Source organism: Arcanobacterium hippocoleae (assembly GCF_040360365.1).
GTDB classification, from domain to species: Bacteria; Actinomycetota; Actinomycetes; order Actinomycetales; family Actinomycetaceae; genus Arcanobacterium_A; species Arcanobacterium_A hippocoleae_A.
On the sequence record NZ_CP136412.1, the window covers coordinates 1,786,853 to 1,843,607 of the forward strand.

General features: G+C 47.6%; 57 protein-coding genes, 1 tRNA gene and 6 pseudogenes (1 of these 64 only partly in view). 37 read left to right on the plus strand and 27 right to left on the minus strand.

What is annotated here, in order from left to right; all coding sequences use genetic code 11:
• Both RQN30_RS09215 and RQN30_RS09220 read left to right on the plus strand, forming a co-directional pair.
• Nucleotides 1–689, plus strand: partial view of a hypothetical protein gene (locus tag RQN30_RS09215; RefSeq protein WP_353060216.1) — the 3' portion only. 58 nt of this gene lie to the left of the window's left edge; only the last 689 of its 747 coding nucleotides appear in the window; its start codon lies beyond the left edge, outside the window; the stop codon is at nt 687–689.
• Nucleotides 686–1,009, plus strand: coding sequence for a C40 family peptidase (locus RQN30_RS09220; protein WP_353060217.1), 324 nt, complete (start codon nt 686–688; stop codon nt 1,007–1,009). Before RQN30_RS09215 ends, RQN30_RS09220 begins: the two co-directional genes overlap by 4 nt.
• A 167-nt stretch (nt 1,010–1,176) precedes the next feature.
• Here the strand turns inward: RQN30_RS09220 and RQN30_RS09225 are convergent, their stop codons facing one another.
• Nucleotides 1,177–1,683 carry an inorganic diphosphatase gene (locus RQN30_RS09225; RefSeq protein WP_353060218.1) on the minus strand — a complete coding sequence of 169 codons (507 nt, stop codon included), beginning with the start codon at nt 1,681–1,683 and terminating at the stop codon, nt 1,177–1,179.
• A 283-nt stretch (nt 1,684–1,966) separates the two neighbouring features.
• Here RQN30_RS09225 and dacB point away from each other — a divergent pair, with 283 nt between their 5' ends.
• The 16 genes and pseudogenes from dacB to RQN30_RS09305 all read left to right on the plus strand — a co-directional run bounded on the left by dacB (nt 1,967) and on the right by RQN30_RS09305 (nt 19,561).
• Nucleotides 1,967–3,400 carry a D-alanyl-D-alanine carboxypeptidase/D-alanyl-D-alanine endopeptidase gene (dacB, locus tag RQN30_RS09230; RefSeq protein WP_353060219.1) on the plus strand — a complete coding sequence of 478 codons (1,434 nt, stop codon included), beginning with the start codon at nt 1,967–1,969 and terminating at the stop codon, nt 3,398–3,400.
• A gap of 1,278 nt (nt 3,401–4,678) precedes the next feature.
• Nucleotides 4,679–5,728, plus strand: a complete 1,050-nt coding sequence (locus tag RQN30_RS09235; RefSeq protein ID WP_353060220.1) for a zinc-dependent metalloprotease — start codon at nt 4,679–4,681, stop codon at nt 5,726–5,728.
• Between the two features lie 8 nt (nt 5,729–5,736).
• A complete protein-coding gene (locus RQN30_RS09240; RefSeq protein ID WP_353060221.1) occupies nt 5,737–7,038 on the plus strand; it encodes a tRNA lysidine(34) synthetase in 1,302 nt (433 codons plus the stop codon).
• A 244-nt stretch (nt 7,039–7,282) separates the two neighbouring features.
• Entirely contained in the window at nt 7,283–7,855 is a 573-nt protein-coding gene (gene hpt, locus RQN30_RS09245) for a hypoxanthine phosphoribosyltransferase (protein ID WP_353060222.1), read from the plus strand.
• Between the two features lie 254 nt (nt 7,856–8,109).
• Nucleotides 8,110–10,273 (plus strand): annotated as a pseudogene (ftsH, locus tag RQN30_RS09250) (ATP-dependent zinc metalloprotease FtsH).
• 21 nt (nt 10,274–10,294) lie between these two features.
• A pseudogene (gene folE, locus RQN30_RS09255) lies at nt 10,295–10,875 on the plus strand (GTP cyclohydrolase I FolE).
• A 157-nt stretch (nt 10,876–11,032) separates the two neighbouring features.
• Nucleotides 11,033–11,863, plus strand: a complete 831-nt coding sequence (gene folP, locus RQN30_RS09260; protein WP_353060223.1) for a dihydropteroate synthase — start codon at nt 11,033–11,035, stop codon at nt 11,861–11,863.
• 52 nt (nt 11,864–11,915) lie between these two features.
• Nucleotides 11,916–13,013 carry a 2-amino-4-hydroxy-6-hydroxymethyldihydropteridine diphosphokinase gene (gene folK / locus RQN30_RS09265; RefSeq protein ID WP_353060224.1) on the plus strand — a complete coding sequence of 366 codons (1,098 nt, stop codon included), beginning with the start codon at nt 11,916–11,918 and terminating at the stop codon, nt 13,011–13,013.
• A 68-nt stretch (nt 13,014–13,081) separates the two neighbouring features.
• Nucleotides 13,082–13,549, plus strand: a complete 468-nt coding sequence (locus tag RQN30_RS09270) for a DUF3180 domain-containing protein (protein ID WP_353060225.1) — start codon at nt 13,082–13,084, stop codon at nt 13,547–13,549.
• A 269-nt stretch (nt 13,550–13,818) separates the two neighbouring features.
• Nucleotides 13,819–13,977: a hypothetical protein gene (locus RQN30_RS09275; RefSeq protein ID WP_353060226.1), complete on the plus strand. Its 159-nt coding sequence runs from the start codon at nt 13,819–13,821 to the stop codon at nt 13,975–13,977.
• Nucleotides 13,953–14,315 carry a PH domain-containing protein gene (locus RQN30_RS09280; protein WP_353060227.1) on the plus strand — a complete coding sequence of 121 codons (363 nt, stop codon included), beginning with the start codon at nt 13,953–13,955 and terminating at the stop codon, nt 14,313–14,315. Before RQN30_RS09275 ends, RQN30_RS09280 begins: the two co-directional genes overlap by 25 nt.
• A gap of 8 nt (nt 14,316–14,323) precedes the next feature.
• Nucleotides 14,324–16,024: a PH domain-containing protein gene (locus tag RQN30_RS09285; RefSeq protein ID WP_353060228.1), complete on the plus strand. Its 1,701-nt coding sequence runs from the start codon at nt 14,324–14,326 to the stop codon at nt 16,022–16,024.
• A 58-nt stretch (nt 16,025–16,082) separates the two neighbouring features.
• Nucleotides 16,083–17,042, plus strand: coding sequence for a Rossmann-like and DUF2520 domain-containing protein (locus RQN30_RS09290; RefSeq protein WP_353060229.1), 960 nt, complete (start codon nt 16,083–16,085; stop codon nt 17,040–17,042).
• A 66-nt stretch (nt 17,043–17,108) separates the two neighbouring features.
• Nucleotides 17,109–17,948: a pantoate--beta-alanine ligase gene (gene panC / locus RQN30_RS09295; RefSeq protein ID WP_353060230.1), complete on the plus strand. Its 840-nt coding sequence runs from the start codon at nt 17,109–17,111 to the stop codon at nt 17,946–17,948.
• Nucleotides 17,941–18,411, plus strand: coding sequence for an aspartate 1-decarboxylase (gene panD / locus RQN30_RS09300; protein WP_353060231.1), 471 nt, complete (start codon nt 17,941–17,943; stop codon nt 18,409–18,411). Before panC ends, panD begins: the two co-directional genes overlap by 8 nt.
• Nucleotides 18,412–18,514: 103 nt before the next feature.
• Complete coding sequence (locus tag RQN30_RS09305) at nt 18,515–19,561, plus strand: HAD hydrolase-like protein (protein WP_353060232.1); 1,047 nt, start codon at nt 18,515–18,517, stop codon at nt 19,559–19,561.
• Between the two features lie 57 nt (nt 19,562–19,618).
• Here the strand turns inward: RQN30_RS09305 and RQN30_RS09310 are convergent, their stop codons facing one another.
• The 9 genes from RQN30_RS09310 to RQN30_RS09350 all read right to left on the minus strand — a co-directional run bounded on the left by RQN30_RS09310 (nt 19,619) and on the right by RQN30_RS09350 (nt 28,270).
• Nucleotides 19,619–20,653 (minus strand): ABC transporter ATP-binding protein, encoded by a 1,035-nt coding sequence (locus RQN30_RS09310; RefSeq protein WP_353060233.1) that lies wholly within the window; start codon nt 20,651–20,653, stop codon nt 19,619–19,621.
• Nucleotides 20,650–21,834, minus strand: coding sequence for a hypothetical protein (locus RQN30_RS09315; protein WP_353060234.1), 1,185 nt, complete (start codon nt 21,832–21,834; stop codon nt 20,650–20,652). Before RQN30_RS09315 ends, RQN30_RS09310 begins: the two co-directional genes overlap by 4 nt.
• A gap of 506 nt (nt 21,835–22,340) precedes the next feature.
• Nucleotides 22,341–23,255, minus strand: coding sequence for a substrate-binding domain-containing protein (locus RQN30_RS09320; protein ID WP_353060235.1), 915 nt, complete (start codon nt 23,253–23,255; stop codon nt 22,341–22,343).
• Between the two features lie 402 nt (nt 23,256–23,657).
• Complete coding sequence (locus RQN30_RS09325; RefSeq protein ID WP_353060236.1) at nt 23,658–24,722, minus strand: MFS transporter; 1,065 nt, start codon at nt 24,720–24,722, stop codon at nt 23,658–23,660.
• Nucleotides 24,722–25,057 (minus strand): hypothetical protein, encoded by a 336-nt coding sequence (locus RQN30_RS09330; protein WP_353060237.1) that lies wholly within the window; start codon nt 25,055–25,057, stop codon nt 24,722–24,724. The genes RQN30_RS09325 and RQN30_RS09330 overlap by 1 nt, the downstream gene beginning before the upstream one ends.
• Before the next feature lie 674 nt (nt 25,058–25,731).
• Nucleotides 25,732–25,998: a hypothetical protein gene (locus RQN30_RS09335; RefSeq protein ID WP_353060238.1), complete on the minus strand. Its 267-nt coding sequence runs from the start codon at nt 25,996–25,998 to the stop codon at nt 25,732–25,734.
• 217 nt (nt 25,999–26,215) lie between these two features.
• On the minus strand, nt 26,216–26,428 hold the full coding sequence (locus tag RQN30_RS09340) for a hypothetical protein (RefSeq protein WP_353060239.1): 213 nt from the start codon (nt 26,426–26,428) through the stop codon (nt 26,216–26,218).
• 218 nt (nt 26,429–26,646) lie between these two features.
• Nucleotides 26,647–27,351 carry a response regulator transcription factor gene (locus RQN30_RS09345; protein ID WP_353060240.1) on the minus strand — a complete coding sequence of 235 codons (705 nt, stop codon included), beginning with the start codon at nt 27,349–27,351 and terminating at the stop codon, nt 26,647–26,649.
• 175 nt (nt 27,352–27,526) lie between these two features.
• Nucleotides 27,527–28,270, minus strand: a complete 744-nt coding sequence (locus RQN30_RS09350; protein ID WP_353060241.1) for a sensor histidine kinase — start codon at nt 28,268–28,270, stop codon at nt 27,527–27,529.
• Nucleotides 28,271–28,516: 246 nt separating this feature from the next.
• On the opposite strand from RQN30_RS09350, the gene eno reads away from it, so the two are divergent.
• The 5 genes from eno (at nt 28,517) to RQN30_RS09375 (ending at nt 33,026) form a co-directional block, all read left to right on the plus strand.
• Nucleotides 28,517–29,797: a phosphopyruvate hydratase gene (eno, locus tag RQN30_RS09355; RefSeq protein WP_353060242.1), complete on the plus strand. Its 1,281-nt coding sequence runs from the start codon at nt 28,517–28,519 to the stop codon at nt 29,795–29,797.
• 235 nt (nt 29,798–30,032) lie between these two features.
• Nucleotides 30,033–31,109, plus strand: a complete 1,077-nt coding sequence (locus RQN30_RS09360) for an FtsB family cell division protein (protein ID WP_353060243.1) — start codon at nt 30,033–30,035, stop codon at nt 31,107–31,109.
• Nucleotides 31,110–31,217: 108 nt separating this feature from the next.
• Entirely contained in the window at nt 31,218–31,487 is a 270-nt protein-coding gene (locus RQN30_RS09365; RefSeq protein WP_353060244.1) for a DUF501 domain-containing protein, read from the plus strand.
• Nucleotides 31,394–31,813 carry a DUF501 domain-containing protein gene (locus tag RQN30_RS09370; protein WP_353060245.1) on the plus strand — a complete coding sequence of 140 codons (420 nt, stop codon included), beginning with the start codon at nt 31,394–31,396 and terminating at the stop codon, nt 31,811–31,813. The genes RQN30_RS09365 and RQN30_RS09370 overlap by 94 nt, the downstream gene beginning before the upstream one ends.
• Nucleotides 31,814–32,012: 199 nt before the next feature.
• Nucleotides 32,013–33,026, plus strand: coding sequence for a Ppx/GppA phosphatase family protein (locus RQN30_RS09375; RefSeq protein ID WP_353060246.1), 1,014 nt, complete (start codon nt 32,013–32,015; stop codon nt 33,024–33,026).
• Nucleotides 33,027–33,839: 813 nt separating this feature from the next.
• Here RQN30_RS09375 and RQN30_RS09380 read toward each other — a convergent pair.
• On the minus strand, nt 33,840–34,775 hold the full coding sequence (locus RQN30_RS09380; protein ID WP_353060247.1) for a Na+/H+ antiporter NhaA: 936 nt from the start codon (nt 34,773–34,775) through the stop codon (nt 33,840–33,842).
• A gap of 67 nt (nt 34,776–34,842) precedes the next feature.
• Entirely contained in the window at nt 34,843–35,085 is a 243-nt protein-coding gene (locus RQN30_RS09385; RefSeq protein ID WP_353060248.1) for a Na+/H+ antiporter NhaA, read from the minus strand.
• Nucleotides 35,086–35,432: 347 nt separating this feature from the next.
• Between RQN30_RS09385 and RQN30_RS09390 the strand changes: the two genes are divergently transcribed.
• The 4 genes and pseudogenes from RQN30_RS09390 (at nt 35,433) to RQN30_RS09410 (ending at nt 38,202) form a co-directional block, all read left to right on the plus strand.
• A tRNA-Leu gene (locus RQN30_RS09390) sits at nt 35,433–35,506 on the plus strand.
• 384 nt (nt 35,507–35,890) lie between these two features.
• A pseudogene (locus RQN30_RS12610) lies at nt 35,891–36,675 on the plus strand (glycerophosphoryl diester phosphodiesterase).
• A gap of 142 nt (nt 36,676–36,817) precedes the next feature.
• Nucleotides 36,818–37,615, plus strand: a complete 798-nt coding sequence (locus tag RQN30_RS09405) for an MFS transporter (RefSeq protein WP_353060250.1) — start codon at nt 36,818–36,820, stop codon at nt 37,613–37,615.
• The gene (locus tag RQN30_RS09410) at nt 37,612–38,202 is read left to right on the plus strand and encodes an MFS transporter (RefSeq protein WP_353060251.1); all 591 of its coding nucleotides are present in this window, start codon (nt 37,612–37,614) and stop codon (nt 38,200–38,202) included. Before RQN30_RS09405 ends, RQN30_RS09410 begins: the two co-directional genes overlap by 4 nt.
• Nucleotides 38,203–38,224: 22 nt before the next feature.
• Here the strand turns inward: RQN30_RS09410 and RQN30_RS09415 are convergent.
• Nucleotides 38,225–38,467 (minus strand): annotated as a pseudogene (locus RQN30_RS09415) (transposase); the annotation flags it as partial.
• A gap of 726 nt (nt 38,468–39,193) precedes the next feature.
• Between RQN30_RS09415 and RQN30_RS09420 the strand changes: the two are divergent.
• The 3 genes from RQN30_RS09420 to RQN30_RS09430 all read left to right on the plus strand — a co-directional run bounded on the left by RQN30_RS09420 (nt 39,194) and on the right by RQN30_RS09430 (nt 41,193).
• Entirely contained in the window at nt 39,194–39,409 is a 216-nt protein-coding gene (locus tag RQN30_RS09420) for a hypothetical protein (protein WP_353060252.1), read from the plus strand.
• Nucleotides 39,410–39,557: 148 nt separating this feature from the next.
• The gene (locus RQN30_RS09425; protein WP_353060253.1) at nt 39,558–40,541 is read left to right on the plus strand and encodes a hypothetical protein; all 984 of its coding nucleotides are present in this window, start codon (nt 39,558–39,560) and stop codon (nt 40,539–40,541) included.
• A complete protein-coding gene (locus tag RQN30_RS09430) occupies nt 40,534–41,193 on the plus strand; it encodes a response regulator (protein WP_353060254.1) in 660 nt (219 codons plus the stop codon). Before RQN30_RS09425 ends, RQN30_RS09430 begins: the two co-directional genes overlap by 8 nt.
• A gap of 41 nt (nt 41,194–41,234) precedes the next feature.
• On the opposite strand, the gene RQN30_RS09435 is transcribed toward RQN30_RS09430, so the two are convergent.
• From RQN30_RS09435 to RQN30_RS09450, 4 genes are all read right to left on the minus strand, one after another.
• On the minus strand, nt 41,235–42,137 hold the full coding sequence (locus RQN30_RS09435) for an ABC transporter ATP-binding protein (RefSeq protein ID WP_353060255.1): 903 nt from the start codon (nt 42,135–42,137) through the stop codon (nt 41,235–41,237).
• A complete protein-coding gene (locus RQN30_RS09440) occupies nt 42,137–42,850 on the minus strand; it encodes a hypothetical protein (RefSeq protein WP_353060256.1) in 714 nt (237 codons plus the stop codon). Before RQN30_RS09440 ends, RQN30_RS09435 begins: the two co-directional genes overlap by 1 nt.
• Nucleotides 42,851–42,945: 95 nt before the next feature.
• A complete protein-coding gene (locus RQN30_RS09445) occupies nt 42,946–43,227 on the minus strand; it encodes a hypothetical protein (RefSeq protein ID WP_353060257.1) in 282 nt (93 codons plus the stop codon).
• Nucleotides 43,228–43,294: 67 nt separating this feature from the next.
• Nucleotides 43,295–43,417, minus strand: a complete 123-nt coding sequence (locus RQN30_RS09450; RefSeq protein ID WP_353061831.1) for an aureocin A53 family class IId bacteriocin — start codon at nt 43,415–43,417, stop codon at nt 43,295–43,297.
• A 390-nt stretch (nt 43,418–43,807) separates the two neighbouring features.
• Between RQN30_RS09450 and RQN30_RS09455 the strand changes: the two genes are divergently transcribed.
• Nucleotides 43,808–44,071 (plus strand): hypothetical protein, encoded by a 264-nt coding sequence (locus RQN30_RS09455; protein ID WP_353060258.1) that lies wholly within the window; start codon nt 43,808–43,810, stop codon nt 44,069–44,071.
• Between the two features lie 26 nt (nt 44,072–44,097).
• Nucleotides 44,098–44,637 (plus strand): Bax inhibitor-1/YccA family membrane protein, encoded by a 540-nt coding sequence (locus RQN30_RS09460; RefSeq protein ID WP_491608727.1) that lies wholly within the window; start codon nt 44,098–44,100, stop codon nt 44,635–44,637.
• A 285-nt stretch (nt 44,638–44,922) separates the two neighbouring features.
• Here RQN30_RS09460 and RQN30_RS09465 read toward each other — a convergent pair whose 3' ends face one another.
• From RQN30_RS09465 to RQN30_RS09480, 4 genes are all read right to left on the minus strand, one after another.
• Nucleotides 44,923–45,339 (minus strand): FKBP-type peptidyl-prolyl cis-trans isomerase, encoded by a 417-nt coding sequence (locus RQN30_RS09465; protein ID WP_353060260.1) that lies wholly within the window; start codon nt 45,337–45,339, stop codon nt 44,923–44,925.
• A gap of 150 nt (nt 45,340–45,489) precedes the next feature.
• The gene (gene msrA, locus RQN30_RS09470) at nt 45,490–46,161 is read right to left on the minus strand and encodes a peptide-methionine (S)-S-oxide reductase MsrA (RefSeq protein ID WP_353060261.1); all 672 of its coding nucleotides are present in this window, start codon (nt 46,159–46,161) and stop codon (nt 45,490–45,492) included.
• Between the two features lie 193 nt (nt 46,162–46,354).
• Nucleotides 46,355–46,492 carry a GreA/GreB family elongation factor gene (locus tag RQN30_RS09475; protein WP_353061832.1) on the minus strand — a complete coding sequence of 46 codons (138 nt, stop codon included), beginning with the start codon at nt 46,490–46,492 and terminating at the stop codon, nt 46,355–46,357.
• Complete coding sequence (locus tag RQN30_RS09480; RefSeq protein WP_353060262.1) at nt 46,435–46,827, minus strand: hypothetical protein; 393 nt, start codon at nt 46,825–46,827, stop codon at nt 46,435–46,437. Before RQN30_RS09480 ends, RQN30_RS09475 begins: the two co-directional genes overlap by 58 nt.
• A gap of 658 nt (nt 46,828–47,485) precedes the next feature.
• Between RQN30_RS09480 and RQN30_RS09485 the strand changes: the two genes are divergently transcribed.
• Both RQN30_RS09485 and RQN30_RS09490 read left to right on the plus strand, forming a co-directional pair.
• On the plus strand, nt 47,486–47,692 hold the full coding sequence (locus tag RQN30_RS09485) for a PIG-L family deacetylase (protein ID WP_353060263.1): 207 nt from the start codon (nt 47,486–47,488) through the stop codon (nt 47,690–47,692).
• Complete coding sequence (locus RQN30_RS09490; protein WP_353060264.1) at nt 47,689–48,366, plus strand: PIG-L family deacetylase; 678 nt, start codon at nt 47,689–47,691, stop codon at nt 48,364–48,366. The genes RQN30_RS09485 and RQN30_RS09490 overlap by 4 nt, the downstream gene beginning before the upstream one ends.
• A 155-nt stretch (nt 48,367–48,521) precedes the next feature.
• On the opposite strand, the gene trhA is transcribed toward RQN30_RS09490, so the two are convergent.
• On the minus strand, nt 48,522–49,349 hold the full coding sequence (trhA, locus tag RQN30_RS09495) for a PAQR family membrane homeostasis protein TrhA (RefSeq protein WP_353060265.1): 828 nt from the start codon (nt 49,347–49,349) through the stop codon (nt 48,522–48,524).
• Between the two features lie 198 nt (nt 49,350–49,547).
• On the opposite strand from trhA, the gene RQN30_RS09500 reads away from it, so the two are divergent.
• Nucleotides 49,548–50,309 carry an isoprenyl transferase gene (locus RQN30_RS09500; protein WP_353060266.1) on the plus strand — a complete coding sequence of 254 codons (762 nt, stop codon included), beginning with the start codon at nt 49,548–49,550 and terminating at the stop codon, nt 50,307–50,309.
• A 21-nt stretch (nt 50,310–50,330) separates the two neighbouring features.
• Here the strand turns inward: RQN30_RS09500 and RQN30_RS09505 are convergent, their stop codons facing one another.
• The 4 genes from RQN30_RS09505 to xseA are packed head-to-tail and all read right to left on the minus strand — an operon-like array spanning nt 50,331 to nt 52,938.
• Entirely contained in the window at nt 50,331–50,825 is a 495-nt protein-coding gene (locus tag RQN30_RS09505) for a carbohydrate kinase family protein (protein WP_491608669.1), read from the minus strand.
• A 41-nt stretch (nt 50,826–50,866) separates the two neighbouring features.
• Nucleotides 50,867–51,298, minus strand: coding sequence for a PfkB family carbohydrate kinase (locus RQN30_RS09510; RefSeq protein ID WP_353060267.1), 432 nt, complete (start codon nt 51,296–51,298; stop codon nt 50,867–50,869).
• A 1-nt stretch (nt 51,299) separates the two neighbouring features.
• On the minus strand, nt 51,300–51,626 hold the full coding sequence (locus RQN30_RS09515) for an exodeoxyribonuclease VII small subunit (RefSeq protein WP_353060268.1): 327 nt from the start codon (nt 51,624–51,626) through the stop codon (nt 51,300–51,302).
• The gene (xseA, locus tag RQN30_RS09520; protein WP_353060269.1) at nt 51,613–52,938 is read right to left on the minus strand and encodes an exodeoxyribonuclease VII large subunit; all 1,326 of its coding nucleotides are present in this window, start codon (nt 52,936–52,938) and stop codon (nt 51,613–51,615) included. Before xseA ends, RQN30_RS09515 begins: the two co-directional genes overlap by 14 nt.
• A gap of 65 nt (nt 52,939–53,003) precedes the next feature.
• On the opposite strand from xseA, the pseudogene RQN30_RS09525 reads away from it, so the two are divergent.
• Nucleotides 53,004–54,127: pseudogene (locus tag RQN30_RS09525) on the plus strand (4-hydroxy-3-methylbut-2-enyl diphosphate reductase).
• A gap of 2 nt (nt 54,128–54,129) precedes the next feature.
• On the opposite strand, the gene RQN30_RS09530 reads toward RQN30_RS09525, so the two are convergent.
• Nucleotides 54,130–55,362, minus strand: a complete 1,233-nt coding sequence (locus tag RQN30_RS09530; RefSeq protein ID WP_353060270.1) for a DNA recombination protein RmuC — start codon at nt 55,360–55,362, stop codon at nt 54,130–54,132.
• Nucleotides 55,363–55,596: 234 nt separating this feature from the next.
• Between RQN30_RS09530 and ychF the strand changes: the two are divergent.
• Nucleotides 55,597–56,675, plus strand: a pseudogene (gene ychF / locus RQN30_RS09535) (redox-regulated ATPase YchF).
• Nucleotides 56,676–56,755 lie beyond the last annotated feature (80 nt).

Below are 56,755 nucleotides of genomic sequence, written 5' to 3' on the forward strand. Positions count from 1 at the left end.
ACTACCTGTTCGGGGCGGAAAATTTACATGAAGCAGCAGCGCGTTCCCACGCTTTCAAACAGTTGGCCGGGCAGACTGATGCGAAAATTGGTCGGCTGCAGGCACTTGAAACCGTCGCAAAATCGCTAAAGCAAAAAGCTGAAGCAGCTGCAGAAACGCAGGCAAATCGGGCAAATGCCGCAGAGCGCGCCACAGGCGATGTTGCAAAACGCGCAGCTGATGTGGATCGGCAGCTGAAGCAGGCTGAACAGCGCCGCGAACAGCTTGTGATTGAATTGGCTGCAAAGCGGAATACGGATGTGGCTGCCGAGCGCGCTCGGGCGCAGCAGATGGAAGCTACTCGTGCGCAGCAAGCAACCGCGCAGGCAGCGGCGGTTGTTGCAAAGGCAGAGTCGGATGCGGTGGCCATTGCGAATGCAAAGATTGGGGAAACTCCGGCAGAACCTGCGGTTCCTGTACAGCCGGCAGCGGATGCTGCTGCAGAGGCTGCGCGTGCTGCAGCGGAAGCTCAGCGTGCAGCGGAGGCGCAAAAGCGGCAGAAGCAGCTCGTGCTGCAGAGGCTGCCCGTGCCGCGGAAGCAGAAGCTGCGCGTGCTGCAGAAGCGCAGAAAGCCGCAGAAGCAGCAAAACCGGTGCAACCGGCAAAACCTGCTCCAGCGCCAAGTTCAAATCTCGGGCAGCAGATTGTGAACTATGCAAAGCAATTCACTGGTACACCGTACGTTTGGGGCGGCACCACAACTGCCGGTTGGGACTGTTCCGGTTTTACCGGATTTGTATTCCGCCACTTTGGGATTAATCTTCCGAGAACATCCGGTGCACAGTACAATGCGTATCGGCACCGTGAAGTTCCGGCTTCACAGGCACGGCCGGGAGACTTGATGTGGTGGCCGGGGCATGTGGCAATTTATGTCGGCGGTGGGAAGAATGTGGCTGCAAACACTCCGGCGCAGGGGACTACGGTTTCGGCAAACTATGGCAGCCCGAAGTATTTGCGGATTGTTGACTAACAGATTAAAAATTTGCGGGACGAGAAGTTTAATTCTCGCCCCGCAAATCCGTTCTCTGCTTTTATTTCCCGTTTTATTTCCCGAATTCCGGCAATGTGCGGCAAACTCTGCTGCACATTGCCGTCAGCCTACTGCCGACAGCTGCAGTAGGCTCGCCGAAAATCTGATTACTGGTGGATATCGTCGTAATAACCGGTTTCCTCGGCTCGTTTGAACGAGCGGCGAATTTCTTCTTCAGCGGCTTCACGGCCGACCCAGTGCGCGCCCTCCACAGATTTACCTGGTTCAAGATCCTTATAAACTTCGAAAAAATGCTGTACTTCAAGACGGTGAAACTCGGATACATCTTCAATTTCGGTACGCCAGGAAGCCCGCTGATCGCCAGCCGGCACGCAAAGCACCTTATCGTCGCCGCCGGCTTCATCGGACATCCGGAACATCCCAAGCGCCCGGCAGCGAATCACGCAGCCGGGAAAAGTGGACTCATCAAGCAGTACCAGTGCGTCGAGCGGATCGCCATCTTCACCAAGAGTGCCGTCGATAAACCCGTAATCGTCAGGATAGCGCGTGGACGTAAAAAGCATCCGGTCGAGACGAATCCGGCCGGTTTTGTGGTCTAGTTCGTACTTATTGCGGTTACCCTTTGGGATTTCGATGGTGACGTCGAATTCCATGAGTCCTCCTTGGATCGTTATGGGGTAAATAGATTGCGGATCTTTTCGGCGGGAAGTGAATTCGCAACCGCCGTCGGAAAAATCCAAATTAATGTAGCTTAGTAGTAGTTTACATTGGAAAGTGCCAAAGAGCTGTGAGATTTTCTTTTGAAAGCTGCACGTTCGCACGTGAGAATGGTGTTTTTCTTGGGAAAATTTGCATTCTGCTGCTGTGAATTTTTTAATACACGGTACAAATGTTGTAAATATAAGCATTGTCAGGAAAGAGTAAGAAGATCCGGAAATGAAAAATAGTGTGACGAAAAGCAGAATCACTATTGTGAGTGTGCTCGCTATTTTCGGCGGGTATGTTTATGCGGATGTCTGGGATTTGGTTCCGGGTTTCTTTACGTTAAAAGATTCGGCGGGGCTCGCACAGCCTTACCCGCAGGCGAATCCGGAAGCTCACCTTGAACCTCGCCTTAAATCAGACAATGGCAGCACGCGAAATAATAAGTCCAGTAATAATCCGGAATTGCAGCTGCCGGCTGCAGATGTAAATGCGCCGCTTCCCGAGAAAGGAAAACTGGCAGATATCCTGCAAGAGTTTGCCCGTAATCCGGAAATGAACGGCCAAGTTTCTGCTGTGATTGCGGATGTTGCGACACGGGAAGTGCTTGCTGAGTTGAATGCGGACCGTCCGGCTACTCCGGCTTCGGTAAATAAGCTGTTAACTGCTGCCGCGGTGCTTTCTGCTTACAATCCAAATACAACATTCGCCACGGAAACAAAATTTGCCGACGGAACGCTCTATTTGATAGCCGGCGGTGATGTGCTGCTGGCAGCTGACGCCGGAAATGAAGACGCGGTTGCCGGGCACGCCGGACTTGGCGATTTAGCACGGGAAACTGCCGTCAATCTGAAACAGCAGAAGATTACTGCAGTGGATTTGGTTTTGGATGCGGCGCTTTTTGCTGATGAAGACTATGCGCCGGGGAATGATGCGAATATTATGCAGTGGGTAATGGCGGCAAGTCCGATTGCGGTTAATCGGAATCTTGATGAGAGCGGGAAATTTTTACCGCAGCCGCGTGAACGGGCAGTAAATATTTTTGCGCAACATTTGCAAAATGCGGGAATTGGTGTGAAGTCGGTTAATTTTGCTCGCACTCCGGCTGAGGCGCGGGGTTTGGCGCGGGTCAATTCTGCACCGCTGCGGGAAATAGTCGATCTGACTTTGCTGCAATCTGATAATACGCTTGCGGAAACTCTTGGGCATTTGGCGGCTGTGAAGAACGGGAAACATGCCGATTTTGCTGGTGCTGGCGAAGCTGTGCGCAGTGAGCTTGCAAAGCTGGGCTTTTCGACTGCCGGTACAGTGCTTGCCGATTCTTCCGGTCTTTCTGAGGCTAATAAGCTCACGGCTGCGCTGGTGAATCAGATTTTGCTGCAGATTGGGAACTGTGACCGGAGCAGTTGCGCCTCGCTTCTTTCTGCACTGCCGGTTTCACAGCTTGACGGAACTTTATCCGGAAGATTTGCGGATTTGCCTGTTGCGGGAAAGGTGCGGGCAAAGACTGGTTCTCTGGGATCTGTTACCTCGATGGCTGGACTGCTGTATACGAATGCTGGGCGGATGTTAAGTTTTGTGGTAATCGTCGACGGTGTGCCGGAAGACGGCGCTTATGGGCTTCGTCCGCTGCTTGATGGGGTGATTGCGAAAATCATAGCGGCGTGAGTGCTGTATCGCGTGAGTTTTGTATCGCGTGAGTTTTGTTCTGTGTGTTGGTTTTGCCGGGGTGTTGGGTTCTGCGAGGTGAGTTTTGTGCAGCGGGCGAACGTTGTGATATGGAACGCCGCGGCTATCCGGACGCTGTAATATGCGGCTTTACGATGTTTAGTGCGTATTAGCTCCGCGGCAAATACTCGAAGTCTATTGTATCCGGAGGTTTCGGTACGCAGACGCTGTGGTATTTCGCATGCATGTCTTGGGTGTGTATTTATTTTTCGGATAGGTGTTTATTATCGGCTGCGCAGCTGGCGGTAAAATTTCTGCAAGGCTGTCCAGTCGGCGGCAGATTCTGCTTTGGTTTACGTAACTGGCGGCAAAATGACTGTGAGGTTACGTAAGTGGGGGCAAAATGCCCGAGGGGTTACGTAACTGGTGGCAAGATTTACTTTGTCGGCTTATCGCATTTTGTTCGGCTTAGCGGAATAAAAAAGCTGGTGTCTGTTCGGGTGGAAAGCGGTGTTTTTGCATAGATCAAGCTTGACCGCTGTGCAAAAACACCGTTTGGAACCGGCTAAACCGGACCCAATAATTTGACCCCGGATAAATCTGACCCTGTATAAAAATGGCTTTTCATATTTTGTTTCTACCGCGGGTGTCGGCTGACGCAACTGGTGGCAAAGTTCGCGCGAGCACACGTAACTGGTGGCAAAGTGCCTTGTATGGTTACGTAAGTGGTGGCGAAATGGGTGGTTTTGTGTAACGGCGGGAGTGCCGTCGTTATCGCGAGCCTGTGACCTGCGATAATACAAACACTTCCGACGGTAATAATCGCAGCCTGAGTTCCCGCCGCCACTTACGTAACGAAACCGACTTCCTGCCACCAGTTATGTAATGAAACTGACTTCTTGCCATTACTTACGTGGAGCTGGCATGTCCGTCGTTAATTTATGTGCGGAAATTAAGTTCTCGCCGCCAGTTACGTAACGAACCTGACTTCCCGCCGCCGGCTGTACAGAATTTACGCGCGTATTGTTAGTTGCGGGGCAATTTGTTAGCTGCGGGACAATAGCGAAAATTGATACTTGTAAAGTGAGTGTCGCTAATCAATAAATTGCGGTTATGAATCTAAAGGTATTTAAAAAGGTACTTACGGATTTAACGAGATTTAACGGCGGTTAACGAGATTAACAGACTTTAACGAAATCAAAAAGGAGAGAATAAATGATGTTCACAGATTTGAAAAGATATTGCACGCGAAAACGCAACCCGCGCTAGACTGAATATATGAATGTTAGTGCGAAGATTGCATATGCGCTCACAAAGTACCTTGTTGACCCCGGTCCTGCGGTCGCAAAATATGAAGCGGAAGCAGTGGTCGGTGAGCTATTGGCTCAGGCTGCACGCGCGCCAAAATTCGTCGGTGAAATTACGGGTTTAACGCAGGCTGCACAAGCTGCGCAAAAACTGCCGGTAATTGTGCTGAACCGTGCGAAATGGGCGCGAGAAATCGGCGGGTTTATTGACGGGATTTCGGCACGCACATCGGAGGTGCGGATTGGAATGCTTGGTTCTATCGGAAGTGCATTAATGCTCGGCTTTGCTTCCACAAAACTACTCGGTCAGTTTGATCCGTTTGGCGCAAACATAGGCAAGGTTGCTTCTGCTGGCACGATTCAAACTGCTTCAAGTGCCGGGATGAAATATGATGCGCAAACTGATGGGAATGCTTCGCAAAACAATGCCCGGAAACCGGTAAGCGAAAATATGGCTGACGCGAAACTGCTGCTGGTGGCGCCAAATTTGGCAAAATTCCGCAAGGATTACAATCTTGACCGCCGTGATGCGGCACTTTGGGTGAGCGTGCATGAACTAACACATGCTGTCCAATTTATTCATGCTCCGTGGCTGAAAAGCTATCTGCTCACGCAAATTGATCAAATTCTAAACTTTGATGATGATTCGAATCCGGCGTTAACCGACGGCGGTTTAAAGCCGATAATCGAGCGGATTCAAAATATTATGAGCATTCTTGAAGGTCATGCCCAGTATGTGATGAATTCTGTACCAATTAATGTAATGCCAAGCCGGAACGCGATTATTCATGCCTTAAATCAGAAACGGAAAAATAGTTCGTGGATTCAGAAAAAGCTAACAACCTTTTTCGGATTCGATCAGAAAATTGCACAATATCGACGCGGTGAAGAATTTGTGAAAGAAGTGGTCGAAAGGGTAGGCATGGATGCTTTTAATAAGATTTGGGAATGCCCTGAGAATTTTCCAAGCAGCGCAGAATTTAAAAACCGCAGCTTTGGATGCGGCGGATGGAAATCGTAACGATTTAAATGGCAGGACCGCATCGCCTTGTAGCTGCTGCACGGAATGTATTGAAAACTGAGTTTGCCAAGCTTGCCGTCGGCGCGCCCGTAGTGCTCGCAGTATCTGGCGGCGCAGATTCGATGGCGCTCGCAGTGAGCGCACAATTTGCAGCACGGGAAAATTTGATAGATTTACATGCCGTCGTGGTAGATCACGGGATTCGCGCTGAATCTGCAGCAGAAGCGGCAGAAGTTCACAAGCGGCTGAGCAGCCTTGGAATAAAAGCGCAGGTTGTGCGGATTGATTTGCGCCGTATCCAAAAACCGGCTGAATTAATCGCGGCTAGTGGGATAAATTCCGAAACGGATTATGAAAGTATCGAAACACTTCGCGAAGGTTCCGAAATATATCATGAGTCGGACGCGGATAATGTGAGTAGTGCATATAATATTGGCGCAAATTCCGGACCGGAGGGTGAAGCGCGCAGCGGGCGCTATCGTGCGCTTGCACAAATTGCGCGCGAGCTTGGGAACAAATGGAATCAAACCGGAGATTCACCGGCACTCGTGATGCTTGGGCATAACGCTAATGACCAGGCAGAAAGTGTGCTTCTCGGGCTTGGCCGCGGATCAGGAGCACGCTCGATTTGCGGAATGCCGCAATCAGGAAATTTACCGGTATGCCCGGATGTGCCGATGGTGCGCCCGCTGCTCAGTTTCACACATGCAGAACTGCAAACAATCTGCCATGAACTTGCTGTGGAATATGTCGAAGATCCGAGCAATCAGCTTACCGGGCCGTGGCGCACGGCTGCCGGAACGCCGTTAAGGCGGGCGCGGGTGCGGCATGAACTTTTGCCGCTGCTTGAAGATGTGCTCGACGGCGGGGTAGTTGGGGCGCTTGGACGCACAGCTGCGATGCTGCAAGAAGATGGGTCGGCACTTGATTTCTATGCGGACCTTGCATGGAATGATGTGTGTGTTGATGCTGTAAATCCGCAATCCGAAGCTGCGAATCTGAACTCTCGTACTGCGAACCCGCGCTCTGACACTGTAAATCCGTATTCCGGAGCTGTGAATACTGAAAATACTGTGAATGCTGAAAGTACTGCGAATACTGAAAATGTGTATTCCGGCACTGGCAGCGAAAAAGGCAGCAGGAATCTGGGAACTGATGGCAGTTTTAATCGTGAAAATAACGCTGGAAACCAGACGTCTGGCACTGCCGTCGAAATCGCTTGTAAAAAACTCGCACCCTACCCGCGTGCAATTCGCACTCGCGTCCTGCGGATGGCTTTTTGGCTAGTGGCGGAAGAGGTAGTGAACTAGTTTTCTGGCACCTCGATCGCCTTGATAGACTAGTCCAAAACCGCGATAACAATCGCAGTATTGATTTGCCCGGTGTTCGTGCCGTGAAAAATCAGCATATTTTGAAATTTGTCCCGTGAGTTTACCTGCGCGAAAAGCGCAAATAAACGTTTATTGCGCAGCGGCTGATCTGCAGCGGCTGCGCGGTGAACATCGGAAATAAACGGGAATGGGAAGTAAAGCGAAAGCCAAGACGGAGGCGGAAATGCAGTTGCAAGATATCGGCGACGCAATTGAGAAAGTACTTTATACAAAAGCAGAAATAGATGCTCGGCTTGGCGAGATGGGTGCTGAGATTTCCCATGATTACGCTGGAAAAGATTTGCTGCTCGTCGGCGTGCTGAAAGGCGCCATTATGGTAGTCGCTGATCTTTCACGAAAAATTTCAATACCGGCAAAAATGGATTGGATGGCAGTCTCCTCATACGGTGCGAGCACGAAGTCTTCAGGAGTGGTGCGCATTCTCAAAGATTTAGGTGAAGATGTGCAAGGGCGCAATGTGCTAATTGTGGAAGATATTATTGATTCCGGGCTTACTTTGGCATGGCTGAAAGAAAATCTTGAAGCCCGCGGCGCTGCTTCCGTGCGGATTGCGACGGCTTTCCGGAAGCCGGAGGCGCTGAAAGTAGATGTTGAAGTAGACTATGTTGGTTTTGATATTGCCAATGAGTTTGTAGTCGGCTATGGATTAGACTACGCCGAAAACTATCGCCACCTCGATTTTGTCGGCGTGCTTTCTCCGCATATTTATGCGGCGGAAGCTGCGCAAGCAGAATGAATGCCGGAAAGCAGAAATAAATAAAACGTCGGGCAGGGGATGCGCGGCAAATACGGAGAATAAAGATTGAGCGAAGAAAAAATACCCAGGTGCAAGATTCTCAAAATGAACGTGAACAGCAGGCACCGCAGCAAACGGCGCAGCCGGCAAACGGTATTGATAATACCCGCACCAAAAAGACTCAGCACTCGCGAAAAGAACGCCGCGAGAGGAGACGTGACGAAAAACGGAAACGGCTGGAAGAGTTTAACCGGATGGGCAACGCTGTACCGCCGAAAAAGGGTGAAAGTTTACCTTTCTTAACACAGGATAAAGGGCAGAAAGAGCCGAGTGAACAAGAACGGAAAGCACGGAAGCGTTCCCGATTTTTTGGTGTTTTCGCTTTGCTTTTTCTCGTGATTCTTGGCGTGTACTGGTTTTTCAATCCGTTTGCCTACACTACGATTAAAACTTCCGAAGGAAAAGAGCTGCTTGCAAAACAAAAGATTCAAAGTCTTGAAATCACTGACGGATCACAGATTGTGCAGATGCAGCTTGAGAAAGAATTTAAACCAAAAAATTTTGCTGGAAAAGAACTTGCACCCACTAAACGTGTCCAATTTCAGTATGTTGATCCGGAAGCTGCAGAAATTGCAAAGTTAGTGCAAGATGCCGATCTGCCGAACGGATATAATTCGATAGTTCCGCAGCAATCTTTCCTCGGATCAATGCTTTCACTGCTTCTCCCGGTGGCTTTGCTGATTGGGGCATTCTTCATTCTTTTCCCGCGCTTGCAAGGGCGGATGACGGAATTTGGGCGAGTAAAGAAAGACGGATTCGAATCTGATCGTCCGAAAGTAAAATTTAAAGATGTAGCTGGTGTGGATGAGGCACTTGAAGAACTGCGGGAAATTAAAGAATTTATTGATACGCCGGAGAAGTTTCACAAAATGGGGGCAAAGATTCCGCGCGGTGTGCTGCTCTACGGTCCTCCCGGTACCGGAAAAACACTGTTAGCGAAAGCCGTCGCCGGTGAAGCTGGAGTACCGTTCTTCCATATTTCCGCTTCCGAATTTGTGGAAATGTTTGTTGGTGTAGGTGCTTCCCGCGTCCGCGATCTTTTTGAAAAGGCAAAAAGAATTCTCCGGCAATTATTTTCGTAGATGAAATCGATGCCGTCGGCAGAAACCGCGGCACAGGTATCGGCGGCGGTAATGATGAACGTGAGCAGACGCTAAACCAGCTTTTGGTGGAGATGGACGGTTTTGATGAACGCACCAATGTGATTGTAATCGCGGCAACGAACCGTCCGGATGTACTTGATTCGGCACTGCTCCGGCCCGGACGTTTTGATCGGCAGATTGGTGTGGATCCGCCAGATTTGCAAGGACGGGTAAAGATTCTGGAAGTTCATGCCGACGGAAAACCGCTTGATGCGCAGGTCCCGCTTGATTCTATTGCCCGCCGTACTCCCGGTTTTTCCGGTGCGGATTTAGCGAATTTGCTAAACGAGGCTGCATTGCTTGCTGCGCGCCGCGAACACGAAGTAATTGGGGAAGATGATGTGGATGAAGCAATTGATCGTGTGATTGCAGGTCCGCAGCGGCGTACCCGTGTGATGAATCCGAGCGAACGGCGGATGACTGCCTACCATGAGGGCGGACATGCGGTGGCTGCAGCGGCTTTGAACTATACCGACCCGGTAACAAAGGTCACGATTCTTCCGCGCGGGCGGGCGCTCGGATATACGATGGTGATGCCCACGGAAGATAAATATTCGGTTTCCCGCAATGAGCTATTAGATCAATTAGTTTATGCAATGGGCGGGCGTATCGCGGAAGAAATCGTGTTCCACGATCCAACTACTGGCGCTTCGAATGATATCCAGAAAGCGACTAACATTGCCCGCAATATGGTGATGGAATACGGGATGAGTGCCCGAGTAGGCAGCGTGCGCCTGACTCCGGATGAATCTGACCCGATGACCCGTATTGGCGGCGGAAATCAGCGTGAGCATTCCGATCAGCTTGCGAAAGTGGTAGACGATGAAGTGCAGGCGCTGATGGATGTGGCAATGCAGGAGGCATGGCAGCTGATGAACGAAAATCGCGACGTGCTTGACCGGCTTGCGGCCCGACTGCTTGAAAAAGAGACTGTGCTGGAAAATGAACTGGCCGAATTGTTCAAGGATATTAAAAAGCTCCGAAACGCGATCAATGGCTCTCTGCTCCAAGCCGTCCAGTATCGAACAAACCGCCGATTCCGTTACCGGAAGAACCGAAACGGGAAAAGCCTAACGCTGCTAATCCTGAATCGAACAATTCAGGTACAGCTGATTTCGGCAAGGTTCACTCCGATGAAATTAATCCCGATGATGCTGAACCCGGCGGGATTAATCCTGAAAGTTCCGCGGCACTGCCGTCGGAGCAGGAAAAGTGATTGCAGAAACTGAGGGGATTGATGGGAAATATCGGAACATATGACGCTGCGGGCGTGCGGAAAGCAATTCGTGATTTACTTATTGCAATTGGGGAAGACCCTGAGCGTGAAGGTTTGCGCGAAACTCCGGATCGGATTGCGCGCTCGTATCGTGAGATTTTTCCGGCCTATATGAAGATCCGGCAATCGTGTTGGAAAAAACTTTCGATATTGACCATCAAGAACTTGTACTTGTGCGGGATATTCCAATATTTTCGATGTGCGAGCATCATTTGCTGCCATTTCACGGGGTGGCGCATGTGGGGTATATCCCAAGCGATGATGGAAAAGTAACCGGACTTTCAAAGCTGGCACGATTAGTGGAAGGATTTGCACACCGTCCGCAAGTACAAGAACGGCTGACTTCGCAGGTGGCAGACGCGCTTGCTGAAACTCTTGCCGCACACGGAGTGATCGTGGTGATTTCGGCGGAACATCTTTGTATGTCGATGCGCGGAGTGCGCAAACCTGGATCCCGTACAGTCACTTCAGCTGTCCGCGGATGCATGCGCAAACAAGCGACACGGGCGGAAGCAATGAGCCTGATTATGGCGCACCATTAAACCGTTAATAAATCGTCACTGTCAACACATATTTCATCTTCGATAATACGAATGTACTGCATTTTGCACCGTTTGGCTGCTGTTGGCATTTTAGTTTTCGGAAAATTTAATATTTTGCAAGTCTAGATACGGAAGGGTGTTTGCAAAAATGAAAATTATGGGGATTTTGAATGTTACTCCTGATTCTTTTTCCGACGGCGGCCTGTGGGCGGGTGCGGATGCAGCAATCGCCCATGGATATGAAATGGTGGAACAAGGTGCGCAGATTATCGATATCGGCGGTGAGTCTACACGTCCGGGTGCCGGAGCGGTTTCTGCTGCAGAAGAATGGGAGCGGATTGGCGCAGTAGTTGCTGAACTTTCGCAGATTGCACAGGTTTCTGTAGATACTTACCATGCGCAGACAGCACGCCGTGCAGTAGCTGCCGGTGCCGCGATTGTAAATGATGTAAGCGGCGGGAGACTTGATCCGCAGATGCTTTCTACAATTTCCGAACTAGATTGCAGATATATTTTGCAGCATTCACGCGGTACTTTTAACGCAATGAATTCTTTTGCGGTGTACGACGGAAATATTAATGACGTAATCATTACGGAAATGCTTGCACTGCGGGATAAAGCCGTCGCTTCCGGGATTGCTCCGGAGCGGATTATTCTTGATCCAGGTTTGGGTTTTTCGAAGATTGGTGATCAAGACTGGCAGATTTTGCAGGCTGCTGCGCAATATCTTGATTTAGGACATGAGCTCTTAATTGGGCAGTCACGGAAACGGTTCCTGGCCGCTGCTGCGAGTGAAGGCGTGCCGGCGCATGAACGGGACTATGCTACTGCCGCAATATCTGGGATTCTCTCTGAAGTGTACGGAGAAGTTTCCGGCACCGGCGTGTGGGCAGTGCGGGTACATAACGTGGAGGCAACACGGCAGGCAATTGAAACACATCGTTTGCTGCGCACCGGATCCGGAAAACAGCAGCGAATCACGAATTGATTCAAGACTAATTCAACAGACACTTAAGAGGTAGTTAAGGTAAGCAACACAAATGCATGAAGTAACTTTACGTCTTTCTGGTGTGCGTGCAGATGGATGCCATGGCGTGTTGGATATTGAACATACCCAGGCGCAGCCTTTTATAGCGGATATCGAGTATACGGTAGCTATTCCCGATACTGCAGATTTGCAGCTTCCGGCAGATACAGGAAAAGCACTTGAGAGTGATACTGGAGCTGCCGACGGTTTTGCGGCAGCGGATACTTTTATTTCTTCATCTAGCTTTGTTGATTCGGGCAATGCCGTCGAAAAAGAAAATGCTGATCCGGTTGCTGAAACTGATGTAATTACCAATACGATTTCTTATGCTGATGTAGCAGATTTAGTGACTGCGCGGATTGCGGGAGCGCACGCGAATTTGATTGAAACATTGGCAATTGATATTGCGGACGCAGTGCTGGCGCTTGGCGCGCGAAAGGTGACTGTACAAGTACACAAGCCGCAGGCACCGATTCCGCATGAGTTTACAGATGTGAGTGCCAGTGTCAGTGCGGAAAGTGAGCTGCTGCAGGAGAAGCCGCGAAACTATGTGCTGTCGCTCGGGTCAAACCTGGAAGATTCAGTAAAACATCTGCAAGATGCGTGCATGGAGATTCATGCGTGCTGTGAAGAAATAATTGGAGTTTCCTCAATCTACCGTACTGCACCGGTGCTTGCGCCAGGGCAGGAGGAGCAAAATGACTATTGCAATGCGGTAATGAAAGTTAGTTCGCGGCTGTCGCCGTTGAAGCTGCTTTCACTGCTGGATGAAATTCAGATTGCGCATGGGCGGAAGCGAAAAGTGCGCTGGGGTGCGCGGACGCTGGATATTGATATTATTATGAGCGATTTTGTTTCCCGTGATCCGCAGCTGATTCTGCCGCATCCGCGTGCTTTTCAGCGGCGTTTTGTGCTTGCTCCGTGGGCGGAAATCCAGCCCGACGCAGTTCTTGACGGCGTGCCGATTCGCGAGCTGCTTACGAAAGTAAGTGATCAGCGTATTGAACGTACGAAACAGCAGTTGATTCCGGGAGGAATGGCGAATCTTGATAATTGGATCGAGGAATATTATTTTGGAAAACTTGACTCAGACGGCAATTCTGGAAGATAGTTTTCGGAGATAAATTCGACAGTAGTTTTCGAAAAGTACAGCTCAAAACAGTAGAAAGCGCAAGGCTGATGAGTAATTCCAAGATTACAGCTCCCCAGCATGACGATGAGGGGAATCTCAAACCAACCTCGGCGGGGATGCTCTTTATTGTGCTCGGAATTTCGCTTACTGCCGCTTTTTTCTTTGTAGATTCGTGGATTATTTCTGGAAATATGCCGTTTATGACGCCGCGGTGGGGATTCCTTGTACCGAGTTTCATTGCCGTATTCGTGATTTGGCAAGGCTGGCTGGTGCGTTCCTACCAGGAACGCAAACGCACACTCAACCCGCTTACAGCTGGCCGAATCTGGCTGTTTTCGCAAGCAGCTTCACGTACTGGGGCAATCATGTGCGGAATCGCGCTTGGCGTGGTAATTTCTTATGCCCGCTACGGAAATACGAGTTTTCTGAGCGAACAGATTGTGAATTTTTGCTTGCAGCAGGAGGTTCGCTGCTGTTGGCTGCTGCGGGCTGGATTGCTGAACGTTGGTGTGTAGTTAACGGCGGCGGCGACGGCAGCAGCGGAATAGCGCAGGCTTCCGGCGGAGCATAATGTGTTTCCGGAAACGAACAATATCTAAAAATTGCCAAAATTTCCGTTTGAACCGGGTAATCATCCCGGAAGATGATTTTGGTAAGGAAATTTTCCAGGAAGCATGCTTTAGACTGATATTAGAAATCGTAAAACTCACGCGATATCTGATAAGAGATGTAACAATACCGAGTGATATGTAATCAGGAAATTAGGTGCAAGGAGAGTTTTCGGATGCGCACAGCATTAGGAGAAAAAATCCCGTTTAATCGGGTTGATAGTAAGTATTTTAAGGTATTGCAGGTTTCCGCTTTAATTTACACGGTTATTTGTACAATCCCATTCATTGTGCTCGGATATTTTTTGGAATGGATGGTTTCCCAGGAGCACTAATCTGGGTTGCGGCGGCTATTCCAGTAATTTGCGGTCTGGCTGCTTTATTTTTCGCAAAACGACGGGCGCGTGCAATTGGATATTTTGAAGGCGAAAGTGAGCTGACTATTCATCGCGGAATTATGTTTCAGCACTTGACGGTAGTTCCGTACGGCAGGATGCAGCAAGTGAATGTGGCTAGCGGTCCGCTGCTCGGAAGATACGATTTGGCAAAAATTGTATTGGTAACAGCTTCTGCTGATAGTGATGCGGCTATTCCAGGTATTACCCGCGCTGAAGCTGAGCGTCTGCGCGAAAAACTAACGGATCTTGGCAGCGCGCAGATGGAAGGGCTGTGAAGATTTAAATGAGTAAAAAGAATAATCAGCGTGCCCAGTTAGGTGCTGATACTGTCCCGGAAGATCAATGGCGAAAGTTTCATAAGATTACCCCGATTTCGCAGCTTGGTGCGTTCTGGGTAGTGATTTTGGCGATTGCAGCTTCCAGCCTGCAAAATCTGATTGAAAACGTAAAAGACTGGGGGAAGTTCTTTGACTTCGCCCAAACACGCGGAGTAGTCATTGCCGCCTTTGCTGTGTCGGGGATTCTGCTGGGGGTCAGCTTACTGATTGTACTGATTACATGGCTGGCATGGCGGAAAATGAGCTATGCCGTTGCGGAATCCGGAATACATTTACGCAAAGGAATATTTTTTGTCAACCATACCCATATGCGTTGGGATCGAGTGCAAACGGTAGATATTGAGCAAAAATTATTCGGGCGGATTTTCGGTTTCGGTTCGTTAAAAGTCAGTTCTGCGGGAACGAGTGAAGATATCGAACTTGGATTATTGCGTCTGGCTGATTGCGCAAAACTGCGCACGGAAATTTTGCGGGTGTTAAATCTTGTGCGCAGCGGAATGCCTTATTCGCAGGCAGAAGAGATTGCCAAGATTGCTCCCGCAGCGGAAGATCCCGATAGCGCGGTTAAACTCGAAACCAATCCGGCAGATTTTGCTTTGGCTGTTCCAAGCCGGAAAAACGGTGCTGAAGTTAATTTCAACGGCGGAATGCAGCTTATTCCGGAAGCTGAGATACCATTTGCGGATGCTGATCAAGCCGAAAATGATCGGGAAATTTTCACACTTCCGCTAAAGCGCTTAATTGGTGCGAGTGTGCTGGATTCGCGAATGGTGCTGATGCTGCTTTTTGCAATTCCGGTAATCGTGATTCCAATTGTTACCGGTGAGGGGTATTTCGCAATTATTCTTCCAATAATTGGTTTTATTTGGACTGGTACGAAGTCGCTATTCGATGATTTCGGCACAAAAATATATCTTTCGGAAAACGGGCTGCGCCGCCGTTCCGGACTTACCACGCTCAAAACCCGTACGTATCCGCCGCAGCGGATTCATGCAGTCGAAATACGCCAGCCGATTATTTGGCGAAAAGCTGACTGGTGGGAAATTCGTGTTGCGGTAGCAGGTAATATGATATTTGAGGGGACGGAATTACTTGGCAAAATGGTGCTTGCAGCCAAAAGAGAAGAAGCGGTTCGGCTGCTTTGGACGATTCTGCCGCGTCTCGGTTCTGCAGACGACGCACGTTTACTGAAAGAAGCATTAACAGGGCAAGGAACGGGTGAATTTTTCGTTGGTGCTTCAAAGCGTGCGAAAATTTTTGATCCGATTTCGCTATCTGGGCGCGGTTTCTTTGCATCAAAAGATGCTTTGGTTATTCGCAGCGGACGCTGGGGGCGGAAAGTAACTTTTGTGCTGCAAGATCACACACAGTCTTTACGTCTTTCACGCGGTCCGCTGCAGGCACGGAAAGGTGTTGCAACACTCGCAGTTCATCTCGTGCTCGGCAGTATTAGAGCACGGATAAAGAATTTCGATACCGAAGTGCTTACAGAGTTCTATCCGCACGAACTTGAATTGACGAAACTTGCACGTGAAGAGGGCGTATCTGAAACACTCCAGGAATGGAAAGAGCGTTTAGGGATGGCAGCACCAAGAAAAAGCGTTTGGAAGAATCGGCTGAAAACGCTGTATTCACTCATAGTCTAAAAAATCCCGCTCAGCCTGATTCACTAGAACCAAACTTCCCTGAAGCTAAGGCGGATTAGTGAACGCAAACGGAAGAATGAAGATTGGTGTAATTTCTGCAGGAAAGGTTGGATCAGCCCTTGCAAGTGCTTTACGCGGGCAAGGGCATATGATTATCGGTGCATATGCTGGATCAGAAAGTTCAATTGATCGGCTTGAGACAATGCTGCCGGGCGTTCCTGCGCTTTCCGTCGAAGAAATCGTGCAAAATTCTGAACTTGTATTGCTTGCAGTACCAGACGATGAACTGCCAGGTTTGGTAAAAGGAATTGCGAAAATCGGTTTATGGCGGCCGGGGCAGATTGCAGTTCATACTGCCGGGCACTATGGTGTTAACGTATTGCAGCCAGCACAAGAAGCTGGAGCACTTTGCCTTGCAATCCATCCGGCGATGACGTTTACTGGTACTTCACTCGATGTGGCGCGATTACAAGGCTGCCCATTTGCAGTCACTGCACTTGCACCGTATCAGGCAATCGGGCATGCACTTGCAGCTGAAATGGGAGGTACTTCCGTTGTAATTGCGGAAGAACACCGCAAAATTTACCATGCGGCGCTGACGCACGGTGCGAATCATCTGGTAACACTTGTGGCACAGGCAATGAAGATGCTTGCGGCGATTGGAGTTGACGAACCGGGGCAGTATTTGCAGCCGTTAACTGCAGCTTCGCTTGAAGGCGCACTCAGTTCTGGCGATTCCTTACTTACTGGGCCGATTGTCCGCGCAGACGTACGTACAGTAGCTGGGCACTTAGATGTTGCAGAAACGCTTTCGCGGGAAATTCCGCAGCTTGCTGATCTTGATTTCACATACCGTGCAATTGCGATGGCTACTGTAAATCGTGCGCGGGAGCGTAAAGTGTTGAATGCACACCAGGCGCAAGAACTGACTGAGATTCTTGGGAAGATTTCCGATTCGGAAAACTATGCCGACGGCAGTGATAAAGCGAATTCAAGCGGGATACAGCAGGAAGACTAAAATCTGCGCTGCCGCAAACCGGAATCTGGAACAAGGGCGGAAAGAAAAGGAAGAAAACGGAAGAAAATGAAACTAGTAAAAACCAAAGCTGATCTTCGCGCAGCTATTGATCAGCTTACCGGGTCAGTAGCGCTTGTAATGACGATGGGAGCGCTGCATGAAGGTCACCTTTCGCTGGTAAAAGCGGCAGCGGCAGCGGCAGATAATGTGGTTGTTTCGATTTTTGTAAATCCGTTGCAATTCGCGCCAAATGAAGATTTTGCCGCATATCCGCGGACACTCGAAGCCGATTTAGCGTTGCTTGAATCTGCGAATGTTGATGTGGTCTTTGCTCCAACAGATGCGGCAGTCTACCCGCGAACGCCGCTTGTCCGGATTGATCCCGGGCCGGTCGCAAAAATTCTCGAAGGAAAAACACGCCCAACACACTTTGCGGGAGTGCTCCAAGTGGTGCATAAAGTATTCAATCTTGTGCGCCCGGACTTAGCTTTCTTCGGGCAAAAAGATGCACAGCAGCTTGCATTAATCCGTACGATGGCAGCAGATCTTGATATGCCGATTGAAATTCGTGCTGTGCCGATTAAACGCGAAGCAGACGGGCTTGCAATGAGTTCTCGGAATTCATATCTTTCTGCACAGGAGCGGGAAAATGCGCTGACACTTTCCCGCGCGCTTGCAGCCGGTGCGGAAACAGCTGCTGGCGGAGGAAACGTTTTTGAGGTGGCAAAGGCGGTTTCCGATCAGCTTGCTGCATGCGCGGGAATCCAGATTGATTATGCAGAAATAGTGGATCCGCAAACTTTTCTCACCCTCGCACCAGATCACCACGGTTCAGCGTTAATTGTGCTTGCTGCGTGGGTTGGGAAAACTCGTTTAATTGATAATCGTGAGGTGAAAATTGACTAATCGGATGCGTCAAATGGTGACCGGAAAAATTCATCGTGCCACTGTTACCGGAGCAGACTTACATTACGTCGGATCAATTACAATCGATCAAACACTGCTGCAGGCTGCAGATATTATCCCCGGCGAGCGGGTAGATGTGGTGAATGTGAATAATGGAAACCGGCTCAGCACATATGCTATTCCCGGTGAACCCGGGAAAGGAGAAATCGTATTAAACGGTGCGGCGGCACATCTTGTAAGTTCAGGAGATCTCGTAATCATTATGTGCTACGGGATACTTGACGATGCAGCAGCCCGCACTCACGCTCCGAAAGTTGTGTTCGTGGATGCGGAAAATAAAATCGTGGAAGTCTCCGATCAGCCGGGAATTGTTCCTGAAATTGAACCGTATAAGTTAAATCAGGAACAGGCTGCACAGAATAATAGGCTGAAGTCCTCAGGAATTCCGATAAATAGGGGATAAACTTGAACTGTGCTTGCAGGCGGTGCTGCCCGCAGGCGGAATCCGGCGTTATCTCCGTCGAATAAAATCAGTACTTCAGATTCCAGTTAGAAAGCAGCTGAAGATGGAACTTCCAAAATTTCTGCGAAAAACGGAAAGAAAAAATACTTTTCCTGGTTTGAAAAACTTGCGCGCCGCAAAGAAAACCGCTGGATTTTTCGGAAAAATGCCGGAAGTTATGGATAAATATTTTACGCATTCAAATTCGCAGAATCATGCGGTGATGGTGGAGGGCGCGCCGCGGCAGCTTTTCGAAGGATACCTGATCAATCTCGACTCCTCCGTTCGGGAAGATGATTTCATCCTTCCAGATTTAGAGTCGCTGCTGCAAACATTAGCATCAGTGCGCCGGCAAGCATATTTTGTGACAAATGATTGTTATTTGCATCCGCAGGAATTTGTTGACCGGCTTGCAAAACATAACCTGGAGATTCCAATAGCGAATGTGTTCGCTCCAGTACGCATTGCGGAGCTTTACCTGAAACACGAATTTAATGGAGCAAAAATACTTTCGCTGGCAGATCAGCAATTCAACACTGCATTAAAAACTGCCGGAGTTAACCTCGTGGATGCGCCGCATAGTGCAGACGTAGTGTTAGTCAGCCACAATTTAGATTTCAATTTTGATTTATTTACTAAGGGGTATCAAGCTCTTACCGCAAATCCGAATGCGAAATTAGTTACGCTTTCAATGATGCGGACCCGCAAAATGGGTGCAGATGGCGGGGTTGTTCCCGGTACGCGCGGTCTGGTGCGGGCATTAGAATCTGCTGCACGTACTTCCTATTATGAAAATCTGGGCCGTCCGGGAACAAAATTCCTTGAGATTATTTTTGCTGAAAGCGCGCTTGATCCGGCAGAAACGCTTTTTGTTTCGGATTCATTGAGCAACGATATTCGTCCAGTGAAACGTTTCGGGGTGCCGACGGCACTCTTATTAACCGGTTCTTCTTCACTGGCAGAGGCAAAATCGGTAAAAAGAAAGACCAGCCAAATTATCTTGTTGACTCGGTTGCTGAACTTGTACCCGCCTATATTCTCGATCAGGTGGAACATCCGGCAGAAGATGCAGAAGAAGAATGGGCACTGCGAAAATAAATTGTGCCGATAGCTAATCTGCGCCGAAAAGAATGTGCGGATAAGAGTTTTTCCAGGCAGAGAACCGGATTTATGCCGGAATCACCCAGCCGGAGAGTAATGTTAAATCAACATACTCGTGCGGTTGAAAACTTTGCAGCTGCCATGAAACCACCGTGCCGAATTCTGTTTCAATCTGATAAACCCAATGCGAACGAGCGAAAGTGCGCCGGAGAATTTTTCCGGATAAACCAAACACGGTTGAATTTTTACTTCTCGTAAGCGCAATATTGTTCGGTGTAATAAAAGCAATCCCAGCTCCGGAAAAATCGGTTTCAGCCGGGAATAAGTGGACTGCACGTCCAAGCTCCGCATGCACACATCCAGCTTGTCCTGCTGGTTTTGCCGCTACGGCGAAACTATTCGGTACCCCCATCATCGCTGCCACAGCGAGGGAATTCGGGTGAAAGAACAAATCTTCGGCTGTACCAATCTGTAAAATACGGCCTTTATCCATTACCGCAATCCGATCTGCTGCGGCGCACGCATCCGGTAAGTCATGCGTAACATAGATGGTTGAGATTCCGAAACGTTTAATCTGGCTTAATAAATCAGTATGAATATTTTGCCGGACTGCCGACTCAATATGTGCGAGCGGTTCATCTAATAAAAGCACGCGCGGTTCTGCAGCGAGAGTGCGGGCAAGTGAAACCCGCTGTGCCTGCCCGCCGGAAAGTGTATCAGCGGGGCGGTCAGCCAGCCCAATAAGATTCATTGCCGCCATCATAATATCCGAAAGTTGGGTTCTGCGCGGAGCCGGTATTTGCGGATCATCAATTCCAAATTCCACATTTTCACGTACACTTAAATCGAAAAGTGCCGGATTTTGAAAAGCAAATCCGACTTTCCGCCGATCAGTGCGGACTCTTGTAACGGGTGTGCCGTCGATATAAATCTCACCTGAATCAGGCTGTACTAATCCAGCTATCGCATTCAGCAGTGAAGTTTTTCCTGAACCTGAAGGCCCGATAATCCCGAGAATTTCACCGTCGGCAATTTTGAATGAAATATCAGAAAGTATTTTTGTGCGGTAACTCAGACTCAACCGGTTTACTTGCAAACTCATAATCGATGTTCCTTTCGGTGAAGCCGCAGCGCAAAAGCGGAGCAAGCGAGGAAAAGTAAAGTGAGGACCGCACTTGCAAAAGATCCGATCAGCGCCTGTGTATCGAGTCCGGATTCTGCCAAACTGACCAGAGTTGGTGCAAGCAGCGGAAAATTTGCCGGCTGTACAAAAATTGCCGGTGCAGTCTGTAAAACAACTAGCGCACTTAAAATCCCCATGATTGCAAGTAAGAAAAATCGGTTTTCACGTAAAATTAAAAATAAAATTCGCGCTCGCGGCGCATGAAGAAGCTGCGCTGTTACAACGGCAGCAGCTGAATTAGCTGCAAAAAGCTGTGCAGCCCAATATGCGAGCGGAATGCAGAGAAAAAGGTAACAAATCAGCATTCCGAAAATCCCGTTTCCGATAGTACCTGCACCCGCAATCGCTGGAAAAACGCGAATATCCCCAAACTGTAACGGTTTACGAAACAGCGCCGCAGCTAATAATCCTGAGCTGGTGAAAGCAAGAAAAGCAAGAAAACTAAAAAGCATGTTTACTGCTTTCGGATACTTCCATCGGTGCAGGGCTAGTGCTAATCCGATCACACAAGCCGGCGGTACCGAAATAATCAGAATCGTAAGTGTATTCAGGATTTCGTCTGCCGGAAACAAAATTTCTGTATCGCCATTAAACAAAGGGGCTTTCCAGGCAACCCAAAATGGCAAACTCAGCAAGATAACACCGTATCCAATGCAGAAACCAGCACACCGCCGTGCCGGACCGGCAAAATATGAATCCAGCTGCAGATAGTTTCGCAGCGGCAGAATCGGGAAAATAGTTTTTGAATCGGAAAACATAGTGAAAATCGTGCCGGCAAATGCGAAAAGAATACTAATTTTTAATGCATCAAAAACGTTGATCGGTCCAGCACTTAAAGCATGATAAAAGATTTCGGCTAACGGCGACTGCGTGCCGGCATACACAAGATTTGCTGAAGAATCAAAAATAATCCAAATTGCAACCAGCATTGCGGTTATCCCGAAAGTATTTTTCAGCCGCGGAATGAGAATCTTTTGCAATGCGCGGGAAGGAGCAATCCCAAGCACGGCGGCAGCTGCAAAAACGCGTTGAAATTCGGGATGAGGAAAATTATTTGCAAAATGCAGGCAACCGGCACGCTGTGAATGAAATAGATCCATCCGAGAAGTTCCCATGAATATGCCGGGATTGGCAAAGGCGAATGCAAAAGCAGAATTCCGGTTGCGATTGAAGGAAAAAATAACGGTACAAGTGCAATTCCAAGCACTAATATCCGTCGGTGTGAAATACAGGCAGTCACTGCAAAAATCGTTCCGATTATGGTGGAGAGAAAACCGACTGACAGTGCGAAAAGTATCGAACACAGCGTAGCGGAGCCGAATATCTGCCAATTAATCAGTCCGGATACAGCTCCGATAAATAGCATTAAGAGAATACTGAAAAATAATCGTGCAGAGAATTTATTCGTCCAAATCTGCAACTTGCTCTGAAACTTTTTCTGATGGCGGGTTGGGGATTCGGCCGCGAACTGTTTTTCAGTGCTGGGTGCAGAAAAACCGGAATAATCTGAAAAATTATCCATAAAGTACCTCGCGTGCAAATAAATGAATCAGAGTTTCCCGATTTGCTCCGGCACGTGCAGCGTTCCCGTCGTAGATTGGCACATTTAAATTTTTGAGAGATACCGATAGATTATTCGGCAAATTTGCGGAAATCGGGTTCTGGTTTTCAATGCTTGCGACAAGAGCCTGGCCTCGATCTGATACTGCAAAGCGGAGAAAATCTTGGGCAGCTTTGAAATTTCCGCCGCGGACAATCGCTGCAGCGCCAATCTCGTATCCGGTGCCGTCGGCAGGAAAATAACTTTCAGCCGGCGATGCGGATAGCTTTCGCAGTATGGAGCAAAAGTGACGGCAATTTGGGCGCGGTCTGCGGCAATTAGATTCGCCAAATGCGTGCCGGAATCGGTATAAGTGAGTGCGTTGGCATGCAGAGATTGCAGATATTTGCGGAAATCAGCGCGGTTCGGGAAACGGGAATTGAGTGTGCCGAGCATTGTGCCGGCAGTGCCGGAAGTGAGCGGAGAAGGAAGCACAATTTTTCGTTTGAATTCAGGTTTCGTCAAATCTTGCCACTGCTGCGGAGCATTTTCGATATTCGTATGCTGCGGATTAATGCAAAATGCGAGAATCCCGCCGTAGGTGCCAATCCAATATGCGGTTGCAAAACGTGAATCAGGTAAATCGTGCAGGCGGTGCGGCTGAATTAAACCAGATATCCGGGCTTGTTCGTATGCTTCGGCAGGACCGCCGATAAACACGTCAAACTCTGGAAGTTCCGGGTTTGCTGCAAGTTTTTCAAGTGCTTGGGAAGTTGGCAGGCGCACGAACTGTACATTTTCTCCGCTCAGTTTTTCGTATTCAGCTGCCAGTGCGGAGCAAGAGTGGTAATTATTTGCACAAAGTACATGCAGTGCATTTTGGTTTATTCGCGGATAGATACCGACGGCAATCAGCACCGCTGCGAGTGCCGTCCCGATGAGTAATCGGGGTGCGAAGCGGCGGAACCAAATTGAGTGCATTATCGGGTACATTCCAAAATTGTATCTGTGATTTTTCGGATATCGAAAACCTGTGTGCGAAGAGTTGCAATCCGAATTCGGCACTATTTTATTTCGGGTTTTGGCAGGTGCGGATCTGAAAATATTTCCGAATCTGAAAAGTGTTAGCTGAGTTTTGCAGGTGTGAACGTAGGGTGTGCCGTTTTCGTGCTTAATTCACACGTTAATAGCGAATTATTATCAAAGTTAATACTGAATCCGGAGAAGTTCCACCGCAATTTGAATCATAAATTCGGCTGCTGGAAAATGAAGCGGCTCGGTGCAGGGAATTTTTGTTCTCGCAACCGAGCCGCTATGCAGCAGAAATATTTTCAGATTTAATCTGTTTTAATCCGCTTTAATCCATATCGGGATTTTTCGGATTTATTTTTTGCTTGTGAGCTGCTGGAGTTCTTCGTGAGCCTGCATCAGCTTGCGCTCATCCTTGCCGACGATCCACATCAAAATCACTGAGAGTACCACGATTCCGAGCAGTACGCCATAGGTGACGTCCCACCCGTAATTGTGAATCAAAATGCCAACGCCAGTTGAGGCGAGTGTCGCGCCAAGCAGGTAGCCGAACAGGCCGGTGAATCCGGCAGCGGTGCCAGCTACATTCCGTGGGGAGAGATCAATTGCCTGCAAACCAATCAGCATCACTGGGCCGTAGATGAGTCCGCCGATGAGGGCAATCAAAAGGTAGAAAATCCACATTGGAGCAGTGTTTGGAATCAGCCAGTAAGCGGCGATCGCACCGCCGACGCCAACTAGGAAGAGGATGCCAGCGCCAGAACGCCACCCTTTGAAGACCTTATCGGAGACAAGGCCGCACAGCAGTGTGCCGATAATGCCTGCAAGTTCGTAGATTGCGAAGCCGATGAAGCCGTCCTTAATGTTTGCGCCGTGAATTTCTTCGGTAAGGTAAATTGGGATCCAGTTCAGCACCCCGTAGCGCAGTGTGTATACAAATACGTTGGTTACAGCGAGCATTACCACTACGCGGTTGGTAAGCACGTGCTTAAAGAGCAGCTCTTTCCACGGAATCGTTTCTGCTTTTACTTCAACTTTTGCCGGATCGTTGCGGTATTCTTCGATTGTCGGCAGTCCCACAGCTTCCGGACGGTCGTGAATCAGGAAGAGTGCAATGAGTGCCACGAGCAGTGCGACGACTGCTGGTGCCCAGAAAGCAGGAGTCCAGTCTGCTGCACTTGTAGCAAAGTGGCTGATTGCCCATGCGGAAATAATACCTACACCGGCACCGCCAACGTTGTGCGCACAATTCCAAATTGAGGTCATCCAACCGCGTTCGTTAGTGGAGAACCAGTGTACGAGCACGCGGCCTGATGGAGGCCAGCCCATGCCCTGGAACCAGCCGTTGATGAACATTACCGTCGCAAATAGCCCTACGCTTGCGGAAACTGCCGGCACGAATGCGACTACGAGATTCATTAGTGCCGAAAGTGCGAGCCCGAGGGGAGGAAGTAGCGTGCATTTGCCCGGTCGGAGAGCATTGCCATGAAGAACTTTGAAAGTCCGTATGAGAAAAGCACGGCATTGGCTACAATACCGATGCCGACGGTGTTGAGGACGTCGTATTCTTTCAGGATTGCGGAAACAAGCGAGACGTTGTTGCGGATCAGATAGAAGCCGGCATAACCGAGAAAAATCCCGATAAATGCTTGTGCGCGATAGCGCTTGTAAAATGAAGCCACTTGGCTTTGTGCTACTGGCTGTGCCTTCGGCGGAGCCGAAAGGAAGCCGAGACTGCGTGAATTATTTGTCATATTAACTACCTTGAGGTCGTCGTTGAGCTCTTACTAGTTAAGTATGAGAAGAATGACGGTTACATTTTCCGGATTTACGGTTACGCTCGGTAACAGACTGTAACTTTGCTGATGGTGAATGTTTTTGCGCAAACTTCCGAATTTTCGGAAATAGTTTCAGGAAGTTTGGTGATATTTTGCGCTAAAAGGTCTGCCGAGTATTGATCGTTTGCGAATGTCAAGGAATGTGATTCGAGATATTGCGATTAACCCGAACTGGCTTGAAAAGCATCACGGCGGGCGGTACTGATGCATTTCTTTTCCCGTGAATATGAAATATGAAATTGTTCAGTACCGCACAACCTGATGCAAACAAAAATCGGAAGAGCCGTTATAAAGGGCGAGGGTACCTGCGCGAATATGTGTAAGGAACCTGTAGGTACCCAAACTTAAGGAGTCTGATTTGTTGTCTTATTGTTCTTAGTATTGTTTTGCTTGATGTAACGGAGCAGCGCCGTAACCACTAAGGTAACGAATGCAAAGAGTCCGCTGAATATCAAGACGGCAAATATCCAGAACAAGATGCCGGATTCGGGTGGAAATGTTAAGTTGAAAATCGTCATAGTATTCATTTTTATCCCTATTCGTCTATATCTTAGCTGCGAATCCAACCGTTGCTGTATTGTTTTCAACAATTAGTTCGATTTTCCCAGTTGCAGAAACTGCATTTGCCATTGTCCATCTAAAATTGTAAGTGACTTGTGCTGCTTGATTAGCTTCTTCTCTTGGGGAAAAATAGGCAAGATACGGGGTGTCGCAAACTGCTCCTGCGCACTGTTGCGCTGGTGAATAATGCCTAGAAATGATGTCGTATCCTCCATTAATGAGTTGGTAGTCAGCGCCAAATGCTGCTTGAATAGTGCCAGTTGATCCGAAAATAGTACAGTTTTTGTATACTGCATAGCCTGACCCGCTTGTTACTTTACAACCTATTGGGGACGCTTTGTCGTATTTGACGTGGGAATCATCGGGCTTTGTTTGTGTGAATGAACTACTGTTGAACTCTCCTGAAGTTACTTGTATAGCCGTGACCAGAATTGATCCATCAGGATATGTGGAAATAGTTTCGATGTTTCCATTTTTATGTATATTTTCAGAATGTACCGGCTTAATATTCCCTTAATCTGCATCCGTTAATTTACCGGATTCTATCTTATTAATAAGGAATTTTTGTGTATTATTAGGTACGCCATGTATTTCCCAGAATTGGGTTAGTTTGTCAATATGAGCTGGATCAAGTTCTGTGTGCTCTGCTGCTTTTGCTGGAATAATGCTGGCAAGAAGTATTAATACAAGTGTTGAGATGCTTGCCAGACTTCTTTGTCTGAACATGATAATTTTCCTTTCAGTTAGTTTGCTCGTATCGCATCCGAGAAATGCGATACACTTCTATTATATAGCGCATCTTACAATTCGGAAGTCTTTTTAGTGCGTATATTCATGTTTATCTGCAACTAGTTCGCAACTAGGGTGCTTGTTAGCTTGAGTATAGATAAAAGATCCTAACGCGCAGCAATGAATAATGAATATAGAATCCAATGATTCGGATTTCAATGCTGAATCAAAGCGCTGTTTAATGCGTATCCCAGGCTGCGGCGAGATTCAATACAGCTGCTATCAAGCCCGCTGCCTTGCATTTTCTTGCGCAGACGGTAGATTGCTGTTTTCAGCATTTCGCGTCCGCCAGTTAAATCTGTAGTGTTCCAAACTTTGGTAATCAGAGTGCGCGCTGGCACCAGTTCGTCGGCATTATTTGCCAGCAGCCAAAGAATCCGCACTTCGGTAAGGCTTTCGGTGAATATTTTTTCTTGCCATTTCGCTTCGATACGTTGAGTATCAACAGATAATTCGCCGATTTTAATTTGAGTTTCCAATTTGGCTGGCTGCGCACGGCGGACAATTGCTCCGGCGCGCAAAGCCAACTCGCGCGGACTGAATGGCTTGGTTACATAATCGTCGGCCCCGGCTTCCAACCCTTTGATCCGGTGTTCTTCTTCGCCAAGTGCGGTCAGGAGAATAATTGGAGTTTCGACGCGCATGGCGCGAATTTGCCGCGTTAGTTCAATTCCGGAAATATGCGGCAAAAGTACGTCAAGTACGAGCAGTTGATAGTTTTGCTGTGAAAGAAGCTGTTTGGCTTGAATCGAACTATGAACGAAATCGCATTCGAATCCTTGTGTTTCAAGTGCAAACGTAATTATCGCTGTCATTTGTTTTTCGTCATCGACTATAAGTGCGCGTGGTTTTTCCGGCATATCTTGCTGTTCTCCAATTCTGAATTTATTTCCCAAATCTTAAATCAATGGATCGGTGCGGGTAAATATTTTGTGCGGGTAAATTACGAGTAAGGCGAAATAGCTGAATGAAGTGCGTATTAGGTGAAAAATCATCTGCAAATCCGCAATATCCGCAATATCCGCAGTATTTGCATTATTTGCGCGGTAAAAGTATATGAAAAGCTGTGCCCTTAGCGGGAAGTGAATCAAGCAAAATTTTACCGCCATGTACTTCGACGATTCTTTTCGCAACCATCATCCCAATTCCGGTTCCTGGTTTCCTCCCGGTACCGGTAGTAAACGGTTTAAAAATATTTTCATATTCAGCCGGATCGATACCGTCGCCGTTGTCTGATATCGTGATCAGCGCACCGCCGTTTTCGCCGTTTGCGACACGCACATTTACTTGTGCATTCTCTCCGGCATGGCGGACGCAATTGTTTACAAGATTCCAGATTAGCTGGCGGATTAACTGCGCATTAGCTTTTATTTCGAGGATTCCGCCGACGGTATCGACAGAAATCGGTACCGTAGTAGTGCGGCGCAGCTCGCGCGCTGTTTGCGTTACGATTTCTCTTAAATCAATATCTTCTTTCTGCACCTTTTGCGGATGCTCGAGTTTTGTATCGATTAAAAAATTTTCAGCAATATTGATTACCTGTGCGGAATTTTCGCTGATTGTTTGGACAAATGTTTGCTGCTGCGGATTGAGTTTACCGGCAAGACCTTCGTTTAATAGCTCGGCTGCACCGGAAATAAGCGCAATCGGAGTGCGGATTTCGTGGGAAATAATTGCGGGGCGAAATTCGATTTCCGTCAATTCCTGCGTCAGATGCTGTGTTTTCCGATGAAGTGTGCGGGCAAGGATTAGCGTTCCGGTAAGTGCGGCGCTAAGCAACCCGATTATAATCCAAGCTATAAAGTGCATATTGTTAATTCTATGCGGTTGATGTGCGTTAAGCCGATATCTGCCGGGATGGCTCGCTAACCGTCGTTATTGTGAATCTCGGATGGTTCGCGCTGCGGGGAGGCTTATTGCTTTCGTAGTTCGCTCAAAGGTTAAAAGGGGTCAAACGTCCAAGTGTGAAATCGACTAATTGCGGTAGACTGATAGAGACATATCCAATTAAGAAAAGGAGTCCTTGTGGCAACTATTGAGGCCGTAGCTTCCCGCGAAATTCTTGATTCCCGCGGAAACCCAACCGTTGAAGTCGAAGTAGTACTTGACGACGGCACTTTTGCTCGTGCTGAAGTTCCATCGGGTGCATCTACTGGCGCATTCGAAGCAGTTGAGCGTCGCGATGGTGACGATTCGCGTTACCTCGGCAAAGGTGTTCAGGGTGCAGTTGAAGCCGTAACCGAAGTTATTGAACCGGAAATCATTGGTCTTGATGCTTCCGAACAGCGGGTACTTGATCAGACTCTGATTGATCTCGACGGAACCGCAAACAAGGGCAAGATTGGCGCAAACGCAATTCTTGGTGTTTCCCTTGCAGTAGCAAAGGCAGCAGCTGAATCTGCAGGTCTTCCGCTTTACCAGTATCTTGGCGGTCCGAACGCACACGTACTTCCAGTGCCAATGATGAATATCCTTAACGGCGGATCCCACGCCGATTCAAACGTGGATATTCAGGAATTCATGATTGCTCCAATTGGCGCTCCGACTTTCAAAGAATCACTCCGCTGGGGTGCAGAGGTTTACCATTCACTGAAGTCCGTACTCAAGCAGCGCGGTCTTTCTACCGGTCTTGGCGACGAAGGCGGCTTCGCTCCAAATCTCGAATCAAATGCGGCAGCTCTTGATTTGATTTGTGAAGCAATCGAAAAAGCTGGTTTGAAGCCGGGGGCAGATGTTGCGCTCGCGCTTGATGTTGCTTCTACCGAATTCTTCAACGGCGAAGGCTACCAGTTCGAAGGCGGCATTAAGCCAACCGAATTCATGGTTGAATACTATGAAAAGCTGATCACTGATTATCCGCTCGTCTCCATTGAAGATCCGCTTTCGGAAGACGAATGGGATGCATGGGTTGCGCTCACCAAGCAGATTGGTGACCGGGTACAGCTCGTCGGCGATGATCTTTTTGTTACCAACCCAGAGCGTCTCGCAAAGGGAATTGAACTCGGCGCTGCAAATGCACTTCTCGTGAAGGTAAACCAGATCGGTTCACTCACCGAAACTCTCGAAGCTGTGGAGAATGCACATCGTGCAGGTTACAAGACCATGACTTCCCACCGTTCCGGTGAAACTGAAGACGTAACCATTGCGGATCTTGCAGTGGCTACCAACTCTGGTCAGATCAAGACTGGTGCGCCAGCTCGCGGCGAGCGTGTAAACAAGTACAACCAGCTGCTCCGCATCGAAGACGAACTCGGTGATGCAGCAGTATATGCTGGGCGCAGCTCGTTCCCGCGTTTCAAGAAGTAAGCTGGTTTCTTCTTATCCAGCAGCTGCTTAGCTGATAAGCAGGCAGACTGCCGGCTTCCGGTGACGCGAAAAGCTAACCGCGGGCGGATGGTTCGAAATGAACTGTCCGCCCGCATTTTATTACTTCACGATTACTTTCACGATTAATTTCGCTCTGTGTTAATTTGTTTTCGCTGCAGAGTATCGTGTTGCGAATTACCATCACTAATGGGCGGGCGGGTACTCATGGAATCTCGTGTCGCCGGGCGTTAAGATTGGCGGTATGAGTGTGCGCAAACCGAAATCTCCAGATCCGCAGCGTCGGCGAACTGCCGTTAGCAGGAGAGGTCTGCATTTAACTTCGGATTCAGCTCCGGCAGCGAATGTGAATAAGGTGAATCATGTCCGCAAAGACGGTACCGGTCGAAATGCTCATAGTCAGACTGTGAGAAATCGGGGTGTTGCCCGCGGTGCTGGTAACGGGAACAGCCGGAGTATCAGCACCCGGAATGCACACAGATTGAGTGTGAGTAATCTGCACCCGCAACAGCAGATAAAACCGTCGGCAATTCCGGAAAATAACGGAAAAAATAAAAAATCAACCGCGCGAACTGTTCGCAAATCACGCACGATGTCCGGAACTGAACGGAAGTATCTTCAGCTGCGTGACAATAGGACAGCAGGGATGGCTTTCGGAGCGGAAACTGGAACCCAAAAAATACGCCAATCCGCGAAGAAACGGCAAAATGTGCGGGAACGTTTCGGGAAAGATTGGGATGTTGTACTGCAAGGAACAAAGAAAACACGGAAGATTCCAGTGCGGATTCTTGCGGTTATTTTCACCTGCCTGATTGCCGTCATAATTCTTGCAAATCCTGTACGTGATTTTCTTGCACAGCAGGAAGAGAAACGCGCGATAACTTCACAGCTTGCTGAAAGTAAAGCGGAACTTGCAGCATTGCAGCAGCAAGTTGATTTATGGAATGACCCAAGCTATGTGCAGGCACAAGCCCGAAAACGACTCGGTTTTGTTTTACCAGGTCAGACCCTTTATTACGTAAGCGGTGACCTCACTGCGGCGGATAAAGCCAAAAAGGCAGATGAAGAAGAACGGGCGATTGCACTGCGGCGGAAAGCTATGCCGTTTTATGTTGGTATCTGGAAGTCGATTGAGATTGCAGGTACTGCAGATCTTGACCCGGAAAAGCTTTCGAATCCTGAGAACACTCCGCTTGTGAATGAACCGGTAAGAGACGATACGGATAAAGGCGCCGAAAACGGGCAGGCGCCTGCCGCGAATCAGCGCAATAGCAAAAATGCGGATTCGAATTAGCATTCAGATTGTTGCCGCAAGTTAAAGAAGAACAGGCTGAATCACGCTGAACCGCGTAAAATTAACAATACGAAAAGTCAAGAACAAGCAGCAAAACAAAGGACATGAATGGTTGCGAAAAGTTTAGATAAAAACTCTGCCGTCGAAATACCCGAAGTATCCGCACAGCTATTAAAAGAAATCGCAGCTAATGCCACACCAGTGTGTGATGGTGATATCCAAATTCTGACAGCTCAGCTTGGGCGGGAGCCGCGCGGACTTGTCGGGATTGGGGCGCGCTGTGCTTGCGGGGCACCGCTGGTAACGATCACATATCCGCGTCTTCCCGACGGTTCACCATTCCCGACGCTTTTTACCTTAGCCATCCGTGGATTGTGAAAGAAGTTTCCCGTGTGGAGAGTTCCGGTGAGATGGTACAGCTGAATGAAGAACTTGCGCAAAATGATGATCTTGCACAGGCGCATCGGGAAGCACATGCACATTATATTCGCTGCCGGAATCTGCTGACGCATGTTGCGGAAGTCGATGACTTTTCTGCGGGCGGAATGCCGGACCGTGTGAAATGTTTACATGCTTTGGCCGGTTATGCGCTTTCAGTAGGCGCAGGAGTGACTCCTTTTGGAGATCGGGTGCTCAAGCAAATTGGTTGGGACGCAAACGTCTGCCGTTGCGAGAGCAATGCCGGAGCGGCTAACGCCAACTAATCTAATATTACTGCTGCGAAAAATAGATGCGATGCAGAATAGTATTTTCAATTCGGCCGCGAAATTACCGCAAGCTTGCTGAAGCAAGTCTTATACTGCGCTGTTTTGCCGCCCTGCCTCTGGGGGGGAGGCTGGCACTGCGGGATAATTCGGCAGTTGGGTATCTACTGTGTGAACTGAGGAGATGAAGGGAAAACAAATGAAAGTTGCTGGAATTGATTGCGGTACGAATACTGTGCGCCTGCTGATTTCAGAAGTGGATCCGGGAAAGAAAAATGTGCTTGGCGGTCCGGTGCTGAAAGATATTGTGCGGACGATGGAAGTGGTTCGTCTTGGCGCTGGTGTAGATCGGACTGGGAAATTTAACGATGCGGCTCTCGAACGGACTTTGCGGATGGTTGAGAAATATGCTTTGCTTTGCCGCGAACATGAAGTGGAGTCAATTCGCTTCGCCGCTACTTCAGCTACTCGTGATGCGGAAAATCGCGATATTTTTATCGACGGTGTACGTAACTTTTTTGGAGTGCGCCCGCAAGTGCTTACCGGAAAAGAAGAGGCACGGACCTCGTTTATTGGTGCGGTCTGCGCGCTTGATGGAAATAATGCAGCTCAGGGCAATATTGCTTCGCCGATGATTGCCGTCGATTTAGGCGGCGGTTCTACAGAACTTGCACTTGGCACTGCTGCAGGTGATTTGCTTGCCTCTTATTCGATGGATGTCGGATCGGTGCGGATGCATGAACGGCATCTTGGCAGCGGAAAAGCGAGTGCCGAAAAAATTGCAGCAGCACGGGAGGATGTCCGCCATTTTCTTGATTTAGCTGAGAAACATGTGGATTTTGGTGCTGCGCGGGCGCTTATCGGTTTGGCAGGTACTGTCACTTCGATTACTGCACAGTGGCTTGGTCTTGCGCAATATGATTCTGCACGGATTCATGGTGCAGTGATGACGCTGGCGGAAATAAATGAAATATGTGATTGGTTTCTTAACTCTAGTCTTGAGCAGCGTCTCGCGATTAGTTTTATGCACCCAGGGCGCGCGGATGTGATTAATGCCGGTGCGCTTGTGTGGCAGGAAGTGGTGAATCGTGTGGCGCAGCGAACTGCGGAAGCTGGGAATCCGCTCACCCAAGCGGTTACCTCTGAACATGATATTCTTGATGGTCTCGCACTGTGGGCGGCAGCCGATCCGCAGCAGCCGAAGTTTCGCTAAATAAAATTTGATACTGCGAAATATCCTTTTTGCGCCGGCTGCGCAGGAAAAATCCAGCCGTTTAATGGTTCTTCATATTTTTATTTGTGTCGGCGTAATGAAGTTTTGTGTTTGTTTGGGCGGAAGCGGTGTTTTGTGCGGTGTTTTCCGGCGTGCAAAACACCGCTTGGATCCAGCCGTAAGGCATTACTTGGATTCGGATAAAAGGGTTTTTACATTTTAGTTTATGCCGCGGGTATCGGTTCGGCTTACGTAACTGGCGGCAGAGTGCTTATGAGTTCACGTAACTGGCGGCAAAATGGATGGTTTTGCGGAACGGCGGGAGAGCCGTCGTTCCTATAAGCTTTTGACCTGCGATAACGCAAACACTTTCGACGGTGAAAAGCGCGGCCTGAGTTCTTGCCGCCGGTTACGCAGTGTAAACGCGGTAATACTGTCGGTTCGGAGGTGAAGTCGGTTTCTTCCAAGATATGCTATGGGTTTTCGCCAGCGCAATAAACGGAAAAGACGCGACTTTCTACGCTCACGGCAATACGGGCTAGTTTTATTTATCAAGGCAGCAGTTAATCGGAAAACGATTTTATTCTTGGGAAACATCCGCTGGCTTAACGCGCCAGGAAACACGCGCCAGCCTAGCGCACTCCGGCTAAATCTAACTGGTCAGACCGAGAGCAAGGATTGAACGCAAACCGGATAAAACCAGCACAAGACTATGCAGTGCCATTAAAATAATTTTCACAAAACAATAACCGCTGCCTGCCCGCCCGCCGCCTCACCAGACCCGCGCAAACAAACAAAATACGAAGAGCCGGTTTAATCCGTCGGCGGTTTCGAAGTATGGATTTCGGTACGGCGTGCTTTCCGCATCCGATGGTCGGCACGAATCTTTGCTGAAACTCCGCCGAGAATTGCCGAAAGAAGCGTCCCGACGAGTACAGCTACGCGGGCATGTGCTCCATAATCGGATCCGGTTGGATAAGAAAGCGTCGCAATCAGAAGCGATACTGTGAAGCCGATCCCGGCAATCAGCGATACAGGCACAATATCGGCAATTTTCAACGACCGGCCGAGCTGCAGTTTGCAAACTTTAATCATGAAAAATACCGATCCGGTGATTCCGATAAGTTTACCGATTGGAAGTGCAAGATATACGCCGACGGCAACCGGATCTGAAAGCAGCGAAAGTACACCGCCGGAATCTACCACATTCACTCCAGCTGCGAAGAAAGCGAATACTGGGAGAACAAAACCAGCTGAGGAGAATTCGATTTTGTGGGCGAAATGCGCAGTCATTGGTTCTTCTTCGCGCTTGCGTTGAATTGCTGGCACGGTAAGCCCGAGAGCGACGGCGGAGATTGTGGCGTGTACTCCGGAGATGAACATGAAATACCAGGCAAGAATGCCGAGCGGCCAAAGAATATACCACTTTGTGAAACGTTTTTGCGTGAGTAAACCGAAGATTGAAATTATTGCAATTGAAATCGTGAGGGCAATGAAATTTAGCTCAGCGGCGAAGAATACGGCAATTAAGATGATTCCGAGCAGATCGTCGACAACCGCTAATGTCATTAAGAAAGTGCGTGCTGCCGGCGGCATTCCTTTGCCGAATAACCCCAGTACGGCAAGCGCGAAAGCAATATCTGTAGCGACGGGAATTGCCCAGCCTTCATAATGCCCTGTTTGCCCGATAACTTGGATTAATGTGTACACAAGAATCGGACCGAGCATTCCGAAAACAGCAGCAACCATCGGCACAACTGCTTTTTAATATCGCGCAGTGAGCCAATCGCAAATTCTTGTTTTAACTCCAGCCCTACTACGAAAAAAAGATTGCGAGTAATCCGTCGGCGGCCCAATGGGCGAGAGAAAGATTGAGATGGATTGCATCGAATCCCAAATGGAAATTCGCGAAGTTCGTATAGGCTTCGCGGACTGGAAGAATTGGGAAGTTTGCCCAAATCAATGCAAGAATTGCGCCGATAATAAGTACTAGACCGGCAGTTGTCTCATTTCGGAGGGCGTTGCGGTAGTGCTGAATCGGTGACGGTTTTCGGGACATAAGTGTGCTCTCTTATTCAATCTTCATTTCATCTAATTATACAAATGTTTTAGATTGCTAAGTAACGGGGCGGCTATTTTGGGTGAATAGTTAGCTGCGGAATATTGCCGGTGATTGGATGATGATTGGAAATTATCCGAAAATTTGGCTTTTGGGAATGAATTAGAATCAATCAGAATGAACCGTGTTTAGTTCAATATCAACGTAACAGGATTTTGTTTTTGCGAGTTGCGGAATTATCGGTATGCTTGAACTTGTTTGAAATTGTTTTTGCTTCGATTTCGATTTTCATTCATGAATCTTGCGTGCAGTGAATTGGAATTCGGTTTATGAGTAAGAGCTCAAACGCCTCCATAGCCCAATCGGCAGAGGCAGCAGACTTAAAATCTGTTCAGTGTGGGTTCGAGTCCCACTGGAGGCACCGCTTAAACGGCTTGATAATAATAAAAACTTGATATTAATAAAAATAAGGCGCACGCTAAACGGCGGTTTTGCTGTGTCGGTAGATGGTGTTGCCGGCAGTGCGGCAGAGAAACTGGTTTGTGTGCGCCGGTCAAAATAAAGTATTTCCGCAGCTCTGTTCGGGATATTTTCCGAAAGTTGTATATGAAACAGAGTTAGATACTGTTAGCTGAAGTTAGAATTACGCAAATTTAGAGCTGCTCGGATTTGTTTGAATCTGCCAGGTGAAAATATGTAAAGTGAAGCAAAAGGACAGTTGCACATATGCGCAAGAGTGCTGAAATTTTTATACTGTTTTTGCTGTGTGTCGTTACTATTGATAGGTAACTCATCAACGATGTGAATTACTTACAGATATAACGAAGGGAATATTGTGCAAGGATGCACTTTGATTGCTCACCGCGGATTAAATACTATCGCTCCGGAAAACACGTTTAGTGCGTTCAACGCTGCGATTAATCGCGGAATTAACTGGATTGAAACCGACGTCGATGCACTTGGCGACGGGACGCCGATTATTATTCACGATACTTCACTAGATCGGACAACTGACAAATCGGGAAGCTACTATGATCTTTCCGCTTCTGATCTGCCGAATATTGATGCGGGCAGTTGGTTTTCTCCAGAGTTCGCTGCTGAGAAAATACCGACGCTGGAAAATTTAGTGCAGTTTATGAATGAAACTGGAATGAATGCAAATATTGAAATCAAATCTAATGAGCAAGGGAAAAAGAAACGCTGCGCTTAATTGATAATGTTATTGCGCAGCTGGAAAAATTAAATCCGCAGCGGAAAGTAATTGTTTCGTCTTTTAATCACGTTTTACTGCATATTTTCAAAAAGCGTGCTCCGAAGCTGCCAGTGGGATGTTTGTATGAAACTGCAGCGCTCTATGATGATTGGAAATCAATTCTGGAACTGGTTGGTGCAGATTATCTGCATCCAGAGGATAGTTATTTAACAAAGGAACGCGTAGCACAAATTCACTCCGCTGGATTCGGCGTGAACGTTTGGACTGTAGACGATTACGGGAGAGCCAATCAACTCGCAAATTGGGGTGTTGACGGTGTGATATCAAATATTGCGCACAATCTTAAAGGCATTGCGCATGCGCAGTATTTAGTTTGATTTATCGCTGGAGAGAAAACTGAGTTTCTTGTTTTAACGGCTTTTAATTGCTGTTTAATGGCTGCGCTGCTGCATCCGGTGTTAACTGCAAAGAAGCATCACGATAATTTTGGAAAATAAAGATAATTTAGAAAGAATAAATATGGAAAATATTCAGGCAATCGAAAAGAAAAGAAAACTTCCCGTATTCCTGACAAAAGGGCGAGTTGGCGGATTTCTTACCGTCGTTATGACGGGGCAGCTGACATACTCTGCTTTTGAAGCGTTCAAAGGATCGCTTTTACTCCCTTTGTCTAATGCGCTGGGGATTGGGGTCGACCAGTTTGGGATTCTCATGGGATGGATTGGGATTGCAATGTTCCTTTATATCCCTGGCGGATGGGTAAATAACCGTTTTACGATTCGTTCGATTCTGATTTCATGGTCGGCATGGAGAATGGCTACCGCACTGATTCTTTTTCTCGTGCCCGGTTTACACTTTAATGTGATGGTGGCAATAGCTATCTCGTGGGGTGTCTGGGATGCGATTGGATGGCCGGCAGTAGTTAACGGCGTAACATTCATGTCGCAGGATTCGGATACTAAAGGGCGCGGATTGGCGATGGGGCTGCTGGAGTCAATCCGCCGCGGCGCCGAGTTTTTAATGAATTTGCTTGTGGTTGGTTTGCTTGCAGCATTTGCTGATAAAGCAGATATCGTCATGATTACGATGGGGATAATCTATTCTTTGATTATTATCCCGCTAATCTTCTGTATTATTCGCTATGTTCCGAAAAATGCTACTGCAAAAGCTGAGCGTGCCGGCGAGTCTGATAATGTTGCAGCACTAAAAGGGCTGCTGAAAGTGATTCTGCTTCCGCGAGTTTGGCTCGCTGGGATTGCCGGTATGTGTATTTACTGGGCTTATACTAATTTGATTTTTCTTCCGCTCCATATTTGAGTCTGGTATTTAATGCTACCGACGCGCAGGCTGGGGCATTTGGAATTTTCAATACTGGGCTTGTAGGTATTTTTGCCGGTCTTGTTTCCGGTATGGTTGCAGATTATTTATTTAAATCTTCAACGCGGATGATGGCAGTTGCTTTGCTGATTACCGCTGCAGGTGTGGGGATGGTATATCTTTTGCCGCAAGACGGGAATATTTGGGTCGCGATGATTCTGCTGATGATTATGGCTTTCGGAATTTTCATGGGGAAAGCAGTAATCCTTGCACCGATTGCTGAATTGCATCTTCCAGAACAGATTAACGGATCGGCAATAGCTGTTGGCTCGTTCCTTGTTTATGCGCCTGTGTTCTGGTCTTATTCAACGACGGGAGCAATTATTGAAGCTCATCGTGACCAGGCTTATATTGGGTATCAGCAAATTTTCCTCATCACATTAGCTGTGGCGCTTTTCGGCGCTGTGTGTGCGCTTTTGCTGGATCGGCTGAACTCGCGTGCGATTGCGAAACTGCAGCGTGCTGCGGCGCTCGCAGATGAAAAGAAAGGAACTGAACCGCAATCTGATGTGCATAATCTGAGATGATTATGCACATCAGATCAGTGAGATTGTTACGGTGAATATGAACGAGACAACGTTGGATTCGTGTGTCTGGCCAAGCCTGTTCACTAGCTCGCAAAGCTCCTTTCACTCCGTCGGTGATCACTACTGTTGGCGGCGGGAGCTGTTCTAACAGTGCCGTATATGCTGCCTTCTCGTTGGTTGCCCGCTGCCAGTTTAAGACATGATACTGGCAGCGGGCGATCAATAATGTCCATCCATAAGCGAGCCAGGTACCATCAATGAACACATACGGAAGAATCTCGCGTCACTTCCGCCTCAGGTGTCGGGATTCGCCACGCGGGATCGATCCTACGCCTCATTACCCGACGCGAGGTGTCAAGAGCTGCCTGCACATGCTTGAACAGTGCATATGAGATTAATGCACGTAGGGCTTCACGCTCAGAAACATCTGGCCTGTATCTGATGTATCTCGCCCTGCAATGCGTGCACCTGCAGCGAATCTTTCCGCTGCTTGTTCTGCCGTTCTTTTTCATACCCGCCTGTTTTGCACGCCGGACACGCAATTCATGATGATTGTCGTCCCATACGATCAAGCCTGGCAACACCCATACCGCACGAACAATACAGCATGCCGCAAGCATCAATTCCTAAGCCTAAACACTTAACAATACCAATTTTCCCGCACCGCACTCAGTGAAAACGCGAAATAAAGACACACAATTTGCTGCTTAACACTGCTTTTAGATACGGTGCGCACGGGTTTGTGTTGTGCAAACTAATTGATAGTTCCCGAATAAATCGTTGGGAATCCTGATTTTATCTTGCTGATAAATTTTTATTCTTCGATTTGTAACTCGATCTTTATCGAGGTTTGATATCGAGGTGCTTCGAGGTCTATTGAGACTTTGAACGTAAAATATTTCAGTTAATATTAATTGTTGGAGTAATAAACTATTGCTCACTAGCAAAATGAATTTATTTTGCATTTACGATGGCATTAAGGGCTGCATTTATGGATTTATCGGCGAAAATATGTGTTTGGGTTACTGCGGCTTTTTCCGCTTTGTTTTTCGGCAGTGCTATGATGAGTGATCTAGATTCAGTTGCTGCTGCGAATTTTAATACCGCTAATATGTATCTGCCGCATACTGGCGGCATAACCCTGAATAATGTCAATAAACTTGTTTGCAGCTTCTTACTAGCTCTTCCCGGATGTGAGAATAAATGACAAACGCAACACGTAAACTAGGGAAGATTTGAGATTATTTTCATCGTGATGGCGGGTATCGGATTTCTTGTTTTGTGGCTGCATTTTTGATTTTTTGCTTGAGTGTATTAACGAAGCTTTATTCAGCGGAGTTCTCTCAAATCTGTTTTTGACTACAAGTTTTGCTTTGATCTTGGTATTTGCTGGATTTTTTGGATTATTTGGCGATTTGCTCTATATCGTGTTTTATATTGGAGTTTCGTTTACACAGTATGGTGAGCAGCTAGCTTTCTCGATAATCGGCTTAGCTGTGATTGCAGTAGTGTGGATTGTTAATCGAAACTGGATAATCCCTGCAACCCTGTTATTCCTTAGCGTATTAATACTTGATATTTTCCAATCGCCAGATTGGCTTGAAAGTGCTTATGCAGCTATTTTAGTTTTTACCCTGGTGTTTATGATTGCGTATGCAATAAGAAATCTTGTAAAGCGAGTACACAATTATGAAGCTAAACTCGTGTCTGAGCGGGAAGAATCTCGGTTAGCGCTTGAAGCAGTTCGTGCGAACCTTGCTTTGCATTTGCATGATAACGTGGCAAAAGATTTAACACGTGTAATGATTTCTTTGGAGGAGCTTGCAATGAAATATCCAAAGCTCGCTTCCGATATTTCTCCTATTGAAAATACTGCGCGGAATGCTTCAAGCAGAATCCGTCCGATAATTTTGAATTTGCAATGTGAAGTAAAAGAAACAAGTATTCAAAAAGCAATTGAAGAATCACAAATGATGTTGCAGGCGCGGGCTTTAGTGCTGAATATAGTTGCGGATTCAGAATTTGAAGTCGGGTTAAAGCGGCAAACAGTTTTGATAGCTGCGTTATTTATCCGTGAAACTGCGGCAAATGCACTCAAATACGCTGAACCGAATAGCGAAGTTAGCCTATTTATTGAACGTGATAGTGAAGAGTTACATTTGACGATGGTGAATGCGATTGCGGAAAAACTTCCGTCGGCACATTTTACAGGCGGTTTCGGGCTGCGGAACTTGCATTCTAAATTCATTGAAGAAGGCGGAAAACTTTCATTTACGCGGGATGGAAATCGTTGGGTGATAACCGCAAGTATTGCTGATAAAGGGAAATCTGATGAGTAGTGACATTCGTATTTTACTTGCTGATGATGATGTGATTGTACGTGAAGGGTTAGCTTCGCTGCTCGATCATCGAGACGGATTAAAAATTGCGGCGACAGCTGAGAATGGAAAGCAGGTTCTGCAATATTTAGCACACAATAGTGCGGATATAGTTTTACTAGACGTTGATATGCCTGTACTTGATGGAATATCCGCGGCAGCAGAGATTCGCAGCAGGTATCCAGATATTGCTGTAATCATGCTTACTGCTTTCGAGCATCAGGAATCTTTAGCGAAATCGTTAGCGTTAAATGTGCGTGGTTTTCTTACAAAAGATGTTCCGTCGGCTAAATTAGCGGAACTAATTAAGGAAGCATACGCTGGAAAATCTGTTTTTACCCAACGTCCAACTGATATTCTCACTCACAGTTATGTCGCCTTAGAAAATAAACAAAGCGAATATCAGGAATTTCGTGAAAAAATCGAATCTTTGCCGCATTATCTTCGGACGGTGTTTGATTTGCTGATTCAAGCTATGCCAAATAAAAATATTGCGCGAGAACTTGAAATTACTGAATCTACAGTGCGAACCTATATCACTAAATTGTATTCGGTTACCGGGTGCACTAATCGCGGCGAACTGACAATCGCCGCAATCAGAGCCGGGTATTAACTGTTGATAGTCTTGCAATATATTTGGAACTAACGGAGATATTACTCTTCGACCAGCTGAAAGTAAGTATCTTCGAGCGACGGGTTCATTGCAATCAACTCTGTAAGAATAACCTTTTCCTGCAAGGCTGCAGCAGATACATTTTCCGGCTTGATTCCATTGCCGACGGTAAAGCCGTCACCGGATATGAATTGGGCTTCGGGGTATTTTTGTGCAAGGGCTTGTAAAAGAAGATTCAGCATATCTGGATTCGCCGTAGTGAAACGGGTTGCGTGCGCAGTAATCGGACGAATCTCGTTAATGCTGCCGCTGAACCGAATTTTACCTTTGCTTAAAACAATCAAATCTGTGGCGATCAACGAAACCTCTGAGATGATGTGTGAAGAGATAAGGATGCTCCCGCCATTATTACAATAATCACGTAATTTATCTCGGAGCCAGCGGATCCCCTGCGGATCTAAACCGTTCATCGGCTCGTCTAGGATCAGCAGTTTTGGCTCCCCAAGAGTTGCTGCTGCAAGTGCTAATCTTTGCCGCATTCCCAATGAGAGATTTTTGACGCGAGTTTTTGCCGCTTGTTCTAACCCGACAGAAAACAGAATTTCCTTAATAGCGCTTTGTGAGCTTTTAATACCGAGCAGACTAGTTTGGATTTTGAGAATGTTTTCGCATGTAAGTCTCTTATCGAGCCAGTCGGGATTAAGCAGGGCGCCTATTTCTTTTACCGGCGGGTTAATATCTGCGATGGTTTTTGAATCAACTGTAATTTGACCATTTGACGGCTGAGATAATCCGCAAATAATTCGCATTAAAGAACTTTTACCAGCACCATTCGGACCAAGTAAAGCAGTAATTGATCCGCTATTTACGCTGAAAGATACGTCTGTTAAGGCGGAGAAACTACCGTATAATTTCGAAACTTTTTGAACGTTGAGAATATTCATTACCGATCACTCTTTAATCCTAAGTATGCCAAAACTGCTAAGACGCCAATCCATATTGCGAAATATGAATAGGCGATAGCTGCCTGAGAAAAACTTCCAAATGCGAAATTTACGGACAGCGTGACGATGGTGTATTGAGACGCGAAAGTGTCAAGACCTTTTCTGATTAGTGAAAGGAAAACTAATACAATCGGTAAAATCCAAATGATTGATACATAAAGAGTGAGTGAAAGCGCCGTAGTGCGCCCGATAATTCCAATAGCCGCTCCTACTGCAGAGAAAGCTATCAAAAGTAAAAAGAACCGAATTGCTATCGGAAAAATAACTTGCGGATTAGCGGCTTCACCATTGCTGACTAGTAGTATTACGCAGCTTTCGGCAAAACAGACAAAGAATATCGTGCACATTATTGCGGAGGCATAAAGCACTGCGGCCCCAAGAGTCTGCAGCAGCACTATCCTTCTGTTTGGATAACGCAGAAGGTGCAGATAAAGCATTCCTTCCGCACGGAAACTGGCAATAGCAGCAGTGGTGCAGCATCCGACAAGCATCGGCAATAAATCCAGTATGTGGTTCATTGCAGTAAATGATTTTTCTTGTGTTGTGTATTGTGCCGTAATAATTAACGAAAATAACAGTAACAGCGCATAGACGATGCGCTGGCTGCGTAAAGACTTTAAATAAATTAATTGTGATTTCATATCAATGTTCATTTAGATACAGACAATTTAATGTGCTTGTCTTTTGGCTTTTTGCCGGAGATCAGGGCGCCGACTATCAAAGTTAAAGCAAGTATTATTGCTCCAGATTATTTTTTACTTTCTCTTTTCTTGCGGATATCTTCTCCGAATCCTGCAACAACCAGGAGAATGAAGAATCCTAACAAGATCATCAGATAATCTCTGATTTCATGAAGATTGTTGCTAATTGCAAAGAAAACGCAAGCAATCAGCCATATTAAGGGGATGACAAATTTTTGCCAAAGGTGGTGGGAAAAGAATCCAATTGCGAACTGAATCGCAAAGAAGATTAAAGCAGCTCCAGCCAGCACGGCAGATAGCGCGGATGCAGACAGATTCAGAAAATTCATTGCTAACCTTTAATATTAGAAGGCGCGGCAGAGAAATCTAGCCGTTCCAGTACTGTGCTATTGACCATTAGGTACCTATAGCGCGCTTAACTTGGTTGAAAATCCATTCGAGAATTTTTCCTTTATTATTCCAGCAGCATTTAATTGCGATGCTGCCATATTTTGCTACTAATTGAATTAGGCGAAAAATGCCCCCATTTTAATCTTCTTTTGTTTCGATTTTATTGACGCAATTTGCGTCTCTTTAAGGAAAACACTTTTCTCAATTCGATGTAAGTCGATCTTTATCGATGTATTACCTCGATTTTTATCGAGGCGGTGTTATTGACTTTATGGGAGAGGCGATATTCGTGCTATTCACGCTCTGCGCGGAAAATCATTCTTCAGTCTGCGGATTTTCTGCGGTAGTTCGTTAGACTTACATCTAAGTAGAAGGTTTCTACCTGTTAGCTTCCTAATTGTGTTTCGTCTATAAATCAAGAAATACGAAGATCAAGCTAGGTTCTAACCTGTGATGGTACCGTCGTATGCATTTTTTGGAAGAATATCGAGTGCGGCGGCGTGTGACTAAAGGAGAATAATGAGCAACCCAGTAATGGAGCGCAACCCGTACTTCAAAGCGGGGGCTGCGCGGCCAAATCAGTTTAATCAAACTCAATACCAGACAGATTACTCCGCACAGTATGCTCCGCAAGGATATGCGGCAGAGCAGAGTGCGTTTGTGGTGCAGCCGGAAGCGGAACGCATGACCTATCGTGATGCGATGAACAAGACAGCAATACTGCTTGGGACCACACTTGCTGCCGGTATCGCAGCAGTACTGCTTTTCCGCCGGCATTACTAAGCGCTCTGGCAATTGGCGGTTCGCTGATTGCATTTGTTGTCGGTATGGTGATTGCGGTTAAACGGGTAGTACCAGCTGGATTAGCGCTTGCATATGCAGCGCTTGAAGGTGTTGCATTGGGAGCTATCACTCGTTTCGTTGATATCTACATTCCAGGCGTCGCATTTCAAACGATTGTTGCAACGGCAGTAATCGTAGCCGTATGCCTTGGTCTGCATTATTCCGGTGCAGTGCGCACAAGCTCCCGCGGTATGAAATTCGTAATAGTTGTTGCGCTCGGCGGAATCATCTTCTCATTTGTGAATCTTGGCGTGATGCTGTTCGGCGGGCAAAATCTGCGTCTGGTCACGGTAGCAGGTATCCCGCTTGGTCTGCTGCTTGGCGTGCTCATGCTTTTTGTTGCCGCATATATGCTGATTGCAGACTTTGAACAAGTGCAGTACGCCGTAGAAAATCAGGCTCCAAAAGGATTTGCTTGGACCTGCGCAATCGCAATCGTAATGACGATTCTCTGGATTTATGTTGAAGTGCTGCGGATTCTGATGATTTTCTATTCAGATCGTTAATACAAAATTAACGACGGCTGTGCGATGCTGCAAGGATACCGTCAATCATCGAAACAAATGGATTCGAGGTTCGTGAAATACAAATTTGCGAACCCCGAATCCATTTTTAGTTTCAATTCGAAATTGCTTCGAAACGGCTTCGAAGCAAAGCAAGCAATAGCGTTACGGCGGAATTGCAGTTCTTTTGCTGCAATTCCGGACGCGAATTAATTAGGCTGGGTGTTAATCAGGCTGGGCGTACACACAACCGGAGAATATAAGTTTGGGAGGTGTGTTTTCTCGTGTTTAGTGTGCGCCAACAATATCTACTACAAACACAAGCGTATCCGTACCGGAAATACCTGCGCGCGGATTGCCGTTTTCGCCGTATCCCTTATTCGGCGGAACTGAAATCACCAGACGGGAACCGATTTGCTTCCCGACAAGCGCTTGATCCCATCCCTGAATTACCATCCCAACTCCAATCGGAAAGCGCGACGGTTCGCCGCGATAATACGAGGAATCAAAGATTTCGCCCGCCCAAATCTGCCCGTGGTAGTTCACTTCGATTTCTTGACCAGCACGCACAACAGCGCCGGTTCCTGCTTCAAGTACTTCCACACGCAGCCCTTTCGGTGCTGGTTCTTCAGGAAAAGTAAGCGTTGGGGTATCGCCAAACTTGCCGCTAACTTTCGGCATCGTAACTTCCATTATTGCCTCCATGAGGTTCTGCTGAATAAACTCAGCGGTCGAAAACGTTCAGTATAAGTTTATCCTTCGCATCAGCAGGATTGGCAACATGTGCAGCGTCAAGCTGCTAATCCTGCTGTCTTTTGCGCAAGTAATACAAAAATTCGTAATACAAATCGGAGATTAATTATCCAGGTGCAGCGGTCCGGCGCCGGGAATCGGGCAGGCGATGCCTGACGCACTGTGACAGCGGTATCCGTCGGGATTTTTCTTTAAATACTGCTGATGTGAATCCTCAGCCGGAAAGAAAATTGCAGTTCCTGGACTGTGGATTTCTGTTGCGATTTCACCTTTCGCATGTTTTGAAAGCACATGCTGGTAGGATTCCTTTAACTCGTTGGCTACCGCAAATTGTGAATCTGCGGTGGTGAAAATTGCTGATCGGTATTGTGTGCCGATATCATTGCCCTGCCGATTTTGCGAGGTTGGATCGTGACATTCAAAGAAAGTCTTTAGAATTTCTCCTGTTGAAATCTGTTTTGGATTGTAAACTACGCGGACTGTTTCGGTGTGTCCGGTGAGACCAGTGCAAACTTCTTCGTAAGTCGGGTTTGGTGTGTATCCGCCCATGAATCCAACAGCCGTCGTAGTTACGCCATCCATCTCCCAATAGATTTCTTCCACTCCCCAGTAACAGCCGGCAGCAAGAAAGATAACTTCATGGCCGTCGGGACGGCTAAGAATATCGGATCCATTAACTGCGTGAGGCGCAGGTTGGGAAAGAACTGGCTCACTGCGTCCAGGAAGCGCTGCTTCAGGTGTGACCATTTCTGGGGGTTTGCGGAAAATGAACATGGTACTTCCAATTCTCTGGTTGAATTTTCTTATCGAATTCACTGGTTGATTTTCATATCGGAAGAAAAATCCTGAACTCGCATTTCAACGTATTGTAATGATTTTTCGGGGAGAGGAGAATCTGCAAAGGAGGGAAGCTTCTGCGGGACGGACTGCTGGCAGCTGCTCCGCCCCGCAAATCTCTTAAAGCGGCCTAAACTGTTTCAATATTTAGGACTTCCACTTGGAATTCTTTGCCATTAGGTGCGATATATGAGGTTTTGTCGCCGACTTTTAATCCAAGAATCGCTGCGCCGAGCGGAGCTGTTTGCGGATAGACATCAATGTCAATATCTGCAGCTGCTTCACGGGCTCCGAGCATAAAACGTTTTTGTTCTCATTCACCTGTGCGGTGATGATTAGTCCTGGCGCCACATTTTCGGTGTTAGTTGGGTTTTCTCCAACTTCGGCATGGTCCAGCAGGTAGGTTAGTTCCTGAATCCGCCCTTCCATCTTCGACTGCTCTTCACGTGCAGCATGGTATCCGCCGTTTTCCGAAAGATCTCCCTCTGAGCGTGCTGCTTCGATTCGTTCCGCAATTTCGGTACGGCCGGTGGTTTTTAAAGTCTCAAGTTCTTTTGCGAGACGTTCATAGCTTTCTTTGGAAAGCCAGGTGCTTTCTGCCATATTCTACTCCTATAAATGACGTTAACCGCCCCGTGCAGCAAATCAATTGACAGTGCTCGGAACGGCAATTGTAAAAGTTTATCGTATCGGTGCTCAAGCTTAATCTGCTGCGAGTTTATTTTTCGATTATACCGACGTGTAAACATAAATACGCCGTAGCGAAAAATCTCGCACCAAATTCAATTTCGCCATATCGACTCAAGATTGATCTGCTAATAGCCCGAGTATCGCGGCGGATGACGGCGTGCTACTGCGGCGGAATATTCATTTAGTAAGCCGGAGCTTTAGATGAGATGAGTCTATCTTAAGTTTTGGATTGTGCAGAGCCGTGTCCGCAGTTTTTCCTGCACGCGAAAATTTTGTGGTTTCCCGACGTGTTTATGTTTTCACGATTTCCATATTTCGTGTTTAGTGTGCGCATATTTCATGTTTTTCATGTCTGCTGCGCGGCAGTTCACCGGTGGAATCGTTTCTGTGAAATGTGTTTTATCCGGAAAATATTTGCAGGATTGGAGCGGCAGACTGGCGTAAAGTTGGATCCCGCATTCAAAGGTAGTTTAATTATAAATTAAAATGGAGTAGGGTTGGATAGAAAACATTCACATCGAAACTAGCTGAATGTTTGGAATAGCTGCATTTCGGGGAGAGGAGGAAGCAGATGGAAGAACGCCGCTTGATGGCAGTGCACGCGCATCCTGATGATGAATCATCAAAAGGAGCGGGCATGACAGCAAAATATGCACAAGCCGGGCGCGTATGCGTAGTTACCTGCACCGGCGGTGAACGCGGCGATATACTCAACCCGAATCTTGCCGATATTCCGGAAGTGTACAAAAAATTTGTGATATCCGGCGCCGCGAAATGAAAGCAGCGGCTAATTGTCTCGGAATCGAGCATGTTTGGCTCGGATTCGAAGATTCTGGTTTTCCAGATTTGAATGCGGCTTCACCGCAGAAATTGCCGAAAGGTTGTTTTGCAGATTTGCCGTTGAAAGAACCAGTGGCGAAGCTTGTAACACAGATTCGCCGGTTCCGTCCGCAAGTTCTCACGTGTTATGACGAAAATGGCGGATATCCGCATCCTGATCATATTCGTGCTCATCAGACAGCGCTTGCCAGTGTTGCCGCTGCAGCTGATCCGGAATTTTCTCCTGCCGATGGTGAACCATGGAAAATTTCGAAAGTCTATTACGATGTTACCTTTTCCATTCCGCGGATGACTGCTCTCGATGGAGCAATGCGGGCTTGCGGGCTTGAATCGAATTTAATCGATTGGCGGAAACATGAGAAATTACAGCGCAGCAAGGTTTCGCATGCGAAGATTAATGTTGCCGATTTCTTCCCGCAGCGCGACAGCGCACTTCGGGCGCACCAGACCCAAATAGATCCGGATGGATTCTTCTTTAGTGTTCCGCGCAGCATTGAAGCAGCTGTCTGGCCATGGGAAGAATTCTTTCTGGCACAAAGCGCCGTTGGAATGCCGCAATATGAAGAACACGACCTCTTTGAACGGATTCCCGGAGTAGCAATACTGCCTTAGCTTTTATAAACAATAAAGTTTGGGAAACCGCAGGCAAATAAATATTATGAAACAGCAAAAAATAACTGCAGCGAAGCAAGCGCACTTGCGGCAGGGCGGCAGCCGTGAATATCGATTATGAATATCGATTATGAATATCGCACGGCGCCTTAACCTCAGCTCACAATGAACAGCGCAAGCCAAATTGCAACTGCGTGGCAAGCGTATCCGGCGACAGTACCCAAATGGAAGAATTCATGGAATCCGAAATATTTCGGCCATGGATTAGGCCAACGGAAAGCATAAAACATTGCGCCGATAGTGTACGCGCCGCCGCCGCAAAGCAGCAGCACAACCACTGCCGGAGAGCCGTTAACCCAAAACTCGGGAAGAAACCAAACGGCTACCCATCCGAGAAGAACATAGAGAATCACATATAGCCAACGCGGGGAATTAATCCAAAATACGTGCATTAAAATTCCAATAATTGATCCGCCCCAAATAATCGAAAGGACAAGTATAGTTTGGCTTGGTGAAAGTAAAATCGCTGAAGTCGGGGTATACGTACCGGCAATGAGGAGAAAAATGTTTGCGTGATCTAATCTGCGCAGAATTGATTTCGTGCGGGGATTCCAATTTCCAATATGGTAAGTGGCAGAGCAGCCAAATAGCACCAGACCTGCAATCAGGTAGAGTACGACGGAAAATGCTTGCCCGCCTGTGGTGGTAAAGCAAAGAAGTACAATCGAGTTCGCGAGAGCAAGCGGAGTGGTCGTGAGGTGAATCCAGCCGCGCAGTTTCGTTTTTGGAAGTTGCTCGCGGTGAATTTTTGCACGTCTTATTTTCGAAACGCGTGCATTGGCTGATACCGCCGAATGTTTTGCACTGGTTTTGGTTTCTGCACAGTTTGAATTGAAGCTGCCGGCGTCATTTTTCTTTTGCTTCGGCTTAGTTTGAGCATTCTGTGTTGAAATAAGCTTTTTATTTTCACGTACGCTCGTCATATTTCCTCCAGTGTCAGGATGATTTCTGCTTCGAGTTTATTTCTTTATCCCGCAGCTTTCCAACTGCCGTTTTGATTAGATATTAAGAATTGATTAGATATTAAGAATTGTAATGCGGTATTCGGATTGTCGGTTAGAATGAATTTGCGGACAAAGTTTTATTGGTAAAGTTGTGCTAGCTAAAGCGAAGGTGATTTTATGCGTGTGCCCGAGTTTCTTTATTCGCTTTATGAACGCCGGCTTAACCGCCAAGTCGTCGGAAAAAATCTTCCTGCGCATGTGGGAATTATTTTGGATGGTAATCGGCGCTGGGCAAAATCGCTTGGTGTCGCAACTGCCTCCGGGCATCGCAAAGGTGCAGACCATGTGAGTGAAGTTCTCGGTTGGTGTGACGAATCTGGGATCGAGATTGTCACTTTGTGGATGCTTTCGACAGATAATCTTTCACGGGCGAAAGGTGAACTCTCCGATTTACTTGATATTATTGCACGGCTAGTTGAAACCCTTTCCCAGACCGGCCGCTGGCGGCTCCTGCCGATTGGGGATTTAGATTTACTTCCAAAAACGATTTCACAAAGAATTCAGGAAGCTTGTGCGCGCAGCGCAGATTGTGCCGGCATGAAAGTAAATGTGGCAATTGGCTACGGCGGACGGCAGGAAATTACGCGGGCAGTGCAGTCATATCTGCGAGAACAGGCAGAGCACGGCGCGAATCTGGCAGAAGTTGCCGACAGAATCTCGATGGAAGAAATTACCAATCATATGTATACGCGGGGGCAGCCGGATCCGGATTTGATTATCCGTACTTCCGGCGAGCAGCGCATGAGCGGATTTTTGCTCTGGCAGACGGTACATACAGAATTCTATTTCTGCGAAACCTACTGGCCGGATTTTCGCCGCACCGATTTTTTGCGTGCTTTACGTGACTATTCACTGCGTGACCGGCGTCTTGGGAAATAATGACGGGATTTAGCGGCAAACTCAGAGTGCGCCGACGGAATACCGGTCTGACTGTGCTGCCACTTCTTTGCGTGTGGGCGGATTTGCTCCCTGCCGGCAGACAGTAATACTGGCGGCAGTGGCAGCAAAAGCTCCAAGGGAGACAAGCATCCCTTTGGAAATATTTGCGAGACCAGTTTTATCTTCGGCTCCCAGCATTGAGATGCGCGCAAGACCGTCGATAAGCGCGGACATAAGCGAATCTCCGGCGCCGACAGTATCTACTACCTGCACTTTGATTGCCGGAATTCGAACGCGGTGCTGTGCAGAAAAAATTTCAAGACCATTCCCGCCATAAGTGATAGTTATTAGTTTTACACCGCTGCTAAGGAACTTTTGTGCAATTTCTGCAGGTTCAATATCTCCGTAAAGCGCAGCCAAATCTTCATATGACGCTTTGAAGATATCAATAAAAGGTATAAAATCTTCAATTTGGGCAATTACACGTTCTTTTGGTCCGACTAAATTTAGGCGCACATTCGGGTCGTACGAAATTGTGGAGGTGTCTTTATAAAAATTTAGCCATTCTTTGAGTGTTTCGCTTCCGGGGCGAGATGTGCGCCAACTGATCCAAAGTGAATTAGCTGCGGGGCTGTTTCTAATAGTGCAGCGCGTTCTTCTGGGTCTGTAGGCGGATGCGGATAATCCGAATGGATATCGAAACGGTAGACTGCAGAACGGTCTGCGGCAATCTGGGCATGAGCTAAGGAGGTTGGTTCGGCAGTGACTGAACCGGGGATAAGCGCTACGCCTTCATGCTCGCAATATTCTTGAATTAGCTTGCCGTCGGGATCGTTTCCGATACGGGTAAGGAGTGAAATATCCCGTCCAAGACGCGAAAGTCCAATTGCGACGTTCAGCGGAGATCCTCCAGGCAGCCGAGCATCTGCCTGATTATCGGAATTGTAGAAGACATCGATAAGTGACTCCCCGATTACTAGCATTGACATTTTATGCCTCTTGATTTTCAATATTTACGGATTGTCGTTTTTCTGTATTCTCAGCATTGGAACCGTGAAAATCATTACTTGCGGCAGCGGCTCGCGCTTGTGCTTTGGCGAGTCTTTCGCGGGCGCCGTCGAGCCATGATTCACATCGGCGGGCAAGAGCTTCACCAAGCTCCCAGAGCGTAATTGCTTCTTCGAGCGGAATATTTCCTTGTTCCAGCCTGCTGACGATTTCTACAAGTTTTGCACGGGCTTCTTCGTAGCTGAGGTTTGCAGCGTTTTCTTCAAGCTGCGCAGCGGTGGGAGCTGGCATTAGATTATTTGTGTTCATTTTTGCTCCTTTTTGATTGCTGCTTTTGGGAATCTGTATTTTCTGTGCTGTGAATCTGTGAAGTTTTTGTTCTTATGCCAGCGACATTCAAGGAGATAAATCCGTCTTGTAAAATTGCTTCAATAGCATCTTTTTCTGAGATTGTAGCAATACTAGTGATGACGCCGCCATTACTCTTACGTAACACACTGTAACCGCGGGAAATCGTTGAATGTGGGGATAAAGTCCGAAGATGGGACAAAATACCTGCTAAATCGGTAGTGGAAAGTTCAATTTTATGATTCATGCTTGTGTGAATAGCATTACGAAAAGTGGTGAGTTCATCGGCGCGCACATCAATCAGCACTTCCGGCTTTGTAAATATTGGACGTTCGCGGATTTGCGTAAGCTCAGATTTGAGAATATTTATTTTATTTTCAAAAGCATTATGGAGCCGTCGGGTTATTTCAAAGAGTTTCTGTTTTTCTTCGTTGACATCCGGCACGATGTTCTTGGCGGCATCGGTAGGAGTAGAAGCGCGGTAGTCGGCTACGAAATCAAGCACAGGGTTATCGGTTTCATGACCGATTGCAGAGACGACGGGAGTGCTTGCTGCGGCAACTGCGCGCACGAGTTGTTCGTCGGAAAAGGGGAGTAAATCTTCGACAGATCCGCCTCCGCGTGCAAAAACGATAACGTCTATTTCTGAAAGTGTGTCTAGTTCTTTTAAAGCGGTGAGCATTGCTGGAACTGATCCGATTCCCTGTACTTGGACTTCGCGGATTTCGAACTTTGCACTCGCCCAACGAGCTTTCGCATTGACTACCACATCGTGCATCGCTTTCGTGTTCCGGCCGCAGATTAGCCCAATTTTGCGCGGAAGAAAAGGGAGCGGCTTTTTCCGGCTTGCGGAAAAAAGCCCTTCGGCTGCGAGACGCTGCTTGAGCTGTTCAATTCGGGCGAGAATATCTCCAATGCCGACGGCTCGCACTTCGTCTGCGAAAAGTGATAATGACCCGTTCCCAGGCCAAAAATCCGGTTTTGCACAAACTATCACACGTGAACCCGATTCGATTCCGGCCGGTAATGCGTGAGTGAAAATTTTGACGTTAATCGAAACTTTTTCTTCGAGATCGGCGAGTGTGAAATACTGGATTTTGGCGTTTTGGCGCCGCACAAGAGTGATAATCTCACCTTCGACCCACAGGCGAGACATTTTGCTTACGTATTCTGCAATTTTTGCTGAAAGTATTCGGAGCGGCCAAGGGCGGTCTGGTGTGGTTTGCGCAGCTAACTGCGGCAGATTCGACGGAATTTGAGCGGGGGTTTTCATGGCTGTAATTCTTTCACTCCTTGCTGGTAATGTGGGATTCAGTTGCTCTTTTGAGAGGATTTTTGATGGTTCATTCTGATGGTAATTCTGCAAATCAGACCAAGGTATCGCTGGCAGGTGCTTCGGCTTTTCCTGCAGATGTTTCTTCTGCGCCGTCACCTGAAGGGAAGAAAATTTTGCTTGCTACTCCGCGCGGATATTGCGCAGGTGTGGACCGTGCTGTAGATGCTGTAGAGAAAGCTTTAGAACTTTATGGTACCCCGATTTATGTGCGCAAGGAGATTGTGCATAACAAGTTCGTAGTGGAAACGCTCACGGAGCGGGGAGCTATTTTTGTTGATGAAACTGAAGATGTGCCTGAGGGGCGCGAGTTGTGTTTTCGGCACATGGAGTTTCTCCTCTTGTTCATGAACAGGCGCGCAGGCGTTCGCTGCGAACTATTGACGCTACCTGCCCGCTTGTGACGAAAGTACATAAACAGGCTGTGCGTTTCGCTGATGAAGATTATGATATTTTGCTAATCGGACATGTTGGCCACGAGGAAGTGGAAGGTACGCAGGGTGAAGCTCCGCGGCATATCCAGGTGGTTAATGGTCCCGAAGATGTTGATTCAATTCAGGTTCGTAATCCGAATAAGGTTGTGTGGATTTCTCAGACGACGCTTTCTGTAGATGAAACAATGAAGACGGTGAGCCGCTTACGGCAGCGGTTTCCGAATTTGCTTGATCCGCCATCGGACGATATTTGTTACGCCACCCAGAACCGTCAAGGTTCGGTAAAAGAAATGGCGCCGCGTGCCGATATTGTGATTGTGGTCGGTTCGGCAAACTCATCTAATTCTGTACGCCTTGTTGAGGTCGCTCTTGAAGCTGGTGCCGGCAGTGCTTACCGTGTAGATAAAGCAAGTGAGGTTGATCCGAGCTGGTATACGGACGCAAAAACAATTGGCGTTACTTCTGGTGCATCTGTGCCGGAAATTCTTGTTCGCGATGTGGTTGACTTGTTAAAGTCGCACGGTTTTACTGAGGTGGAGAACGTAACAACTGTGCGTGAGGATGTGCATTTTTCATTGCCGAAGAATCTCCGTTCAGATTTGAAAGAAACTGGTATGGATGTAGACCGGCCGCATCGGCCGCGTGACAAGGATATGCCGGTATCTAATGCGCGTTCGAGTCAGAACACAAAGTGAATCTAAAATAGATTTTCGTCGGAGTCTGATTCTTGAATCGTGAATCTTTGATCGACAAATTGCCGCACTTGCCCTGCTTCCGCACTGATCTGCAAAGCTGTTTGCGTTAATTCCAGCCCTTCCGTTTCGATCGAATCAAACTGCCTTGCAGCGGTTAGTACGCGTGATTCTAATGAACCTAATGCGGAATTGTAGTGTTTTACTGAAGCGCTGAGAGACTTTCCGAGTGAGTTTAAGTGTTTTGTTGTAACGTTTAAGCGATCAATCAGTGTGCGCCCAAGATTTACGATTTTTGCTGCTTCAGTGGTGGCTGCAGATGATGCCCAAATCGTGGCAATTGCTCGCAGTAATGCAAGTAGTGAAGTAGGTGAAGTAAGCACTACGCCGTCACGAAAAGAATTCTCAAGCAGTGTTGGATCGCGCTCAAGTGCTTCAGCAAGCAATGCTTCTGAAGGTACAAACAGCACTGTGAGTTGCGGAGAATCGGTAAAATCTGCAGGATAATTCCGTTTCACTAATTCTTTTACATGCGCAGCCAGCGCTTTAGCGTGCGTATTAAGATACTGTGCTTTTGCAGCGATTTGCGCAGCATCGTTGCCGGTGATCGCTTGTGCTTTCAAATATGCGCTGAGTGGTACTTTTGCGTCTATCGCAAGATGCCCTCCATTTGGTAAGTGAACGGTAGCATCAGGGCGCAGCCCGCGTTTTTCGTTACTTAAGATTCCGTCCGTGAAATTAGAACTTTGCTGCTGCAAACTAAAATCTACGTGCGCGATCATCCCAGCTGCTTCAAAAATACGTTGCAACTGCATTTCGCCCCAATTTCCGCGCGCGGAGGTGGAACGAAGAGCGGAGCTGAGCTCATTTGCAGTGTTGCGTAACTCGGCCTGTAATTTTGCATCATTTGCAAGCTGATTCAGCAATTTTTCTGATGCTCCGGCAGTATGCTGATCAAGCGCAGATACTTGCCGATTCACTAAATCGAGTTGCTTTTGCAGCGGGGTGAGCGCTTGGAGTAGCTCACCGTGCTCCTCGCGGCGTGCAGATAGCTCACGATTCGATACCCGTAATTGCTCCAATTGCCCTTGCGTGAGTAAAAGTTCTTCACGCAAAGCACTTGCCTTTGATTCTACCTGCCGTAATTGGCTCGCATTTTGGAATTTAGCTGCGAAAAAACCAGCTGCGCTACCGATTGCAAGCATTGCAAGCATCATTATTACTACATTGATTTCCATGAAAACAGATTAACTGACCGCTCCCTGGAAAATTCCTTGCTTTTTCGATAAAGCCTGAAATTAAGCGGAAAAGTGATCTTTGTGAGGAAAAATCTGATTCTGCGAGCACGCCGTCAGCCCCCCGCAAATACGAATAAAACGCAATTTTTCCTGCGGCTAGCCGAATTTCACACCCGAAACTCAGGTGCATCCCCAAATTCGCACAAACACGCCATTCCCACTAGACTTAAGCGCGTGGCTTTAACAATTGGAATTGCAGGACTCCCAAACGTCGGGAAGTCAACTCTTTTAACGCGCTTACTCGCGCAACCGTGCTTGCGGCAAACTACCCGTTCGCAACTATCGAACCAAATGTTGGTGTGGTGCCTTTGCCGGATCCGCGGTTGCAAAAACTCGCCGAAATTTTCGGATCGGCAAAACTTTTACCGGCAACAGTGTCGTTCGTGGATATTGCGGGGATCGTGCGCGGTGCTTCAGAAGGTGAAGGGCTGGGAAATCAATTCCTTGCAAATATTCGTGAGGCAGATGCGATCTGCCAGGTCACGCGGGCCTTTGCGGATCCTGATGTGGTGCATGTAGATGGAAAAGTGGATCCGGCAGCCGATATTGAAACGATCACTACAGAGCTTGTGCTTGCTGATATGCAAACACTGGAAAAGCAGTTGCCGCGCCTGCAAAAGGAGCTGACCGGAAAGAAAATTGAGAAAGAAGTAGTGGAAACAGCAAAAGCTGCACTCGCGATTCTTGAACAAGGAAAGACGCTTTCTGCTGCCGGCGGAGGTCTTGATCCAGACATCTTGAAGTCGTTCCAATTGATGACGGCGAAACCGTTTATTTATGTATTTAACACTGACGATGCTGGCCTTGCAGATCAAGAAATGCAGGAAAAACTACGGGCACTCGTTGCGCCGGCAGAGGCAATTTTCCTAGATGCGAAATTTGAGGCAGAGCTGGTAGAGCTTGCAGAAGATGAAGCTCGCGAGATGCTCGCGGAAGCAGGGCAAGAGGAATCAGGGCTTGATCAGCTTGCCCGTGTTGGATTCGATACGCTCGGGTTGCAAACGTATCTCACTGCTGGTCCGAAAGAAGCCCGCGCCTGGACGATCCGCAAAGGGTGGACGGCCCCGCAGGCGGCTGGCGTGATCCATACTGATTTTGAGCGTGGCTTCATTAAAGCGGAAGTAGTATCTTTTGCCGATCTGCTCGAATATGGCTCGATGCAAGAATGTAAAGCACACGGCAAAGTACGCATGGAAGGCAAAGAATACGTAATGCAAGACGGAGATGTGGTGGAGTTTCGGTTTAATGTGTAATCATTATCGGCATTGATAATGATTTTCGCGATTATCTTATTCCGCTATTGCTGTTCAATCTGAAACTAACCTGCAGTATC

Bases quoted from the DNA above. Each gene is read 5' to 3' on its own strand.
- folK (WP_353060224.1), top strand. From the start codon at position 11,916: ATGCATGAAGTAACTTTACGTCTTTCTGGTGTGCGTGCAGATGGATGC.
- RQN30_RS09480 (WP_353060262.1), bottom strand. From the start codon at position 46,827: ATGGCAGAAAGCACCTGGCTTTCCAAAGAAAGCTATGAACGTCTCGCA.
- RQN30_RS09280 (WP_353060227.1), top strand. From the start codon at position 13,953: ATGGATGGTTTCCCAGGAGCACTAATCTGGGTTGCGGCGGCTATTCCA.
- RQN30_RS09445 (WP_353060257.1), bottom strand. From the start codon at position 43,227: ATGAATTTTCTGAATCTGTCTGCATCCGCGCTATCTGCCGTGCTGGCT.
- hpt (WP_353060222.1), top strand. From the start codon at position 7,283: ATGCAGTTGCAAGATATCGGCGACGCAATTGAGAAAGTACTTTATACA.
- RQN30_RS09335 (WP_353060238.1), bottom strand. From the start codon at position 25,998: ATGCAGTATACAAAAACTGTACTATTTTCGGATCAACTGGCACTATTC.
- RQN30_RS09430 (WP_353060254.1), top strand. From the start codon at position 40,534: ATGAGTAGTGACATTCGTATTTTACTTGCTGATGATGATGTGATTGTA.
- RQN30_RS09485 (WP_353060263.1), top strand. From the start codon at position 47,486: ATGGAAGAACGCCGCTTGATGGCAGTGCACGCGCATCCTGATGATGAA.
- RQN30_RS09275 (WP_353060226.1), top strand. From the start codon at position 13,819: ATGCGCACAGCATTAGGAGAAAAAATCCCGTTTAATCGGGTTGATAGT.
- RQN30_RS09320 (WP_353060235.1), bottom strand. From the start codon at position 23,255: ATGCACTCAATTTGGTTCCGCCGCTTCGCACCCCGATTACTCATCGGG.
- RQN30_RS09385 (WP_353060248.1), bottom strand. From the start codon at position 35,085: ATGTCCCGAAAACCGTCACCGATTCAGCACTACCGCAACGCCCTCCGA.
- RQN30_RS09455 (WP_353060258.1), top strand. From the start codon at position 43,808: ATGAGCAACCCAGTAATGGAGCGCAACCCGTACTTCAAAGCGGGGGCT.
- RQN30_RS09240 (WP_353060221.1), top strand. From the start codon at position 5,737: ATGGCAGGACCGCATCGCCTTGTAGCTGCTGCACGGAATGTATTGAAA.
- RQN30_RS09305 (WP_353060232.1), top strand. From the start codon at position 18,515: ATGGAACTTCCAAAATTTCTGCGAAAAACGGAAAGAAAAAATACTTTT.
- RQN30_RS09270 (WP_353060225.1), top strand. From the start codon at position 13,082: ATGAGTAATTCCAAGATTACAGCTCCCCAGCATGACGATGAGGGGAAT.
- RQN30_RS09405 (WP_353060250.1), top strand. From the start codon at position 36,818: ATGGAAAATATTCAGGCAATCGAAAAGAAAAGAAAACTTCCCGTATTC.
- RQN30_RS09285 (WP_353060228.1), top strand. From the start codon at position 14,324: ATGAGTAAAAAGAATAATCAGCGTGCCCAGTTAGGTGCTGATACTGTC.
- RQN30_RS09500 (WP_353060266.1), top strand. From the start codon at position 49,548: ATGCGTGTGCCCGAGTTTCTTTATTCGCTTTATGAACGCCGGCTTAAC.
- RQN30_RS09465 (WP_353060260.1), bottom strand. From the start codon at position 45,339: ATGGAGGCAATAATGGAAGTTACGATGCCGAAAGTTAGCGGCAAGTTT.
- dacB (WP_353060219.1), top strand. From the start codon at position 1,967: ATGAAAAATAGTGTGACGAAAAGCAGAATCACTATTGTGAGTGTGCTC.
- RQN30_RS09375 (WP_353060246.1), top strand. From the start codon at position 32,013: ATGAAAGTTGCTGGAATTGATTGCGGTACGAATACTGTGCGCCTGCTG.
- RQN30_RS09420 (WP_353060252.1), top strand. From the start codon at position 39,194: ATGGATTTATCGGCGAAAATATGTGTTTGGGTTACTGCGGCTTTTTCC.
- RQN30_RS09345 (WP_353060240.1), bottom strand. From the start codon at position 27,351: ATGCCGGAAAAACCACGCGCACTTATAGTCGATGACGAAAAACAAATG.
- folP (WP_353060223.1), top strand. From the start codon at position 11,033: ATGGGGATTTTGAATGTTACTCCTGATTCTTTTTCCGACGGCGGCCTG.
- panC (WP_353060230.1), top strand. From the start codon at position 17,109: ATGAAACTAGTAAAAACCAAAGCTGATCTTCGCGCAGCTATTGATCAG.
- RQN30_RS09380 (WP_353060247.1), bottom strand. From the start codon at position 34,775: ATGGTTGCTGCTGTTTTCGGAATGCTCGGTCCGATTCTTGTGTACACA.
- RQN30_RS09225 (WP_353060218.1), bottom strand. From the start codon at position 1,683: ATGGAATTCGACGTCACCATCGAAATCCCAAAGGGTAACCGCAATAAG.
- msrA (WP_353060261.1), bottom strand. From the start codon at position 46,161: ATGTTCATTTTCCGCAAACCCCCAGAAATGGTCACACCTGAAGCAGCG.
- RQN30_RS09310 (WP_353060233.1), bottom strand. From the start codon at position 20,653: ATGAGTTTGCAAGTAAACCGGTTGAGTCTGAGTTACCGCACAAAAATA.
- RQN30_RS09515 (WP_353060268.1), bottom strand. From the start codon at position 51,626: ATGAACACAAATAATCTAATGCCAGCTCCCACCGCTGCGCAGCTTGAA.
- xseA (WP_353060269.1), bottom strand. From the start codon at position 52,938: ATGAAAACCCCCGCTCAAATTCCGTCGAATCTGCCGCAGTTAGCTGCG.
- RQN30_RS09330 (WP_353060237.1), bottom strand. From the start codon at position 25,057: ATGACAAATAATTCACGCAGTCTCGGCTTCCTTTCGGCTCCGCCGAAG.
- trhA (WP_353060265.1), bottom strand. From the start codon at position 49,349: ATGACGAGCGTACGTGAAAATAAAAAGCTTATTTCAACACAGAATGCT.
- RQN30_RS09435 (WP_353060255.1), bottom strand. From the start codon at position 42,137: ATGAATATTCTCAACGTTCAAAAAGTTTCGAAATTATACGGTAGTTTC.
- RQN30_RS09530 (WP_353060270.1), bottom strand. From the start codon at position 55,362: ATGGAAATCAATGTAGTAATAATGATGCTTGCAATGCTTGCAATCGGT.
- RQN30_RS09325 (WP_353060236.1), bottom strand. From the start codon at position 24,722: ATGAATCTCGTAGTCGCATTCGTGCCGGCAGTTTCCGCAAGCGTAGGG.
- RQN30_RS09235 (WP_353060220.1), top strand. From the start codon at position 4,679: ATGAATGTTAGTGCGAAGATTGCATATGCGCTCACAAAGTACCTTGTT.
- RQN30_RS09490 (WP_353060264.1), top strand. From the start codon at position 47,689: ATGAAAGCAGCGGCTAATTGTCTCGGAATCGAGCATGTTTGGCTCGGA.
- RQN30_RS09440 (WP_353060256.1), bottom strand. From the start codon at position 42,850: ATGAACATTGATATGAAATCACAATTAATTTATTTAAAGTCTTTACGC.
- RQN30_RS09315 (WP_353060234.1), bottom strand. From the start codon at position 21,834: ATGGATCTATTTCATTCACAGCGTGCCGGTTGCCTGCATTTTGCAAAT.
- RQN30_RS09510 (WP_353060267.1), bottom strand. From the start codon at position 51,298: ATGTCAATGCTAGTAATCGGGGAGTCACTTATCGATGTCTTCTACAAT.
- RQN30_RS09365 (WP_353060244.1), top strand. From the start codon at position 31,218: ATGGTTGCGAAAAGTTTAGATAAAAACTCTGCCGTCGAAATACCCGAA.
- RQN30_RS09340 (WP_353060239.1), bottom strand. From the start codon at position 26,428: ATGTTCAGACAAAGAAGTCTGGCAAGCATCTCAACACTTGTATTAATA.